This window comes from Pseudofrankia coriaricola, from assembly GCF_032027725.1.
Classification (GTDB): domain Bacteria; phylum Actinomycetota; class Actinomycetes; order Frankiales; family Frankiaceae; genus Pseudofrankia.
In genome coordinates, this window is sequence record NZ_JASNFO010000016.1 from 1 (window position 1) to 57,671 (window position 57,671).

At 70.3% G+C, this 57,671-nt stretch carries 47 protein-coding genes (1 of these 47 running past the window's edge); 27 read left to right on the forward strand and 20 right to left on the reverse strand.

All coding sequences use genetic code 11. From position 1 onward, the window contains the following. Positions 1–535: 535 nt before the first annotated feature. Positions 536–1,711: an acyl-CoA dehydrogenase family protein gene (locus tag QOZ89_RS09475; RefSeq protein WP_071051227.1), complete on the reverse strand. Its 1,176-nt coding sequence runs from the start codon at positions 1,709–1,711 to the stop codon at positions 536–538. A 49-nt stretch (positions 1,712–1,760) separates the two neighbouring features. Beyond that, the gene (locus QOZ89_RS09480; RefSeq protein WP_241842029.1) at positions 1,761–2,657 is read right to left on the reverse strand and encodes an SDR family NAD(P)-dependent oxidoreductase; all 897 of its coding nucleotides are present in this window, start codon (positions 2,655–2,657) and stop codon (positions 1,761–1,763) included. A gap of 128 nt (positions 2,658–2,785) precedes the next feature. Here QOZ89_RS09480 and QOZ89_RS09485 point away from each other — a divergent pair, with 128 nt between their 5' ends. Both QOZ89_RS09485 and QOZ89_RS09490 read left to right on the forward strand, forming a co-directional pair. Further along, the gene (locus QOZ89_RS09485; protein WP_071051229.1) at positions 2,786–3,898 is read left to right on the forward strand and encodes an acyl-CoA dehydrogenase family protein; all 1,113 of its coding nucleotides are present in this window, start codon (positions 2,786–2,788) and stop codon (positions 3,896–3,898) included. A 225-nt stretch (positions 3,899–4,123) separates the two neighbouring features. Then, positions 4,124–4,888, forward strand: coding sequence for a FadR/GntR family transcriptional regulator (locus QOZ89_RS09490; RefSeq protein WP_071051230.1), 765 nt, complete (start codon positions 4,124–4,126; stop codon positions 4,886–4,888). Between the two features lie 52 nt (positions 4,889–4,940). On the opposite strand, the gene QOZ89_RS09495 is transcribed toward QOZ89_RS09490, so the two are convergent. From QOZ89_RS09495 to QOZ89_RS09530, 8 genes are all read right to left on the reverse strand, one after another. Continuing rightward, a complete protein-coding gene (locus tag QOZ89_RS09495) occupies positions 4,941–7,265 on the reverse strand; it encodes a CaiB/BaiF CoA-transferase family protein (RefSeq protein ID WP_198543414.1) in 2,325 nt (774 codons plus the stop codon). Between the two features lie 107 nt (positions 7,266–7,372). After that, positions 7,373–8,017 (reverse strand): TetR family transcriptional regulator, encoded by a 645-nt coding sequence (locus QOZ89_RS09500; RefSeq protein WP_131804111.1) that lies wholly within the window; start codon positions 8,015–8,017, stop codon positions 7,373–7,375. Positions 8,018–8,203: 186 nt separating this feature from the next. Further along, positions 8,204–8,983 (reverse strand): SDR family NAD(P)-dependent oxidoreductase, encoded by a 780-nt coding sequence (locus QOZ89_RS09505; RefSeq protein ID WP_071051232.1) that lies wholly within the window; start codon positions 8,981–8,983, stop codon positions 8,204–8,206. A gap of 67 nt (positions 8,984–9,050) precedes the next feature. After that, positions 9,051–9,812 (reverse strand): ABC transporter ATP-binding protein, encoded by a 762-nt coding sequence (locus QOZ89_RS09510; protein WP_116271683.1) that lies wholly within the window; start codon positions 9,810–9,812, stop codon positions 9,051–9,053. After that, positions 9,809–12,583, reverse strand: coding sequence for a branched-chain amino acid ABC transporter permease/ATP-binding protein (locus QOZ89_RS09515; RefSeq protein WP_241842019.1), 2,775 nt, complete (start codon positions 12,581–12,583; stop codon positions 9,809–9,811). The genes QOZ89_RS09510 and QOZ89_RS09515 overlap by 4 nt, the downstream gene beginning before the upstream one ends. Before the next feature lie 73 nt (positions 12,584–12,656). Continuing rightward, entirely contained in the window at positions 12,657–13,889 is a 1,233-nt protein-coding gene (locus QOZ89_RS09520) for an ABC transporter substrate-binding protein (protein WP_312623563.1), read from the reverse strand. Positions 13,890–14,256: 367 nt separating this feature from the next. Continuing rightward, entirely contained in the window at positions 14,257–15,525 is a 1,269-nt protein-coding gene (locus QOZ89_RS09525; protein ID WP_071051234.1) for an amidohydrolase family protein, read from the reverse strand. 135 nt (positions 15,526–15,660) lie between these two features. Further along, positions 15,661–16,446, reverse strand: a complete 786-nt coding sequence (locus QOZ89_RS09530) for an IclR family transcriptional regulator (protein ID WP_312623564.1) — start codon at positions 16,444–16,446, stop codon at positions 15,661–15,663. Between the two features lie 91 nt (positions 16,447–16,537). Here QOZ89_RS09530 and hutH point away from each other — a divergent pair, with 91 nt between their 5' ends. From hutH to hutI, 5 genes are all read left to right on the forward strand, one after another. Further along, positions 16,538–18,076, forward strand: a complete 1,539-nt coding sequence (gene hutH / locus QOZ89_RS09535) for a histidine ammonia-lyase (RefSeq protein WP_312623565.1) — start codon at positions 16,538–16,540, stop codon at positions 18,074–18,076. A gap of 36 nt (positions 18,077–18,112) precedes the next feature. Further along, positions 18,113–19,771: a urocanate hydratase gene (gene hutU / locus QOZ89_RS09540; protein WP_071051237.1), complete on the forward strand. Its 1,659-nt coding sequence runs from the start codon at positions 18,113–18,115 to the stop codon at positions 19,769–19,771. After that, a complete protein-coding gene (locus tag QOZ89_RS09545) occupies positions 19,768–20,970 on the forward strand; it encodes an allantoate amidohydrolase (protein ID WP_198543416.1) in 1,203 nt (400 codons plus the stop codon). Before hutU ends, QOZ89_RS09545 begins: the two co-directional genes overlap by 4 nt. A 91-nt stretch (positions 20,971–21,061) precedes the next feature. Then, positions 21,062–22,375 carry a formimidoylglutamate deiminase gene (locus tag QOZ89_RS09550; RefSeq protein ID WP_071051238.1) on the forward strand — a complete coding sequence of 438 codons (1,314 nt, stop codon included), beginning with the start codon at positions 21,062–21,064 and terminating at the stop codon, positions 22,373–22,375. Further along, positions 22,372–23,547: an imidazolonepropionase gene (gene hutI, locus QOZ89_RS09555; RefSeq protein ID WP_071051239.1), complete on the forward strand. Its 1,176-nt coding sequence runs from the start codon at positions 22,372–22,374 to the stop codon at positions 23,545–23,547. The genes QOZ89_RS09550 and hutI overlap by 4 nt, the downstream gene beginning before the upstream one ends. Before the next feature lie 188 nt (positions 23,548–23,735). Here hutI and QOZ89_RS09560 read toward each other — a convergent pair whose 3' ends face one another. Next, on the reverse strand, positions 23,736–25,157 hold the full coding sequence (locus QOZ89_RS09560; RefSeq protein ID WP_071051240.1) for an aromatic amino acid lyase: 1,422 nt from the start codon (positions 25,155–25,157) through the stop codon (positions 23,736–23,738). Positions 25,158–25,327: 170 nt separating this feature from the next. Between QOZ89_RS09560 and QOZ89_RS09565 the strand changes: the two genes are divergently transcribed. The 5 genes from QOZ89_RS09565 to QOZ89_RS09585 are packed head-to-tail and all read left to right on the forward strand — an operon-like array spanning position 25,328 to position 29,613. Further along, positions 25,328–26,050 carry an IclR family transcriptional regulator gene (locus QOZ89_RS09565; RefSeq protein ID WP_071051241.1) on the forward strand — a complete coding sequence of 241 codons (723 nt, stop codon included), beginning with the start codon at positions 25,328–25,330 and terminating at the stop codon, positions 26,048–26,050. Then, positions 26,047–27,147, forward strand: coding sequence for an ABC transporter ATP-binding protein (locus tag QOZ89_RS09570; protein ID WP_071051242.1), 1,101 nt, complete (start codon positions 26,047–26,049; stop codon positions 27,145–27,147). The genes QOZ89_RS09565 and QOZ89_RS09570 overlap by 4 nt, the downstream gene beginning before the upstream one ends. Beyond that, complete coding sequence (locus tag QOZ89_RS09575) at positions 27,144–27,842, forward strand: ABC transporter permease (protein ID WP_241842021.1); 699 nt, start codon at positions 27,144–27,146, stop codon at positions 27,840–27,842. The genes QOZ89_RS09570 and QOZ89_RS09575 overlap by 4 nt, the downstream gene beginning before the upstream one ends. Further along, the gene (locus QOZ89_RS09580; protein ID WP_071051243.1) at positions 27,839–28,609 is read left to right on the forward strand and encodes an ABC transporter permease; all 771 of its coding nucleotides are present in this window, start codon (positions 27,839–27,841) and stop codon (positions 28,607–28,609) included. The genes QOZ89_RS09575 and QOZ89_RS09580 overlap by 4 nt, the downstream gene beginning before the upstream one ends. A gap of 56 nt (positions 28,610–28,665) precedes the next feature. Continuing rightward, positions 28,666–29,613 (forward strand): glycine betaine ABC transporter substrate-binding protein, encoded by a 948-nt coding sequence (locus QOZ89_RS09585; RefSeq protein ID WP_071051244.1) that lies wholly within the window; start codon positions 28,666–28,668, stop codon positions 29,611–29,613. A gap of 392 nt (positions 29,614–30,005) precedes the next feature. Here QOZ89_RS09585 and QOZ89_RS09590 read toward each other — a convergent pair whose 3' ends face one another. From QOZ89_RS09590 to QOZ89_RS09600, 3 genes are read right to left on the reverse strand one after another with little or no spacing between them, the layout of a single operon-like run. Further along, positions 30,006–30,419, reverse strand: a complete 414-nt coding sequence (locus QOZ89_RS09590; RefSeq protein ID WP_312623567.1) for a Zn-ribbon domain-containing OB-fold protein — start codon at positions 30,417–30,419, stop codon at positions 30,006–30,008. A gap of 2 nt (positions 30,420–30,421) precedes the next feature. Next, positions 30,422–31,642, reverse strand: a complete 1,221-nt coding sequence (locus QOZ89_RS09595; RefSeq protein WP_131804113.1) for a thiolase family protein — start codon at positions 31,640–31,642, stop codon at positions 30,422–30,424. A 21-nt stretch (positions 31,643–31,663) separates the two neighbouring features. Beyond that, positions 31,664–32,176: a hypothetical protein gene (locus QOZ89_RS09600; RefSeq protein ID WP_312623569.1), complete on the reverse strand. Its 513-nt coding sequence runs from the start codon at positions 32,174–32,176 to the stop codon at positions 31,664–31,666. A gap of 47 nt (positions 32,177–32,223) precedes the next feature. Here QOZ89_RS09600 and QOZ89_RS09605 point away from each other — a divergent pair, with 47 nt between their 5' ends. Beyond that, positions 32,224–32,607 (forward strand): helix-turn-helix domain-containing protein, encoded by a 384-nt coding sequence (locus tag QOZ89_RS09605; protein ID WP_241842023.1) that lies wholly within the window; start codon positions 32,224–32,226, stop codon positions 32,605–32,607. Here QOZ89_RS09605 and QOZ89_RS09610 read toward each other — a convergent pair. Next, positions 32,528–33,112, reverse strand: a complete 585-nt coding sequence (locus QOZ89_RS09610) for a TetR/AcrR family transcriptional regulator (protein ID WP_071051247.1) — start codon at positions 33,110–33,112, stop codon at positions 32,528–32,530. The two genes, QOZ89_RS09605 and QOZ89_RS09610, sit on opposite strands and share 80 nt — an antisense overlap. A gap of 349 nt (positions 33,113–33,461) precedes the next feature. Continuing rightward, the gene (locus QOZ89_RS09615) at positions 33,462–35,030 is read right to left on the reverse strand and encodes a class I adenylate-forming enzyme family protein (protein ID WP_312623570.1); all 1,569 of its coding nucleotides are present in this window, start codon (positions 35,028–35,030) and stop codon (positions 33,462–33,464) included. Between the two features lie 431 nt (positions 35,031–35,461). Here QOZ89_RS09615 and QOZ89_RS09620 point away from each other — a divergent pair, with 431 nt between their 5' ends. Continuing rightward, a complete protein-coding gene (locus tag QOZ89_RS09620) occupies positions 35,462–36,640 on the forward strand; it encodes a CaiB/BaiF CoA transferase family protein (RefSeq protein WP_071051249.1) in 1,179 nt (392 codons plus the stop codon). 179 nt (positions 36,641–36,819) lie between these two features. Here QOZ89_RS09620 and QOZ89_RS09625 read toward each other — a convergent pair whose 3' ends face one another. Together QOZ89_RS09625 and QOZ89_RS09630 are read right to left on the reverse strand one after the other, a co-directional pair. After that, positions 36,820–37,587 carry an enoyl-CoA hydratase-related protein gene (locus QOZ89_RS09625; RefSeq protein WP_071051250.1) on the reverse strand — a complete coding sequence of 256 codons (768 nt, stop codon included), beginning with the start codon at positions 37,585–37,587 and terminating at the stop codon, positions 36,820–36,822. Then, positions 37,587–38,987: an acetyl-CoA hydrolase/transferase family protein gene (locus tag QOZ89_RS09630; protein ID WP_491677176.1), complete on the reverse strand. Its 1,401-nt coding sequence runs from the start codon at positions 38,985–38,987 to the stop codon at positions 37,587–37,589. The genes QOZ89_RS09625 and QOZ89_RS09630 overlap by 1 nt, the downstream gene beginning before the upstream one ends. A 355-nt stretch (positions 38,988–39,342) precedes the next feature. Between QOZ89_RS09630 and QOZ89_RS09635 the strand changes: the two genes are divergently transcribed. The 13 genes from QOZ89_RS09635 (at position 39,343) to QOZ89_RS09695 (ending at position 56,167) form a co-directional block, all read left to right on the forward strand. Continuing rightward, positions 39,343–40,953 carry an SMP-30/gluconolactonase/LRE family protein gene (locus QOZ89_RS09635; RefSeq protein WP_071051252.1) on the forward strand — a complete coding sequence of 537 codons (1,611 nt, stop codon included), beginning with the start codon at positions 39,343–39,345 and terminating at the stop codon, positions 40,951–40,953. Between the two features lie 8 nt (positions 40,954–40,961). Next, positions 40,962–41,807 (forward strand): SDR family NAD(P)-dependent oxidoreductase, encoded by an 846-nt coding sequence (locus QOZ89_RS09640; RefSeq protein WP_071051371.1) that lies wholly within the window; start codon positions 40,962–40,964, stop codon positions 41,805–41,807. Positions 41,808–41,907: 100 nt separating this feature from the next. Then, positions 41,908–43,290: an aromatic ring-hydroxylating oxygenase subunit alpha gene (locus QOZ89_RS09645; RefSeq protein ID WP_071051253.1), complete on the forward strand. Its 1,383-nt coding sequence runs from the start codon at positions 41,908–41,910 to the stop codon at positions 43,288–43,290. A 63-nt stretch (positions 43,291–43,353) separates the two neighbouring features. Further along, positions 43,354–45,180 (forward strand): flavin-containing monooxygenase, encoded by a 1,827-nt coding sequence (locus QOZ89_RS09650; RefSeq protein WP_071051254.1) that lies wholly within the window; start codon positions 43,354–43,356, stop codon positions 45,178–45,180. Positions 45,181–45,222: 42 nt separating this feature from the next. After that, a complete protein-coding gene (locus QOZ89_RS09655; protein WP_071051255.1) occupies positions 45,223–46,146 on the forward strand; it encodes an SDR family NAD(P)-dependent oxidoreductase in 924 nt (307 codons plus the stop codon). Next, positions 46,143–47,849 carry a thiamine pyrophosphate-binding protein gene (locus QOZ89_RS09660; protein ID WP_312623573.1) on the forward strand — a complete coding sequence of 569 codons (1,707 nt, stop codon included), beginning with the start codon at positions 46,143–46,145 and terminating at the stop codon, positions 47,847–47,849. Before QOZ89_RS09655 ends, QOZ89_RS09660 begins: the two co-directional genes overlap by 4 nt. A gap of 133 nt (positions 47,850–47,982) precedes the next feature. Continuing rightward, the gene (locus tag QOZ89_RS09665; protein ID WP_071051257.1) at positions 47,983–49,416 is read left to right on the forward strand and encodes an aldehyde dehydrogenase family protein; all 1,434 of its coding nucleotides are present in this window, start codon (positions 47,983–47,985) and stop codon (positions 49,414–49,416) included. A 329-nt stretch (positions 49,417–49,745) separates the two neighbouring features. Then, on the forward strand, positions 49,746–50,729 hold the full coding sequence (acuI, locus tag QOZ89_RS09670; protein WP_312623574.1) for an acrylyl-CoA reductase (NADPH): 984 nt from the start codon (positions 49,746–49,748) through the stop codon (positions 50,727–50,729). A gap of 13 nt (positions 50,730–50,742) precedes the next feature. Next, the gene (locus tag QOZ89_RS09675) at positions 50,743–51,966 is read left to right on the forward strand and encodes an FAS1-like dehydratase domain-containing protein (protein WP_312623575.1); all 1,224 of its coding nucleotides are present in this window, start codon (positions 50,743–50,745) and stop codon (positions 51,964–51,966) included. Between the two features lie 3 nt (positions 51,967–51,969). Then, the gene (locus tag QOZ89_RS09680) at positions 51,970–53,688 is read left to right on the forward strand and encodes a class I adenylate-forming enzyme family protein (protein WP_312623576.1); all 1,719 of its coding nucleotides are present in this window, start codon (positions 51,970–51,972) and stop codon (positions 53,686–53,688) included. Between the two features lie 114 nt (positions 53,689–53,802). Further along, the gene (locus QOZ89_RS09685; protein ID WP_071051261.1) at positions 53,803–54,639 is read left to right on the forward strand and encodes a TauD/TfdA dioxygenase family protein; all 837 of its coding nucleotides are present in this window, start codon (positions 53,803–53,805) and stop codon (positions 54,637–54,639) included. Next, positions 54,636–55,379, forward strand: a complete 744-nt coding sequence (locus tag QOZ89_RS09690; RefSeq protein ID WP_312623577.1) for an SDR family NAD(P)-dependent oxidoreductase — start codon at positions 54,636–54,638, stop codon at positions 55,377–55,379. The genes QOZ89_RS09685 and QOZ89_RS09690 overlap by 4 nt, the downstream gene beginning before the upstream one ends. Before the next feature lie 191 nt (positions 55,380–55,570). Continuing rightward, positions 55,571–56,167 carry a carboxymuconolactone decarboxylase family protein gene (locus tag QOZ89_RS09695; protein WP_071051263.1) on the forward strand — a complete coding sequence of 199 codons (597 nt, stop codon included), beginning with the start codon at positions 55,571–55,573 and terminating at the stop codon, positions 56,165–56,167. Between the two features lie 167 nt (positions 56,168–56,334). On the opposite strand, the gene QOZ89_RS09700 is transcribed toward QOZ89_RS09695, so the two are convergent. Beyond that, positions 56,335–56,760: a hypothetical protein gene (locus QOZ89_RS09700; RefSeq protein WP_071051264.1), complete on the reverse strand. Its 426-nt coding sequence runs from the start codon at positions 56,758–56,760 to the stop codon at positions 56,335–56,337. A 388-nt stretch (positions 56,761–57,148) separates the two neighbouring features. Next, positions 57,149–57,671 carry the 3' portion of an NAD(P)-dependent oxidoreductase gene (locus QOZ89_RS09705; RefSeq protein ID WP_312623603.1) on the reverse strand. It continues 284 nt past the right edge of the window, so the window shows 523 of its 807 coding nt (coding positions 285–807); its start codon lies off the right edge, out of view; it ends in the stop codon at positions 57,149–57,151.

Genomic DNA, 57,671 nt, shown 5'->3' on the forward strand with positions numbered 1-57,671 from the left:
CGATTGTCGCGGTCCTGGAGAACAGCTTCATCACCGGCGTGGTCCTGCCCTGCGACGGCGGGCTGCGGCTTACCTGACCGGCTCGGACGCCCGCCCGGGACGATCAGCGGGCCGACGTCTGGAGTCCCGTGCCGGATCGGCCTAGCCGATCCGGCAGGTCCGGGAGGCATAGTCCAGAGACGGAAGAGCAGCGACGATGGCTAAATGATCACCAGGACTGGTTGAACCTGGCGTAGTGAGCTTGGCCCCTGAGCACGGACACCGCACCTGAAGCGACCCTTGGCCGCCAGGGAAGGTGTCGACCATGGCCGCACCACTCCCGCCAGCGCGCGGTCGAGCTCGCCCGCCGTCTGTACGATCAGTCATGAATATCGGGTTCAGGGAGCCCGATCAGGCCTGTGACCTGCAGCGACAGGGGCCACGGGTGTTGGGGATGTTTGTCGCGTACACCCAAGCGCGGGTCGAGCATCCCCAACACAAGCGGCGAGTTGCGTCGGCTTTCCCGACAGTCCCGCTGGCCCCGCCAGGTCAGAGCTCAGGCGGGTTCCTTGGGGAGGCCGAGGGCGCGTTCGGCGAGGATGGTGCGCTGGATCTCGTTGGCGCCGCCGTAGATGGTCTCGGCGCGGCTGTTGAGGAAACCGCGCTGGAAGGCGTCAAGGGCGTAGCCGTCGCCGACGATCTCCGCCGACGGGCCGAGCAGCTGCATCGAGAGCTCGCCGAGCCGCTGGTGCCAGGTGGCCCACTGCAGCTTGGAGACGGACGACTCCGAGCCGAGGTCGCCGGTCCGGGTGAGCGTGCTGATCATCCGCAGGTTGGTGTAACGGACCACCTCGAGACCGATCCAGGCATCCGCGAGCCGCTGCCGGACCAGCGGGTCGGCGGTGCGGCCCCGGTCGCGCAGCACGTCGACGAGCGAGCGCAGCTCGCGGGCGAACATGTACTGGTAAGGCAGGGTGGTGAGCAGCCGTTCCGCGCCTACGGTGCCCATCGCGACCTTCCAGCCGCCCTCGACCCCGCCGACCACCAGGTCAGCGGCGGTCCGCGCGCCGGTGAGGAACACCTCGCAGAACTCCCGGCTGCCGACGATGTTGCGGATCGGCCGGATGTCGACGCCGGGCTGGTCGGCGGGGACCAGCAGCATCGAGATGCCGCGGTGCTTCGGCACGTCCGGGTTGGTCCGGCACAGCACGTACAGCCAGTCGGCGGTGTCGCCGAACGTCGTCCAGATCTTCTGACCGTCGATCACCCACTCGCCGCCGTCGCGCACGGCGCGGGTGCGCAGCCCGGCGAGGTCGGAGCCGGCGCCGGGCTCGGAGAACCCCTGGCCCCAGAACTGTTCGACGCGGGTGATCGCGGGCAGGAAGCGGGCCTTCTGGGCGGGGGTGCCGTGGCGCAGCAGCGTCGGGCCGAACAGGTCGCGGCCCTGGACGCCGACCCAGTAGGGCGCGGCCGCGGCCGCGTGCTCCTGGAGGAAGACGATCTCCTGGTCGACGGTGCCGCCGCGGCCGCCGTACTCCTCGGGCCAGCTGATGTTGAGCAGCCGGGCGTCGGCCAGCTCGTGCTCCCAGGCCAGCCGCAGGTCCCAGTGCTCGTCGTCCGTCGGCCCCCCGACGCCGCGGTGGCGGGCGAACTCGCCGACCAGATGGTCGGCGAGCCAGTCGCGCACCTCGGCCCGAAACTCGGCGTCCGCGGGGCTGTCCTTCATGTCCATGGGGTCTCCTGTCCGTCGCCGCCGGCACCGCGCGGGTGGGCCGCGTGCGTCACGCGAACGCGACCCGCCCGGTCGGGGCGACGCCGAGCACGGGCGGCAGCCCGTCGACCAGTTCCTGCGCGCTCACCGCCGCGCCGGCGGTGCCGACGTACTCGCCGGCGACGGCCCAGCCGCGCAGGCGCTGCACCCGGTTGCCGTCGACGCGGAACACCTGGCCGGTGATCCAGGCCGACGCCTCGGAAGCGAGGTAGACGACGACGCCGGAGGCGTTCTCCGGGGCGCGCGGGTCGAAGCCGCTGGCCGTCGCCTCGGCGCCGAGCGGGATGCCGGCCGTCATTCGGGTCGCGGCCAGCGGGGAGATCGCATTGACCGTGACGCCGTAGCGGCGCATCTCCATGGCGGCGATGGTGGTGAGGCTGACGATGCCGGCCTTGGCAGCGCCGTAGTTGGCCTGGCCGACCGTGCCGAACAGGCCGGTACCGGAGGTGGTGTTGATGATGCGGCCGCTGACCGGCTCGCCGCGCTTGGCGGCGGCCCGCCAGTAGGCGCAGGCGTGCCGGGTGAGCGCGAAGGAGCCCTTGAGGTGGACGGCGACGACGGCGTCGAAGTCTGACTCGGTCATCGCGAACAGCATCCGATCGCGGATGATGCCGGCGTTGTTGACGACGACGTCGAGCCGGCCGAACTCCTTCACGGTGCGCTCGACCAGCGCCTCGGTCGCGGCCCAGTCGGTGACCGACCCGTGGTCGGCGATGGCCCGCCCGCCGCTGGCGGTGATCTCTGTGGCGACCTCCTGGGCCGGGGACTCGGCGGTCTGTTCGCCGTGCAGGCCGGCCCCGAGGTCGTTGACCACGACCGTCGCGCCGGCCGCCGCCAGTGCCAGGCAGTGTGACCGGCCGAGGCCGCGCCCGCCGCCGGTCACGATCGCCACCCTGCCGTCGAGCATGCCCACGGGCAACCCTCCCAGATCGCGGGTTAATCAGTTAACTTATCTATCTAGACTAAGCATAGGAGGCGGCATGGGCTGGGGCCAGCGGCCCGCCCGTTGCCCCGACTGACGGCGGAGGAGAACCCGTGAACTTCGCGTTCAGCGAGGAACATGACCAGCTGCGCCAGATGGTCCGTGACCTGCTGGGCGACGCCTCGCCGGAGACCGAGGTCCGCCGCCTGATGGAGACCGAGACCGGACTCGACCCGGCCGTCTGGGGGCAGCTCGGCGAGCTCGGCCTGCTCGGGCTCGCGGTGCCCGAGGAGTTCGGTGGCGCGGGCTACGGCTTCGTCGAGGTCGGCATCGTGCTGGAGGAGGCCGGGCGGGCGCTGCTGTGCGCGCCCTACCTGTCGAGCGTGGTGCTGGCGACGTCGGCGCTGCTGCTCGCGGACGACGACTCCGCGAAGAAGGACTACCTGCCAGGCCTGGCAGCGGGCACCCTGCGCGGCACCCTGGCTCTGACTGAGGACCCGGGGCGGTGGGACGAGGGCGGTGTGACGGTGTCCGCCCGTCCCCGCGACGGCGGCTGGTCGCTGTCCGGGTCCAAGACCTACGTCCTGGACGGCCACACCGCCGACCTGATCGTCGTCGCCGCCCGGACCGGTGCCGGCGTCAGCCTGTTCACCGTGGCCGGCGACGCGCCGGGTCTACGACGCGAGGCGTTGCCCACCATGGACATGACCCGCAAGCAGGCCCGGCTCACCTTCGACGAGACGCCGGCTCGGCTGCTCGGCGCGGAGGGCGCCGGCTGGCCGGTGCTGGCGCGGGTCCTCGACCTGGCGGCCGTGGGGCTGGCCGCGGAGCAGGTGGGCGGTGCCGCCCGGGTGCTGGAGATGGCCGTCGACTACGCGAAGGTCCGCGTCCAGTTCGGCCGTCCGATCGGCTCGTTCCAGGCCATCAAGCACAAGTGCGCCGACATGCTCGTCGACGTCGAGTCGGCGCGGTCGGCGGCCTACTACGGCCTGTGGGCCGCCGGGGAGCGCAGCGAGGAGCTCGCCGCCGTCGCCTGCGTCGCCAAGTCCTTCTGCTCCGACGCCTACTTCCGCTGCGCGGGCGAGAACATCCAGATCCACGGCGGCATCGGGTTCACGTGGGAGCACCCGGCCCACCTGTACTTCAAGCGGGCGAAAGGCTCCCAGCTGCTGTTCGGCGACCCGACCTACCACCGGGAGCTGCTGGCCCAGCGCGTCGGCATCTAGCGCCAGGACGGTCCGTCAGGCGGGAAGCCAGCCCGTGGCGCGCCTATCGGTGGCGGCCTGGTATGACCAACACCCGCGCCGGCCCGATGCGCCGGGACGCCGCTCCGGTGGTGGCCCGGCGTGCCGGATAGACTTCTACTTGTACACCTCATTTAGAGAACCATTCCGGGAACAGAGCGTCCCACCGGCCGTGCCCGCGGGTGGGCCAGGCGATCGGAGGACGGCGTGGCGAAGGCCAGCCAGGTCCGGGCTCCCAAGGCCGGCGAGCTCATCGCGGGCCAGCTGCGGCAGCAGATCATCCGCGGCACCCTGGAGCCCGGCGCGGTACTGCCGAGCGAGACCGTCCTGTCGACCCAGTTCGGGGTGTCGAAGCCGACGATGCGCGAGGCGTTCCGCATCCTGGAGGCCGAGCGGCTCATCGAGGTCCGCCGGGGCGCCAACGGAGGGGCCCGGGTGCAGGTGCCGGACACCGGGGCGGCCGCCCGTTACGCCGGCGCGATCCTGCAGCACCGGCGCGCCACGCTCAGCGATGTCTACGCGGTCCGCGCGCTGTTGGAGTCCAAGTCCGCGGGGATGCTCGCCGGCGCGCGTCGGGACGACGCCGTGGCGCGGCTAGAGAAGCTGCTCGGCGCGGAGGAGGCGGCGCTCGGCGCCGGCCAGGACGACGAGTTCCTCGCCGCCGACGAGGCGTTCCACCTCGGCGTCGTCGAGCTGACCGGCAGCGAGACACTCAGCCTGCTGGTCCAGATGCTCTACAACATCGTCAAGGCGGCGGTGGCCTCGTCGAGCGAGGTCCACCGGCGCAAGGCCGACTCCGAGGCTCAGCGGGCACGGACGCACCGCAGCCACGTCCGGCTCGTCGAGATCCTCAAGGACGGCGGTGAGCCGGCCGAGGTCGAGGCCTACTGGAACCGCCACCTGACCACGGTGGCCGCGTTCCTGCTGGCGGACCTGCCCGCCGAGACGGCGCTCGACCTGCTGCTGACCTGACCCTCCGACGGGCCGTCACGGCCCGGGCGCGGCCGCGCCGCGCGATCAGCCGTCAGGGGCCCATGACCCGCGGCGCGAGGTCCCAGCGCCGCTCGATCTCGTCCGTGTGCTCGCCCAGCAACGGCGGACGCGGGTAGACGGGGTCCGGGCAGGAGCGCAGCCGGAACGGTGAGCCGACCAGGGTGAGCTGGCCCAGCCGAGGGTGCTCGACTCCGCGCAGCGCACCCCGAGTCACGAGATCGTCGTCCGCGGCGAGGTCACTCGCGGCCGCCGACAGGCCCGCCGGCACCCCGGCGGCCGTCATACGGGCGACGAGGGACGCCGCGTCGTGGCGGCTGGTGTAGGCGGCGACCAGGGCATCGACCTCGGCCCTGCGAGCCACCCGGGCTCTCGACGCCCGCAGGGCCGGGTCCGCGGCGGCCGGGCCGAGCAGGTCCGCGAGGGCGGCCCATTCCTCGTCGGTGCGGGCGGCCACCGCCACCCACCTGCGGTCCAGGGTCGGGAAGCAGTCATACGGGGCGGCGAACTCGACGGTGTTGCCGGCGCGCAGCGGCCGGCCGCCCCGGGAGGCCGCCAGCACCAGGTGGCCCTGCAGCACGACGAGCGCGTCACGGGCGGCCGCGTCGACGGTGACCCCACCGCCACCGTCCCACGCGTGCAGCAGCCCGGCGAGGACACCGAGGGCGCCGTTGGTGCCCGCGCGCAGGTCGTTGGTGTCGCGGATGTCCGACGGGGGCGCGTCGGGGTAGCCGGTCATCGCGCCGAGACCGCCCTCGGCGTTGAACACCGACGCGTAGCCGGGCCGGTCAGCGTCGAGGGCGTCCGCGCCGAAGCCGGACAGTGACAGGATGACCAGGTCCGGCCGGTGGACGCGCAGCGTCTCGTCGCACAGGCCCAGCCTGTCGCGCACACCCGGGCGATAATTCTCGACCAGCACGTCGGCGGCCTCCACGAGCCGCAGGACACGCTCACGGCCGGCGGGCGACTTGAGGTCGGCGAGCACCGAGCTCTTCGCCTGGTTGAGGTCCATGAACCGAATCGACGAGTCGAGGTCGGCGCCCGCGTTGGCCATGTCCCGGCGGAAGAGGTCCGGCGCGGTCGGGGACTCGACCCGCACGACGTCGGCGCCGAGGAACGCGAGCAGCTCGGTGGCGTACGGCCCGGCGGCGACCCAGGTCAGGTCGACGACCCGCAGCCCGCTCAGCGGCAGCCGCCCGGCCGACAGCGCGGGCGGCGTCGCGCCCTCCCCCGCCCTGGCGGCGTGCTTCTCAGCGGGCCGGACGAGGAAGGAGCGCGTGGGCGCCACCCCGCCGCCGACGACCGGGCCGAACAGACCGCGGGAGGCGATCGCCGGGTCGGCGGCGAGCTCCCCGGGCTCGAGGAACGGGCCGCCGGGACAGCCGGCTTCCAGCAGGACACGCCGGACCGCCTCGCGGGTCACCGTCGACGTCCACGACTCCAGCTCGTGGGTCAGCACGGTGGCGTTGTCGTAGCGGCGGCCGCGGTCGGCGAACCGCGGGTCGTCGGCCAGCTCGGGCCGGCCGAGGACCTGGCAGAAGGAGCGCCAGTGCCGTTCCTCGACCGGGCGGATCGCGACCCAGCCGTCGAGGCAGCGCAGCGCGCCGGCGTAGTCGTAGCCACGGTAGGTGCGGTCGTAGTCGCGGCCTTCGAACCACGCCCGGGACAGCGTCGTGCGGTTCAGGCCACGCTCGACCTGGTCACCGGCGACCTCGACGACGTCACCTGTGCCCCGGCGGCGCCGGCCGGCGAGGGCCGCGAGGGCGCCGACCGCGGCGGTGAGGCCCGCGTCGTGGTCGGCGAGGAAACGGCCCGCCCGGACCGGCGGGCGGTCGGGGAACAGCCGGTAGACGTTCTCGCTCGGCAGCGTCGCACCCTCGCCGCCGGCGTGGTACGCGGTCAGCTCGCTGGCCGGACGGTCCGCGGCGGAACCGGTCAGGCCGTGGCCGGTGACCGAGACGATCACGAGTGCCGGGTGCCGCCGGGTCAGGTCGGCCAGGTCGACGCCGAGCGCGGCGAGCTCGGCCGGGGTGTGGTCGTCGACGAGGACGTCGACAGCGGCGGCGCCGGCCCGCAGCAGCCGCGCGTACTCCTCGGGTGTGCTCGCCGTGCGCGCGTGCTTGCCGCGGTTGGCGTCGTCGTACAGGCATCGGGCGGTGGACGCCGGGCCGTCGGCGAGGGCCAGCAACGGGTCACCGCCCGGCGGTTCGAGCCGCGACACGTCCGCGCCCAGCCAGGACAGCACCTGCGCGCACCACGGCGCCGCGACCCAGCGGCCGGTGTCGAGCGCCCGGACGCGGGCCAGCGGCCGAAACCACTCGTCACGCGCCGCCACGGCCGGCTTCGTCTCCACCACCACGACCCCCAACATCGCACAATTAGTTAGCTAAATAATAGCCTTCTCTGTGCGAGCGGGCGGCGCCAAACCGGCCGTGCCGGAGGACGAGCGCCGTCGGTGCGGTGTCGCTACGGGAGCTGTCGCGGCGCCGCGGCGGCGGAGCCGCGTACCGGCCCGAAACCGGCCTCGAGGACGTCGAACGCCTCGGTCAGCAGCGCGGTCAGGCTCCGCTCACCGCGGGCGGCGAGCCAGCTGGCGAAGACCGCCTGCGCGGTGGCCAGCATGCTGACCGCCACGACCTGGGAGGTCACCCCGTCGTCGGCGCCGCCGGGCAGACGGCTCGCGACGAACGCGGCCAGCTCGCCTGCGCAGCGGGTCTCGTACGCGACGTCGCGCGCGGCGGCGCCGGCGCTGCCGGTGAGGACCTGGCCGATCCGCACCACACGATCGACCTGGGCCGGGTCCATGTCGGCGGTCCGCAGGAAGGCCGCCCGCAGCGCGCGCACGCCGTCCTCGTCGGCCGGACGCGCCAGGGCGGCGCGGATCAGCCGGTCGAGCAGCCGGCGGTGGAAGCCGCGGACCACGTCCACCTTCGTCGGGAAGTAGCGGAAGAAGGTCCGTGACGAGGTCCCTGCCGCCGCCGCGATCTCCTGGACGGTCACCGCGTCGAAGCCGCGCTCGACGAAGAGCGCCATCGCTGCGTCCTCGATCTGGCTCTCGGCGAAGCGCCGCTGCCGGTCGACGAGCCTGGAGGCCGCCAGATCGTCGGCCACCAGCCACCCCCAGTCCGACTCGCGACCCTGGCCGCGTGCGGAGAATCCGGCCCACGCGTCCCCGGCGCGGATCGGCCGCCGCGGCCGCCGGGACGCGCGGGCACGCCAGGGTCGACGGACGTCCACCGTAGCGGACCAGACGCGGGTGGCCGGCCGGCCCCACGCCGGCGGCCTCGCAGCAGCCCATCAGTCCAGGTGCGGTTGGTGCAGGGCGGCGGTGGCGCCGCCGTCGACCGGGAGGGCGATGCCGGTGACGTAGGACGACTCGTCAGAGGCGAGCCAGAGCGCGGCGTCGGCGATGTCTCCCGGCTGGGCCGTCCGGCCGAGTGGTATCTGCCGTCCGTAGGCCGCGAGCCGCTCCTCGGTACCAATCCAGTGCCGGAACGCGGGGGTCGCCACCGACCCCGGCACGATCGCGTTGACCCGCACCCCGTACATGCCGTACTCGACGGCGGCGGAGCGGACGAGGGCGAGGATCCCGGCCTTCGCCGATCCGTACGGCGCGGTCCCCGGGACCGCGCCGACCCCCGCGGCCGACGACGTGCAGATGATCGAGCCACGGCCGGCCGGCACCATGACCCGCAGCGCCTCCCGGACACAGGCGAACATCGAGGTCAGGTTGAGTTCCAGGTCCGCACGCCAGCCCTCGTCGGCGATCGTCAGCAGCGGACCCTGGGCCAGGCCGTTGCCGGCGTTGCTGTGGAAGACGTCGAGCCGGCCGGTGTCGGCGACCGTGGCATCGACGAGCGCGGCGACGAACCCCGCGGCGGTGACGTCACCCGGGTGTACCCGCGCGCCGCCACCATCCTTGGTGACCAGCGCCGCGGTCTGTTCGGCCCGGTCGGCCGCGAGGTCGTTGACGACCACGTACGCGCCCTCAGCGGCAAACCGCAGCGCCGTCGCCCGGCCGATCCCGGAACCGGCGCCGGTGACGACCGCCGTGCGGCCCCCGAGACGTTCTCCCATTGCCTGCCTCCTCTGGCCTCGGTCCCCCGCGGGTGACCCGGCGTCGGCCGGGTCCCGTCTCGCGCGCTCAGGACCCCGCGTAGTGCTGGAACAGGTCCGCGTCACTGAGCGCCGCGGCCGGCCCGAAGTAGGCGATCTGGCCGCGGCGCATAACGTAGGCGGTGGTGGCGAGCTCCAGCGCCCGGGTGACGAACTGGTCGACCACCAGCAGCGCGGCGCCGGCCGCGGGCAGCGTGGCCAGGAACACGAACACCTCGTCGACGACCTTGGGCGCAAGGCCCAGCGAGGCCTCGTCGACGAGCACCAGCCGTGGGTCGCGCACGTAGGCGCTTACCAGGGCGAGCATCTGCTGCTCGCCGCCGCTGAGGGTGCCGGCGGTCTGCGCCAGGCGGCGGCCGAGCACGGGGAACGCCCCGACCGCGCGGTCCACGGCTGCGGCCTCCTGGCCGCGAGGTGCCTGCATCCGCAGGTTCTCGCGGACCGAGAGGGAACGGAAGACACCCCTGCCCTCCGGCACGTGGCACAGGCCGGCGGCGAACCGCCGGTGCGTGGCCAGCGTCGTCACGTCCCGACCCAGCAGGGTGACCGTGCCGCGGCTCGCCGGCAGGAAGCCGCACACCGCGCGCAGCAGCGTGCTCTTCCCCGCGCCGTTCGGGCCGACGAGCGCCGTCACCTCGCCGGCCGGCACGGTCAGCGACACGTCGCGCAGCACGGTGGTCCGGTCATAGCCGGTCGTCAGGCCGCTCACGACAAGGGCCGGCTCAGGCCGCGACGGCTCCGTGGGGACCTGGCCGCCCACGGAGGCGACCTCGGGGCTCGCGGTGCTCACGCGTTCTCCCGTTCGGGCACGGCCGGCACGACCACCGCGTCGGATCCGAGGTAGGCGGCCTGCACGAGCGGGCTGGCGGCCACCACCGCCGGCTCCCCCTCGAACAGCAGCCGGCCGAAGTCCAGCACGTAGACGTACTCGCAGATCGTGAGGACGAGGGACATGTCGTGCTCGACGAGGAGGATCCCGCAGCCGCGCTCGGCGACCACCCTGCGCAGGACCTCGTCCAACGCCGCCGTCTCGGCGCGGTCGAGGCCGGAGGAGGGCTCGTCGAGAAGCAGGACGTCGAAGGGGCCGGCGAGGCCGCGGGCGAGCTCGACCAGGCGGCGCTGACCGGTGGACAGCGCCCCGGCCTGCTGTCCGGCGAGATCGGCGATGCCGCACAGGTCGAGCGCGCCGAGCGCGGCGGCCCGGCTCTCGCGGCGCTGACGCGGAGTCGCCGCCAGCTGCGCCCAGACGTGGCCGCCGGCCAGGCTGGCCTCCCGCCCGAGGGCGACGTTGTCGGCGACCGTGAGCGAGTCACCGAGCTGCATCCGCTGGAAGGTGCGGCCGAGGCCGGCCCGGCCGCGGGCAGCCGGGCCGAGCCCGGTGATGTCCTGGCCGTGCAGGCCGATCCGGCCGGACACCCGGCGGTTCAGCCCACTGCAGGCGTCGAACGTCGTCGTCTTCCCCGCGCCGTTCGGGCCGATCAGGCCGGTGATCCGGCCCAGCGGCGCGGCGAACGACAGCCCGTCGACGGCGACCAGCCCACCGAACCGGACCCCGAGGCCGGCCACCTCGAGCCCGGCCCGCGGTGCGCCGTCCTGCTCGCGGGCCGGGGCGGCAGGCTCCCGAACGACCGGCCCGGCCGTCACGGCGGCCGCCGTGGCGGCCGCGGGCGCCAGCGCCGGGCCGGCCAGCGCCCGCGCGGGCCGGCTGAACCGGTCGAGGACGGCCCGCAGCCGTTCCGGCATCGCCGGGTGGCCGCCCTGGACCGCGATCTGGACGGCGAAGAAGCCGAAGATGACGTTGAGCCAGCTGGTGGTGTCGGCCCCGGTGAGGTAGGCCGGGATCGCCGACGTGATGCCGATGAAGATCGCGTACCAGGGCTCGCCGAACGGGGCGAGCGCGAGCACCGCCACCAGGACCAGGGAGTAGAAGGCGGTGTAGTTCGTGTCGTTGGAGACCGCGAAGTGCACGGAGCCGCCGTACAGGATGCCGCCGATGGCCGCGAAGAACGCGGAGACACAGAAGACGATGACCCGGGTGGTGTTCGTCGACAGGCCCATCGTCATCACCGCGACCGGGGCCTCGGCCAGGCCGCGCAGCATCCGCCCGAGCCGGGAGGCGTGCAGCGCGACCATGACGAGGGCCGTGACGACGACGAACGCCAGCACGACGTAGTAGTAGGCCCGGTCCCCCGTCGCCACCGAGGGCCGGGGCATCGCGCGGCCGTCCTGCAGGACGGTGAACATGAAACCCCGGGCGTAGGCCAGTCGTTCGACGAGGATCCCGAAGCCGAACGTCGCGAGGGCGAGGAACAGCCCGGACAGCCGGATGGCCGGGATCGCGACGATCGCGCCCACGGGCACGGCGACCAGGGCGCCGAGGAGCACGGCCACCAGCCAGGGCACCCCGTGGCCGACGGCGAACTGGGAGAACGCGACCGCGCCGATCGCGGCGAAGACCGACTGGCACAGCGAGACCTGGCCGGAGGTGCGCACCAGCAGGCCCAGCGCCAGGACGATGACCATCTGGGTCAGGCCGATGGTGTAGAACCCGAGCTTGTCGGCGCCGACGACCAGCGGGACGAGCGCCAGCACCGCGAGGACGACCACCGCGGTCGCCGCCCGGACGGGCGTCGGCGCGTGGTAACGCAGCCGCGGTCGTGCCTCGGCGGCCGGACCCGTCGCGAGCCTGTTCTTCGGGGTGACCAGCAGGACGACGAACAGGACGATGAACGGCAGGCTGGCGGGCAGCCCCGACAGCCAGCTCACGTCGAGGATGTACTTCTTCGACAGGTCGGAGCCGACGCCGAGGAGCAGGCCGCCGGCGAACGTCAGCGGGATGTTCGAGAAGCCGCCGATCGCGGCGGCGCCGAACGCCTGCACGACCAGGAACGTCAGGCTGATCGCGTTGAGCCCGATGAACGGCAGGACGAGGACCCCGGACAGCGCGGCGAACGTGGTGCCGACCGCCCAGGAGATCCGTCGGACCCGGACGGGGCTCGTGGCCTGCATCGACAGCAGGTCCGGGTCGTCGACGACGGCGCGCATCGCGAGGCCCGTCCGCGACCAGCGGAAGACCGCGAACAGGAGGGCCACGGCGAGGACCGCCACGAGGGTGACCCACAGCTGCGGGTACTGGACGTTGACCCCGCCGACCCGGAAGCTGCGGCTGGCCATCGGCAGGAAGTGCCGCACCCGGATCGTGTCGGCGCCGTACCAGATGGTTGCCAGGCCCTGGACGACGAGGATCATCCCCACCGTTCCGACGATCTTCATTGCGGTGCCGCGCGACGCGAGGCCGCGCGCGATCCGCTCCATGCCCAGCCCGAGGACGGGCCCGGCGACGAGAACGGACACCGCCAGGGCCGGCCAGACGCCGAGGCCGAGGTCCAGGTGCAGCCAGTAGAAGAGGTAGGCGGCGGCGGTCGCCATGGCGCCATAGCCGAAGTTGAAGATGCCCGACGTCTTGTAGGTCAGGACGAGGCCGGTGCCGGCGAGCCCGTAGATGGAGCCGGTGGCAATACCGCTGATGATGAACGGTAAGAACGCGTTCAGGGGAATCACCTCTCGCGAGCGAACACCCGGAGGGAGGGCCGGCGCGACGGTCCCCGGCCCTCCCCCGGACGGCTCGTCGGGATCAGCTGCTGGCGTTGGCGCAGACGGTTTCGGCGCCGGCGGGGGCGGCCGTCTTGCCGTCCGCGATGCCGATGACGAAGGCGCACGGGTGGGCGCCGAAGCTGACGGGCTTGCCGGCGGTGAAGGTCACCGGGTTGGCGAGAAGGCCACCCAGGGTCTCACCGTTGAAGGTGTTCAGACCGGCGGCGACATCCTTGGCGGTCACGGTGGCGCTGGCCGACGCGAGCGCCTTGTGGATGGCCTCCAGCCCGCTCCAGGTGTAGGAGCCGGTGCCCTCGGCCCAGTTGTCGCCCTTGGCGAACCGCTTCATCGCCGTGACGAAGTCGGTCGCCGCCGGGGCGTTCAACGTGGACGGGAAGGCGTAGGCCGGGCCGAAGGCGGTGAAGTCGGGGATGCCGAGCAGGTCCTTGCCGACGGCCTGGGCAGAGGTACCAAAGGTCGGGTTGTAGCCCTGCGACTGGCAGTCCTCGACGAACTTGGCCGCGGCCGCGGTGGTGAAGTTCAGCTGGGCGTAGTCCACCTTCTCCTGCTGGAGCTTGAGGCATTCCGCGGTGTAGCTCGTGGCGGTGGAGCTGATCGCCAGGGAGGTGAAGCCGATGCCTGCCTTGGCTGCGGCGGCCTCCAGCGGCGCGTTCGCCTGCTGGCAGGCGGCGACCTCGCTGCAGTACAGGTCCGCGAACTTGGTCGCCTTGCCGTACTTCTTGGCGACGAAGACCTGGTCGCTCAGACCGGACAGCACGTCGGTCACCGTGGGGTACATGCCGGCCTTGGTGTACCAGTCGGTCACGTTGGCGGTGCCGCTGACCAGCGGGATCCCGGCGGCGATGACCGCGTCCGCGAAGGCGCTGACCTCGTTGTCGGACGAGACGACGATGGCGACCACCTTGTCGTCGACCAGTCGTTTGGCCGCCGCCTGCGCCTGCGCGGGATCACCCTTGTCATCCTCAACGAAGATCTTCACCGGGTGGCCGCCGATGCCGCCCAGCTGCTCGTTGACGTAGCGCTCCCAGGCCGGGCCGACGGTCGCGCCCTGGCTGCTGGAGCTCGCCTGCGCCCCGGTGAGCGAGCCGATGACGCCGATGTTGATCGGCGACCCGGTGGGTGCCGGCGCCGTCGTCTCGCTGGCCGCGGGACCCTTCGAGTCGTCGGACCCGCCGCACGCCGCGAGCAGGGTGGTGGCGCCGACGGCGACGACCGCTAGCCGGGCCCCGATGCCTAACTTCCCGTACCTCACTGTTACCCAGCCTCCTCTGACCAGCGCGATCCCCCGCGCCGCTCCCCAGCTCAGCCCGCCGTCTCGACATCACGCCAGGTGGTGCGAAGGACGGTAGGGGCCATGCGATCACATAGCAAGACATCAGACAGATTATTTATCTTTTTAAACGATGTTGCGATATGGGTTGGCTTTGGGTGCCGGGGACAGCCAGCCACCAGACGGGTGGGTCAGAAGCACACGGGCGACAAGACAAGACGCGGCGGCCGCTCCGGCGTGGCGGCCGCCGCGCCGGCACATGGGCGAGGGCGGTGACACGCGCCTCGTGGGCCTCTCGCGGGCGTGTTGACGCGCTCGCATCGCGCCAACACGGCTCACTCGGTGGTTCTCAGCGCACGGCCACACCCTCATCGAGGTGGCCAGCGGCCGACTCAGGGCCGTCGATGTCGCGGCCGTCGGTGAGGCCGAAGCGCTCCAGGCCGTAACACCGGATCGCGTTTCCTCGCGCCAGCAGCCAGGTCTCCTCGTCGGACAGACCGGCCTGGGCCACCGTCTTCTCCAGGACCGCGAGCGAGTGGGGCCAGGTCGAGTCGCCGTGCGGGTAGTCGACCTCGAACATGATCTGCCGGATGCCGATCACGTCCCGTTGCAGCAGCCCGGCCACGTCGTCGTAGACGCAGCCGTAGAGCCGGTCGGCCAGGTAGCTGCTCGGCGGCCGGGTGATCAGGTTCTCGACATTGCCGTAGACGGGACGCTCGTTCCACACCTGGTCGAGGCGTTCGAGCAGGTAGGGCATCCAGCCGACCTGGCCCTCGGACAGCGCGACCTTCAGCGTCGCGAACCGCTCCAGCAGGCCGCTGGTCAGCCAGTCGCAGAACGCGTGCGCGGCGCCCTGGTAGGTGAGCGCCAGCGACACCGCCCGCGGCGCGTCGGGAGAGGTCACCGGGAAGGTCGAGGACGACCCGATGTGCAGGTTCACCACCGTTCCGGACTCCTCGCAGGCCGCGAACAGCGGGTCCCAGTGACCGGTGTGGATACTCGGCAGCCGCAGTCGGGTCGGGTTCTCGGAGAACGCGACGGCGTAGGAGCCCTTGGCCGCGCACCGGCGGACCTCGGCGGCGGCGAGCTCGGGGTCCCACAGCGGGATCAGGGTCAGCGGGATGAGCCGGCCGTGGCCCGCGCCGCCGCACCACTCGTCGATCATCCAGTCGTTGTAGACCCGGATGCAGGCCAGGCCCAGTTCGCGGTCGGCGCACTCGTGGAAGGTCTGGCCGCAGAACCGCGGGAACGTCGGGAAGGCCAGGGACGCCTCGGTGTGGTTGGCGTCCATGTCCGCCAGCCGCGCGGACTGCTCGAAGCAGCCCGGACGGATGTCGTCGTAGAGCATCGGGTCCCAGTGGGCGCCCAGCCAGTTCTGGTCCTTGCCCGCGGCGGCGAAGCCTGGCAGGATCGCCGCCTGCTTCCCGTCGAAGTGCCACACGTCGGCCCAGCCGCCGTCATCGGTCTGCTCCCACGCGCCGCGCGGCCCCGTGCCAAACCGGCCTCGGACGCGCTGGAGCACGGGCGCGGCCGCGGCGAAGCGGGCCGGAAGCCTGCTGGTCCACAGGTCACCCGGCTCCAGGACATGGTCGTCCACCGAAATGATCTTTGGCGTCATGCGAGCAGAACCTCCGTCCCCGCGGCCAACCCGCATCGTCAAGGTAGAACAATAAGCTAATTGATTAGACGATACAAGTCCGCGATCGTCCAGCGACCGCACGCCGGAGCACACCGCTGGTCGGGCGTCCCCGCCTCAACGGCTCATCCGCCGTGGAACAGCGCGTTCGCCGGTGAGCCGGGAGGCGACAAGGTCAGCCGTCTCGGCGACGAGGCCGACGATCCTGTCCCGAGCGGCGTCTGTGACCTCCGCCATGGGGTAGGTAACGGCGACGGCGGCAGCCGGCCGCCCGTCGCGGGTGAGCACGGGTACCGCCACGGAAGCAAAACCGGGCGTAACCTCACCGTCCTCCTCCGCGTGACCGCGCCGGCGAACGTCAACGAGCACCCGCCGTAGAGCGGACAGAGTCCATGGCCCCACGTCGTGGCGCAGCACGAAGGCGTCCCGGTCGGGGAACAGCGCCCGCACCTGGGCCGCCGGCAGGACCGCGAGCATGGCACGGCCGCTTGCGGTGAGGTGGGCGGGGAGCCGGACCCCGACATCGGTGATCAGCGGAGGGCGTCGCGGTGCCCGCTCTTCGATGACGTATACGACCTCCCGCCCGTGAAGCACCGCCAGATGGGCCGTGTGCCCCGCCCGGTCGACGAGGTTGGCCAGAGGGACCCGGGCAAAGCGCTGAAGCGGAACCTGCCGCGAGTAGCCGCTTCCGAGCTCGTAGGCGCTCAGCCCCAGGCTGTATCGACGTTCATCAGGAAGGCGCACGACGAAGCCCTCGGCCATCAGCGTGGAGAGCAGATGGTAGGTGGTGGAGCGCGGGAGCCTCAGGTCCCGGCTGATCGTGGCGGCGGCCACCGGTTGGGGCTGACGGCTCAGGTGGCGCAGGATCGCGAGCACCTGCGCCGCGGCCGGAACGTTGCTCACCTTGCGCCCGGGCGTCGACTGTCTGGGATCACAGACACATTGTGCTCTCCGGGTATGGCGCCCGGAGGGCAGGAGCGTGTGGACTCGTGGTGTGGAGGACGTGACTATCGGTGTGGGGGGGCTGACCGAGGACGACGTCGTGTCCGTGGCCCGCGGCAACGCCCGAGTCCGCCTCTCCCCCGAGGCGCTCGAGGCGATCGCTCAGGGCCGCGTGGTGATCGATGCCCTGGCCGCCGGCGCTGAACCCCACTACGGCGTTTCCACTGGCTTCGGCGCACTGGCCACCCGGCACATCCCGGTGGGGTTGCGCGCCCAGCTGCAACGCAGCCTGGTCCGCTCGCACGCCGCCACCTCGGGACCCGAGGTCGAGCGGGAGGCCGTCCGGGCGATGATGCTGCTGCGGCTCTCCACCCTGGCCACGGGCCGGACCGGCGTCCGCCCGGCGGTGGCGCAGACCTACGCGGACCTCATCAACGCCAGCATCACGCCCATCGTCCGCGAGTACGGCTCGCTCGGCTGCTCCGGGGATCTCGCGCCGCTCGCGCACTGCGCTCTGGCGGCTACCGGCGAGGGCGAGGTCCGCGACGCCGACGGTGCGGCGGTTCCCGCCGCCGCCGCTCTCGCGGCGGCCGGGATCGAGCCATTGGTGCTGCGGGAGAAGGAGGGCCTCGCCCTCATCAACGGCACCGACGGGATGCTCGGCATGCTGGCCCTGGCCTGCCACGACCTCGCCCTCCTGCTGCGCACCGCGGACATCTCCGCGGCGATGAGCATCGAGGCGCTTCTCGGGACCGATGCCGTGTTTGTCCCCGAGCTGCAGGCACTACGACCGCATCCCGGCCAGGCTGAGAGCGCCAAGAACCTCCGCGCCCTGTTGTCCGGGTCGCCGATCATGGCCAGCCATCGGAGCCCGGACTGCGCCCAGGTGCAGGACGCCTACTCGCTTCGGTGCACCCCGCAGGTGCACGGCGCGGCCAGGGACACCGTGACCCACGCACGGCTCGTCGCCTCCCGCGAACTCGCCAGCGCCGTCGACAACCCCGTACTCACGCTCGACGGCCGCCTGGAGAGCAACGGAAACTTCCACGGAGCGCCCGTGGCGTACGTCCTCGACTTCCTCGCCATCGTCACCGCCGACGTCGCGTCGATGTCCGAGCGCAGGACGGACCGCATGCTCGATGTGCATCGCAGCCAGGGCCTTCCGGCGTTCCTTGCCGACGATCCCGGCGTCGACTCCGGACTGATGCTCGCCCAGTACACCCAGGCCGGCATCGTCTCCGAGCTGAAGCGTCTGGCCGCGCCGGCATCGGTCGACTCGATCCCCTCGAGCGCCATGCAGGAGGACCACGTCTCGATGGGGTGGTCGGCCGCGCGCAAGCTGCGCCGTTCGCTCGACGGCCTGACCCGGGTGGTCGCCATCGAGATCCTGACGGCGAGCCGGGCACTCGACCTGCGCGCCCCGCTGGCTCCCGCCGCCGGTACCCACGCTGTCCGGGACCTCGTGCGGACCGTCACCGGGGGACCCGGTCCGGACCGCTACCTCTCCCCCGAGATCGAGGCTGTCGTGGGCCTGGTGGCGTCCGGCAGCGCCCTGGGCGCGGCTGATGCCGCCTGCGGCCCTCTCACCTGACCCACCACCGTCCAGCCCGTCCCAAAGGAGTCCCCGATGTCCGGCCCCCGCCCCGTACGGTCTCCTCGCGGGACTACATTGACCGCCCGGTCCTGGCAGACCGAGGCGCCGCTGCGGATGCTGCAGAACAACCTCGACCCCGAGGTCGCGGAGCGACCCGACGATCTCGTCGTCTACGGCGGCACCGGACGGGCCGCGCGAAGCTGGGACGCCTTCGACGCCATGATCCGGACGCTGACGACGCTGCGCGAGGATGAGACGATGCTCGTCCAGTCGGGCAAGCCGGTGGGCGTGCTGCGGACCCACGAGTGGGCCCCTCGAGTGCTGATCGCCAACTCCAACCTCGTGGGCGACTGGTCCACCTGGCCGGAGTTCCGGCGGTTGGAAGCGCTGGGCCTCACCATGTACGGGCAGATGACCGCGGGATCCTGGATGTATATCGGGACCCAGGGCATCCTGCAGGGCACCTACGAGACGTTTGCCGCGGTGGCTGACAAGCGGTTCAACGGGACCCTCACCGGGACGCTGACCCTCACCGGTGGCTGCGGCGGGATGGGTGGCGCGCAGCCGCTCGCCGTCACCCTCAACGGGGGCGTCTGCCTCATCGTCGACGTCGACCACTCCCGGCTCCAGCGCCGGGTGGAGCACCGTTACCTCGACGAGGTCGCGCCGGATCTCGACACCGCCATCGCCACTGTCCTGCGGGCGAAAGCGGACCGCCGGGCGCTGTCCGTCGGGGTCACCGGCAACTGCGCCGAGGTCTTCCCGGAACTGCTGCGCCGCGGGCTCGCCGTCGACATTGTCACCGACCAGACCAGCGCGCACGACCCACTCGCCTACCTCCCCGAGGGCGTCGCCGTCGAGGACTGGCACGACCTCGCCGAGCGCAAGCCCGAGGAGTTCACCAACCGGGCCCGGGCAGCGATGGCCAAGCACGTGCAGGCGATGGTCGAGTTCCAGGACGCCGGCGCGGAGGTGTTCGACTACGGCAACTCGATCCGGGAGGAGGCCCGCCTCGGCGGGTACTCCCGGGCCTTCGAGTTCCCCGGCTTCGTGCCCGCCTACATCCGGCCGCTGTTCTGCGAGGGCAAGGGGCCGTTCCGCTGGGTTGCCCTGTCCGGCGACCCGGCCGACATCCACGCCACCGACGAGGCCGTCATGAAGCTCTTCCCCGACGACGACCGGCTCCAGCGGTGGATGCGTGGAGCGCGGGAACACATTGCCTTCCAAGGACTCCCGGCGCGCATCTGCTGGCTCGGCTACGGCGACCGCGATCGCGCCGGGGCGAGGTTCAACGAGATGGTGGCCTCCGGGGAGCTCACGGCCCCCATCGTCATCGGCCGGGACCACCTCGACACCGGCTCGGTCGCCTCCCCCTACCGCGAGACCGAATCGATGCTCGACGGCTCGGACGCCATCGCCGACTGGCCGCTCCTCAACGCGCTGGTGAACACCTCCTCGGGAGCCACCTGGGTCTCGATCCACCACGGCGGCGGGGTCGGCATCGGCCGGTCCCTGCACGCCGGCCAGGTCACCGTGGCCGACGGCACGGAACTGGCCCGGCAGAAGCTCGAGCGGGTCCTGAGCAACGACCCGGCGACGGGCATCCTCCGCCACGCCGACGCCGGTTACGGCAGAGCCGACGACGTCGCCCGCGCCACCGGGGTGCGGATGCCCATGCGGGAGGGCTCGTGACCTTCGAGGCCATGTGGGGCGACCTCTCGCCGGTCGGCCGCGCGGCGGCCACCGGCGGATACCGGAGGTTCGCCTGGACGTCCGAGGACAGCACGCTGCGGCACTGGTTCACCGGAGAGGCGGCGGCCCGCGGTCTCGATGTCGTCACCGACCGCGCCGGCAACCTATGGGCCTGGTGGGGAAACCCCGACGCCGGAACCCCGGGGGTCGTGATCGGTTCTCATCTCGACTCGGTGCCCGACGGCGGCGCGTTCGACGGGCCGCTCGGCGTGGTATCCGCCTTCGCCGCCGTGGACCAACTGCGGGCCAGCGGCTTCCGACCAGCAGCCCCGGTGGGTATCGCCTGCTTCTCCGACGAGGAAGGTGCCCGGTTCGGCATCCCCTGCACCGGCTCGCGCCTCATCACCGGAGCCCTTCATGCCGACAGAGCCCGCGCGCTGCGCGACGGCGACGGCATCACGCTGGCAGAGGCGATGGCGCTTTCGGGCCACGACCCGCGGCAGGTCGGACCGGACCCGGAAGCGCTGCGGCGCATCGGGATGTTCGTCGAGCTGCACGTCGAGCAGGGACGCGGCCTCGCCGATCTCGGCCGCCCGGTGGCGGTGGGCTCGTCGATCTGGCCGCATGGCCGGTGGCGCCTGGATCTGGAGGGTGAGGCCAACCACGCCGGCACCACCCGGCTCGCCGACCGCCGGGACCCGATGCTCGACCTCGCGCACGTCGTCACGACCGCACGGACATCCGCCAGCATCGTCGGGTGCGTGGCCACCGTCGGGAAGGTGCAGGTGATCCCGAACGGGGTCAACGCGATCCCGTCCCGGATCACCGCGTGGCTCGACGCCCGCGGCCCGCAGGAGGATCACGTCCGTTCCGTCGTCGGTGCCGTCGCCACGGCCGCGGGCTCCGATCCGGTCGAGGAGTCCTTCACCGCGGCGACGGATTTCGATGCCGTGCTCGTCGGCCGGCTGGCGAAGCTGCTCGGCGACGCCCCCGTACTCGGGACAGGCGCCGGTCACGACGCCGGGATCCTGGCCCGGGCGGGAATCCCCACGGCGATGCTCTTCGTGCGCAACCCCACCGGGGTCTCGCACTCCCCGGCCGAGCACGCGGAGACCGCCGACTGCCTCGCGGGGGTCGACGCCCTGGCTCAGGTCCTCGAAGACATAGCCGCTAGAGGGCCAAAGGGTGTGCGAAAATGATCTTTCTTCGCACACCCGGCCGGGGTTCCTGCCGGATCGCGAAGCGATCTGGTAGGTCCGCATCATCCCCAGGATCACTGAGGCGCGCGGGATGAGGTGGTTCGCCGCCGACGCCGTGCTGGCCACCGGCCCGGCGCGGAACGTCACTTTCGAGGCCGCTGACGGCCGGTTCACCAGCATTCGACCCGGCACCGAGCCGGGCGACGCCGTCCGACTGCCCGGCGTCGTGCTGCCCGGCTTCGCCAACGGCCACAGCCACGCCTTTCACCGCGCTCTGCGGGGGCGGACCCACGACGGCCCCGGCGACTTCTGGAGCTGGCGGCACGCGATGTACACCGTCGCCGGGCGCCTGGACCCGGACAGCTACCTGACCCTCGCCCGCGCGACCTACGCCGAGATGGCGCTGGCGGGAATCACGTCGGTCGGCGAGTTCCACTACCTGCATCACGCCTGCGGCGGCACCCCCTACGCCGACCCGAACGCGATGGCGGAGGCCCTGCGCCAGGCCGCCACCGACGCCGGCATCCGGCTCACCCTCGTCGACACCTGCTACCTCGCGGGCGGTCTTGGAAGCGACGGCCACACGCCGCTTTCGGGACCGCAACTGCGGTTCGGTGACGGCACCGTCGACGCCTGGGCGGAGCGGGTCGACCTGCTCCGCCCGTCGGAGCGGATGCGGGTGGGGGTGGCGGCGCACTCGGTGCGGGCAGTACCTCGGGAGGCGCTCCCCACCGTGGTCTCGCAGGCGCGGGGGCGGCCGCTGCACGTCCACCTGTCCGAGCAGCCCGCCGAGAACGAGGCCTGCGCCGGGTTCTACGGATGCACCCCGACCGCTCTGCTCGCGGAGGCCGGCGCGCTCGGGCACACCACCACGGCGGTCCACGCCACCCACCTGACCTCCGGCGACGTCGGCCTCCTGGGCCGCTCCGGGACCACGGTCTGCCTGTGCCCTGGTACCGAGCGCGACCTCGCCGACGGCATTGGGCCGGGCGGGGCGCTGCGCGACGCGGGTGCGCCGCTGAGTGTCGGCAGCGACCAGAACGCCTCCATCGACCTCTTCGGAGAGATCCGCGGGGTGGAGGAGCACGAGCGACTGACCTCGTTGCGGCGCGGCCGCTTCGGACATGACCAGCTCCTGGGCTTCCTCACCGACCACGCGGCGATCGGCTGGGATGCCGGCCGGCTCGAGGTGGGTGGCCGGGCCGATCTCGTGGCCGTGCGGCTCGACACGCCGCGTACCGCGGGGGTGGCGGCCGAGCGGGTCCTGATGGCCGCGACCGCCGCGGACGTCGACACCGTCGTGGTGGACGGCCGGACCGTGGTGACGGGCGGACAGCATGTCCTCGGCGACGTCGGCCGGCTACTCGGAGAGGCGATTTCAGCTGTGTGGGAGCAGGAACGATGAGCAGCACCCTCGTCGGCGGAATCGGCGAGCTGGTCACCAACGACCCTTCGGTCGGTGACAGATCCACCCTTGGCATCCTGACGGACGCCGCCGTCGTGGTTTCGGACGGCCGGGTCCGCTGGGTGGGTCGCGAGGCGGAGGCGCCGGCGGCGGACCGTCGCGTGGATCTCGGTGGGCGCGCGGTGATCCCCGGCTTCGTGGACTCCCATGCGCATCTCGTGTTCGCCGGCGACCGGTCCGCCGAGTTCGCCGCCCGGATGGCCGGAGCCCGCTACAGCGGCGGCGGCATAGCCACCACGGTGGCGGCCACCCGTAGGGCGACCGACGAGCAGTTGCGGACCTTGCTCGCCACGCGGATGACGGAGATGCACACGCAGGGAACCACGACGGTGGAGGTCAAGAGCGGTTACGGCCTCACCATCGCGGACGAGGTCCGGGCGCTGCGGCTGGCGCGGGAGGTCACCCCCGAGACCACGTTCCTGGGGGCGCACGTCGTGCCCCCAGGGACCGATCGAGCGGACTACGTGAGGCTGGTGTGCGGGGAGATGCTCACCGCCTGCGCCCCCTACGCCCGGTGGATCGACGTCTTCTGCGAGCCGGCCAGCCCAACCGCGTTCGATGGCGACGAGGCACGCGCGATCCTGCTGGCGGGCCGGAGGACCGGACTCGGCCTCCGGGTCCACGGCAACCAGCTCTCAGCCGGGCCCGGGGTGCAACTGGCTGTCGAGCTGGGATGCGCGAGCGTCGACCATTGCACGCATCTGACCGACGCCGACGTCGACGCGCTGGCCGGCGGGTCCACAGTGGCGACGCTGCTGCCTGGCGTCGAGTTCTCCACCCGTTCCCCCTACCCCGACGCCCGGCGGCTGCTGGCAGCCGGCGTGACCGTGGCGCTGGCCACCGACTGCAACCCCGGCAGCTGCTACACGTCGTCGATGCCGCTGATGATCGCGCTGGCCGTCCGGGAGATGTCCATGACCCCGGCCGAGGCCCTGTCCGCGGCCACAGTAGGTGGGGCACAAGCCCTGAGGCGCAACGATATCGGAGTCCTTGCTCCCGGCTACACGGCCGATCTTACGGTGCTGGACGCCCCCAGCTATCTGCACCTGGCCTACCGCCCCGGCGTCCCTATCGCCCGCGCCCTCGCTCTTCCCGGTCGGTCCCACCAGTGATCCTGGGGACAACCGGACCTACCAGCAGACCTCCCAGATCACGACCTCCCAGATCGCTGACCTCCCAGATCGACTGCGTCGATCCGGCGGGGACCCTGTCGCCGATCTGGCAGGGACCCCGTTCGGCGATCCGGCAGGAACCCCGGCCGGGTATGCGAAGAAAGATCATTTTCGCATACCCTTTGGCCCTATAGGAAGCTGAGGAGCCGTTCGGCCATCTCGAGGTCGACGGTGAGATCGCGGTCCTCGGCGCCGCGGGGGAGGTCCGCCACCGCCGACCATGCGGCGTGCAGTCCCGTCGGCAGCGCGGCCTCGGCGGCAGCCGACCGGGCCTGGAGCCGGAGGCACCGGACCGCCGCGACCAGCTCTCCCGCAAGCACAGTGCGCAGCCGGATCGCTGTCTGGGCAGCCTGGGAGGCAGCCAGGGAGGCGAAGCTCGCGTCCTCCTCCACCCCGCGGGACAGTGTGACCGACTGCAGGCTGGCCGGGCTGGCGAGGGCCCGCATCTCCGCCAGCGCCGAGGCGACCACGTACTCCGCAATCATGATCCCCGACGCCGCCGGGGTGCCCTCGCCGAGGAACGGCGCGAGGCCGGTGTAGGCCGGCTCGGCCAGCATGGTGAGCCGGGTGAGCGAGAGGTGCGCCGACTGGGACGCCGCCAGGACGACAGCGTCCAGTGCTTGACCGAGGTAGGAGGCGTGGAAGCCGCCGTGGTGGGCGATGCCATGGGCGGCCGAGACGATCGGGTTCTCCGAGCCGGTGTTCACCATCCGTGTCACCACGTCCGAGAGCGTGGCAAGGCTGTCAAGGAAGACGCCGTGCACCTGGGGCAGGCTGCGCAAACCGAACGGGTCCTGGATCCGCGCCCCAGCCGGGGTGCCGGCAACGAGCTCACGCATGCGGACACAGACATGCCGCGCGCCAGGGAAAGGCGTGGCCACCTCTACGGCGGGAGCGAACGCCTCGATGTTCCCGGTCACGCCGACGAAGGTCAGTGCCGCGACGACGTGAGCCGCCTCGGCCAGCGCAAGCAGGTCGGCACACGCGAGCGCGGCATCGGCGAGAGTGGCCGCGCTACTGGACAGGAACGGGACGGCGTCCCCGCTGCCGACGACGACCGGGCGGCGGATCGGATTTGTCGTCATTACCTGCCCGCTGATGGCCAGGGCGGTGACGGCGAGCGCCGAGAGATCACCCGTACCAATGCTTCCCAGCTCTCGTACCGGTGGAAGCGCATCCAGCTGGAGCAGGTCGGCCAGGGCATCGAGGAGATCCGGTGACGCACCGTTGCCGTCCGCGGCCAACTGGTTCAACCGCACGACCAGCATCGCCCGGACCCGCTCGGCGGAGCGCAGCGAACCGCCCGACGTGGCGTGGCTGAGGATCAGACTCCGGGCCCCGGCCTCGGGGTCCGAGACCGTTTGGACGCGGTTGGCTCCGACCCCGGTCGTACGCCCGTAGATCGGCCTCTCGGACGAGGCGGCGTTCGCAAACGCCTGGGATCGCCGAACACGTTCGCGCGCCTCCTCTCCCACGCGCACCGGCGTGAGCCGCCGCGCGACCGCGACGATGTCGTCGATCCGGAGACTGCTGCCGTCAATCTCGATCATGGCGTTGCTCCTGAGCCGCCGCGGCGACAGATCGTTCTGTTTCATTCGCGAAAACTGTCTGGCGACCCTCTTGGACCCAGAGGCCCTACATGGCATCTTATCGTCCAATGGCAGGCTACTTCCACCAGATGGAAGCAGCCAGGGCTTCGGACGGGAGGGCGTGAGGCTGCATGCCACTCGACGCCGAGGAGGAGTTCGCCATCGCCACCGGCAGCACTTCGACTCGCACGGTGGATCGCGCCTTGCTCCTGCTCTCCGAGGTGTGCGAACAGGAGTCACTCTCCTTGTCCGAGTGCGCCCGACGGGCCCACCTACCGGCCAGCACGGCACTGCGGCTCCTGCGCACGCTCGAACGTGCCGGGTTCGTGTCGCGCAACGGCGAGGGAAGTTTCGGAGCCGGCCCGCGACTGATCCAACTGGGTGCGACCGCCATCGGGCGCAACACCTTGGTGAGGATCGCCACGCCTGCGCTGCACCGCATCGTGGCCGCCACGGGCGAGTCGGCCTACCTTTCGATGCGCGCGGCCCGCGACAGCGCCATCTACGTCGCGATGGTGGAGGGCACCCACTCTGTGCGGCACACGAGCTGGATCGGCCGAACGGTGCCGATGGCCGGGCTCGCGGTGGGGCGCGCTCTGATGGACGACGTCCCGCCGTCGGGCTACGTCGCCGAGCGCGACCGCCTCGAGCCCGACGTGACCGCCATCGCGGCACCCGTCCGGCATCCGGGAGGGGTCGCAGGGGCCTTCAGCGTCCTCGGCCCGAGCTACCGCATCGACGACAACACGATGCACGACTACGGGCGAATCGTTGCCCAGGAAGCGCGGCTACTGAGTGCCCAGCTCGGAACGCCCAATCCCCCACCGACGGCGGAACAGGACACAGGGACATGATCAGATTTGACACAGTGTCGAAGCACTACCCCGATGGAACCGTCGCCGTCGACGAGCTGAACCTGGTAGCGCCGTCTGGGCAGATCACAGTGCTCGTCGGACCGTCCGGCTGCGGGAAGACCACCAGCCTGCGAATGATCAACCGGATGATCGAGCCGACCTCCGGCTCGATCTGGATAGACGATGTCGACACGGCTGGTATGGCCACCCACGAGCTGCGCCGCCGGATCGGCTACGTCATCCAGCACGCCGGGCTCTTTCCGCATCGCACGATCGTCGACAACGTCGCCGCTGTCCCGTTGCTGCTCGGGCACAACAAGAAGCAGGCGCGAACCCGTGCTGTCGAGCTCCTCGAACGGGTAGGGCTACCGGCCCACTTCGCCAAGCGGTACCCCGCGCAGCTGTCGGGCGGCCAGCAGCAACGTGTCGGGGTGGCCCGAGCCCTCGCCGCCGATCCACCGGTGATGCTCATGGACGAGCCGTTCTCCGCGGTCGACCCCGTCGTGCGCGAGCAGTTGCAGGACGAGTTCCTCCGACTGCAGGGAGACCTCGGCAAGACCATCGTGTTCGTCACCCACGACATCGACGAAGCGATCAAACTGGGCGACCAGGTCGCGGTGCTGAGGGTCGGCGGGCGGCTCGCGCAGCTCGCTCCCCCGCAAGAGCTGTTGAGTCGACCCGTCGATGCCTTTGTGGCGGGATTCGTGGGGCGGGACCGCGGCTATCGCGCGCTCGCCTTTACCAGCGCCGGAACGCTCTCTACCCACGCCGAGCAGACCGTCGCGCTGGGCGGCCCCGTGCCCTCGGGCTCCGACGACGGCACCTGGATCCTCGTGGTCGACGCCGCGGGCACGCCGCACGGCTGGCTGAATCTCGAACACCTGCGCGCCGGCGAAGAGACGGTGACCGAGGAGATGCTCTACCGCGGAGGCACCCTCGCCACCCAGGGAGGAACCCTGCGGGCGGCGCTCGACGCCTGCCTCTCGTCGCCGTCCGGGCGCGGCGTCGTCGTCGACGCCAGTGGTTGCCTGATCGGCTCCGTCACGGCACGCGAAGTCCTCGATCTCATTGAGGCCCGGACGGCGATGGCATCGTGATCTCCGCGGCCGGCACAAGCTCCAGCTCTTCCCCGCTGCACTTCATCGGGTATTTTATGGACCATCGCCACGAGGACCTCGGGTGGCTGTGGTCGCACACGTGGCTCTCGGTGCTCCCGGTGGTGATCGGGCTCGCGATCGCGCTCCCTCTCGGCTGGCTCGCGCGACGCCACCGGTTCGTCTACCCACCGCTGATCTCGATCACCGGTCTTCTCTACACGATCCCTTCGATCGCGTTGTTTGTCATGATCCCGCCGATTCTCGGCTTGAGTTCACTCGACCCGATCCAGGTGCCGATCGCTCTCACCGTCTACTCGGTGGCCCTGCTGGTGCGGGTCGTGGCCGACGGGCTCGCCTCGGTGCCCGAGGAGACGCTGCAGGCCGCCAGCGCCATCGGATACAAGGATCTGGGTCGCTTCTTCAAGGTGGAGCTCCCCATCGCCGTACCCGTCATCACGGCGGGCGTGCGGGTGGCTCTGGTGGCCAACGTCAGCATCGTCGCCGTCGCCGGGACGATCGGAATGTCAAACCTCGGGCAGCTGTTCACGACCGGTTTCCAGCTCTCGACCCCCACGCCGTACTACCCGCCGATCGTTCTCGGGATCGTGCTGTGTGTTCTGCTCGCCCTCGTGCTCGACGGCCTGGTCCTGCTGCTGAACCGGATACTCGTCCCGTGGCGGAGGGTTGCCCGATGATCATCACAAGGGTCTTCAACTGGCTCACCGACGGCGACAACTGGAAAGACAGCCATCTGAACACCGGCATTCTCACCCAGCTCGAGGCGCATATCCGGTTCACGGGGATCGCTCTCGCCGTCGCCATCCTGATCGCGCTTCCCCTGGGCATGCTCATCGGCCACACCGGACGCGGCACCTGGTTGGTCTCGGCGGCCAACGCGGTCCGCGCCCTTCCCACGGTGGGCGTGCTGGTGCTGCTGACCGTGATCATCGCTCCACACTTCCACGGCCGTACGGACACCGGGTACCTGATCCCCACCGAGATCGTCCTGGTTCTGCTCGCCGTTCCACCCATCCTGGCGAACACCTACGCCGGGATCGACAACGTCTCCCCGGCGGTGCGCGACGCCGCGGCCGGCATGGGCATGACCGGTCCACAGGTTCTCTTCCAGGTCGAGCTGCCGTGCAGCCTCCCTCTCATCTTCTCCGGACTCCGGTCGGCAACCCTCCAGGTGATCGCGACCGCGACCATCGCCTCCTACGTTCCTCTCGGCGGTCTCGGGCGATTCATCTACGACGGCCTCGCGCAGCAGGACTATCCGCAGATGATCGGCGGAGGCGTGCTGGTGGCCGCTCTCGCGCTGACCACGGATCTCATTTTCGCGACAATCCAACGCTACGCGGTCTCGCGAGGAATCACCGGACGGTTCCCCCGCGGGAGGCCGGCCGTGGCCTCGGAAGTCCAGTCGGCCGTCCTGACAGGGCCGGAAGTATCCCACGCCTGATCTCTTCCGGAACCACATCCGAATGAGTCGTACCTCGACGCAACCAGGGAGAAAAGATGAAGCGGAAATTCCTTAGATCAGTCACGGCCGTCGCCGCCGTCGCCGCGGTCGCCGCCGTCGGCCTGGCGGCCTGCGGGTCGAGCGACTCGCCCACCGCGAGCGGCAAGAGCGTCGCGAGCGGGTTGATCCTCGGCGGTCCGCCGGAGTTCAAGACGCGGGCCGACGGCGTGCCCGGCCTGGAGAAGAACTACGGCGTCACCTTTGGTAAGTTCACCGTTACCGACACCGGTGGCCCGGTCACCGTGACGGCTCTGAAGAACGGGCAGATCGACGCGGCCGACCTGTTCACCACTGACCCCTCGATCGCGGCCAACGACTTCGTGATTCTCACCGACCCGAAGAGCAACTTCGCGGCCCAGAACATCGTGCCGGTAATCAACAAGGCCAAGGCGACGGACGGCGTCAAGACGACTCTCAACGCCATCCAGGCCAAGCTCACGACGTCCGGGCTCTCGGCGCTGCTCACCAAGGTGCAGACGGACAAGCAGGACCCGGATGCGGTGGCCAGGCAGTGGCTGTCCGACAACGGTCTTGCCGCCACCGGCACCGCGGCCTCGGGCGTCAGCCTGACCATCGGTTCCGCCAACTTCCCGGAGAACGTGATCCTCGCCGAGATCTACGCGGAGGCGCTCAAGGCGCAGGGCGCCTCAGTCAAGACCACGCTGAACATAGGCAGCCGGGAGAAGTACTACGCGGCGCTCAAGGACGGCTCGCTCGACCTGTTCGCCGAGTACACCGGCACGCTCCTGCAGTTCATCGACGCGTCCGCCACGGCCACCAGCTCCGCCGACGTGTACGCCGCGCTGGCAAAAGCCCTGCCCGCCAACCTGATCGAGCTCGACCAGGCGACCGCCCAGGACAGCGACGCCATCGTCGTCACCAAGGCGACGGCGGACAAGTACCACCTCGTCTCCATCGCCGACCTGGCCAAACTGGCCAGCTGAACCCCGCGGCCGCGCTCCAGCCCGTCCAGTACCGACCGCTCTGGTTCGGTCGGTACTGGACGGTGGTTGCACACAGCCACCCAGCCCGTCGAGCGAGACCGCACGACCTCCCAGCATGACGCGGCAAGGTCACCCACCGCGCCCCTGGGGCCGGTCGGACGGGCGCTCACAGCCGGGTTGGCGGCGGGGCCTCCTGCTCGGGCCCCGGGAATCGGATCGGCACCGTCGCACGCTCGACACCGTCCCGTGCGGCGGTCGCCTGGTCGGGTGCCCCGCCGACCAGCGACTGCGTCCGGTGCGAGCGCCAACCCTGCCCCCTTGGGCCCGCCGCCGGTAGACCCGCGGGGCCGTGGACGGCGCTGCGCCGCGGGTTGTCGACGTGCACAGCCACACTAGCGGGCGTGCTTGCGGAAGACCGGGAGGCGGAAGGCGCCGGCGTCGTCTTCGCACTCGATGAACTCGACCTCGACGGGCATGGCCGGCGTCATCTCGTCTCTGGTGAAGCCGACCGGATTGCTGACGAAGAGCGGGCCTTCGTCAAGCTCGACGAGGATGGTGTCCCAGGGCAGCGGGATCTCCCAATGGTACCGGTGCTCGAACGTGGCCCAGCTCACGAGCTCGCCGGTACCGGCGACACGTCGCCAGTCCAACTCGTCACCGCCGCAGTGCGCGCACCGCGTGACCGGGGGCCAAGCGAAGGAGCTACAGCCAGTACACCGCTGCAGCCGCAGCTCGCCCCTGCTGCAGAACTGCCAGAACTCGTCGTGGACACCCCCGAGAAACCGGTTCGGTCTGCGCTCGGGCACGGTCACCCTCCCCGCGTGAACAGGAGCGGGTGCGCGGACTCGGTCGTCGCCATCGAGAACAACGACGTCGTCACGTCGTCGACCTGACGGCCACCCGCCTCGTGGCGCAGCTGGCGGACCGCCTCCACGACATGGTTCCACCCGTGCATGTACGCCTCGGACAGCAAGCCGCCGCTCGTGTTCGTCGGCAGCGCGCCACCGAGGTCCATCTGGCCGTCCTTGCAGAACTCCAGGCCGGTACCGGCCTCGGCGAAGCCGTAGCCCTCAAGCTGCTCCACGAGGTGGATGCTGGATGCGTCGTAGCCCTGGAAATGACCCACGTCGGAACGGGCGAGGCCGGCCATCTCGAACGCCTGCCGCCCAGCCTCGGCGAAGTGGAGGCGAAGGCGCTCGCGCACCAGTTGGTGCATCTTCGCCGGGCCAGTCCTGGCGTGACCCCAGCCAGCCACCTCGACGGGGACATGCGGGAGGTCGGTCGTCATGCCCGTCCTGCGCATGATCAGGCAGACGGCCCCGTTGTTCACAAGACAGATGTCGAAAAGGCGCAACGGCCGGACGATGTAACGAGACGTGAGGTAGTCGTCGATCGTGAGCCGCGCCCGCATGATCGCGTTCTCGTTCCGCCCCGCGTGGCGCCGCAACGTCATGGCGACGCTGCCCAGGTCTGCCTCGGTCGCGCCGAAGGTGTTCATGTAGTGCTGGAAGATGAAGGCCCAGTGGGCAGCCTGGGAACTCCAGCCCCAGGGCGTGAAGTAGTAGTACGAGACCGGCGTCGCGCCCTCGTCACCGTAGGTCGCTCCGCCGTACACCCGTTGGGACGCCCTCGGCGCGGCGGCGTAGACGAGGGCGATCGTGTCGCATCTCCCCTCGGCGAGCGCCACCACGGCCGGCGGGATGACATGATCCATGATGTTGCCCTTGGCAACGGCGTACCGCGGCCGGATCCCCAACGCCTCCGCCACCTCCCGCGGCGCAGGGCCCCCGTACATGAAGCAGGCGTTCACGCCGTCGATGTCGTCACGCCCCAACCCCGAATCCGCCAGCGCCCGCTCGAAGGCCACCGCGGCAAGAGACAAACCGTCGGGTGCGACATACGTCGCTTCCTTCTGCCGGCCCGCCCGGTAGTCCTTGGCGTAGTCCGACTCGCCGACGCCGACGATGGCGGCCACCCGGGAAAGCTCCCGAGCGGGCTCCGTGAAACCCTCCGTAATCACCACTCCCACTTCTTCACCTTGATGCCGAGCTCACAGCTGAACGTCCGCCAGTCCTGAGCGATGGCCAGTCCTTCCTATTCCGGTGAACCCTCGGTGACGGCGCGGGCGGCGGCGATCAGGTGCGAGGGTCACGTCGCTTCGCGTCCGGCTGTTGCCTGCCACTGTGCCGCCGGCTGTTCGATCCGGTAGAGCCGTGCCGCGTTCTCCCCACAGGATCTTCCGGCGCGCTCCGGTCTCGACCTGCCTGAGCCCCGCGGTGATGGTCTCCTGGATGTTCTCGAACAGGCAGGTGGTGCGCGGGAAGTCGGTCTCGAACAGGATGCTGTCAACCGGCAGCAGCTCGAGGAAGTTCGTTGGCGCCGCCGACTTGCGCCGACGGACTCTGCTTGCAAACCGGACCCGGCCGCGTCCTGTCGGCTCATCATCGGTGAGTCGACCCGTGGCCGTCCTTGCAGGTTCGGCCAAGTGTCTGCCAATTTCGGCCAGACCTGTGTGCGCTGCCACCGCCGCCCCGGTGATCCGTGAGATGATCCAGTAAGCCAAGCGGTGGCCGATCAGCCGGACGTCGAACGACCCGATGCGCGGCCGGCATGTCCTGGCGCCGGTACCTCTTGGAAAGCCGGCTGCTGAAAGCCATAGCTCTGCTGGCCCAGGACGGCCAGAACGAGAACGTCAGCACCGTCGCACTCGCCGTCGGCCTCCAGAGCGTGAGCGCCTTCACCCGCGCGTTCGGCCAGTACACCGGGAGACGCCGACCGGCTACCGCGAGCGCGTCCACTCCAGCTGAACCCGTTCAGGCGGCGAACCGGATGGTGGAACCCCACCCCGGCGTGGCAGAAAGGGGCAAGCACTTGACCGTAGGCGCAAACCGGCGCTCCTGGACGGAGGACACCGTCAGGCCGGCGCCCTCATGCCCTGGAGAACGAACAAAGTCATTTCCCGGTGCAGCTCCGACACCGCGTCCTTTCCGTTGATCGGCAACGTCCGCTCCGCTGCGATGGTCATCGCCCCGAGGATGGCCGCCGCCACTGCGCGCGGCCTGGCGACCGGACGCAACGATCCGTCTGCCGCGCCCTCCTCCAGCAGCTTCACCACGGGCCGCAGGTAGGCACGCGACGCCCGCTCGATGAGTTCGGGACGTCGCGTGGCTCGACCAAGATCAAGCTGGAGCGCCCGAAGCGCGACCGGATAGGTCGCGTATATGTCGATCTGCGCGTAAATGACTCGGTCCAGCCGCTCCGCAGCGTTCCCCGGCCCGTTCAACGCGGTCGAAATAGCTTCCTCGAACGCATCGAAAACGACGCCGCACATGTGCGAGAAAACTGCTTCCTTGCCTTCGAAATGATAGTACAACGTCGCCCTCGGAATACCGGTGGCGGCCGAGATCTCGCTCATCTTCGCCCCGTCGAGGCCACGTTCGGCGAACAGTTCGGCGGCCGCCATCACCTTGGCCGAGATCGAATCCGGAACTGGTCGCATCGGACGTGTACCTCCCGGCTGGGGCAGCTCCTCGACAGAGCGTTTAAAATCCGATTCTATACGGCCGTCCTTGCGGCCGAGCAGGTTGGTCGCTGACGGTCACGTCACGCGCCGACGCGCCGCCCGCCGATCAGCCAGGTCAGGGCCCCGACAACGGGCGCCAGGACGACCCCGACCCGACCTGTCGTCAGCGCCCGGTCACCCGCCGTCGACAACGACGGTCCGCCCCGGTGACGTACTTCCGGGGTCGCCGGCGAGCCACCGGAGGGCGCCGACCACGTCGGCGGCGGTGCCTTCCTGTGGCAGCGGCCTCGCGGATCGCGACGTCGCAGGCCGCGGCGCCGACTGGTCAGGTAGCGCTGGGACTCCGGTGCCGGTCGACGAGCTCAGGCAGCCCGGCGCGTTGCACCTTGCCCATGGCGTTCACCGGCAGAGCGTCCACCTGCGACCAGATCTCCGGAACCTTGTACGGCGAGAGCTCGCGCCGGCACAGCTCGTCGAGCGCCACGAGGTCGAGCGGCGGGCCGGCACTCTCGACCACGGCGGCCACCCGCTGCCCGAGGCGCTCGTCGGGCACCGCATACACGGCGACCCTGGCGACGTCCGGATGCGTCGCGATGACCCGTTCCACCTCGAGCGGGTAGACGTTCGCGCCGCCCCGGATGATGACCAGCTTCTTGCGGTCCAGCACCGTCAGCCATCCGGCGGCGTCGACGGTCCCGATGTCGCCGGTGGGGACAGGGCCTGGCTCGATGGGTCGGACGCCGCCGCGCTCCCAGTAGCCGAGCAGCGGCGTCCATCTGCCCGCCCAGGCGCCGGCGGTGGTTCCGCTCAGCCGCAGCTCGCCGAGGTCACCCGCCGGCAGGCGGCGGCCCTCGTCGTCGTAGGCCGCGACGTCGTAGTGCCCCAGCACCTGCCCGCTCGCGCGCGGACGCCACTCGTCTCCGGGCGGGTCGATCGACACCACGGTCGGCGCCTCGGTCAGGCCGTAGGTGACCCGGGGAACCAGCCCGTGCGCCGCGGCGAACGTCTCGCGCAGCGCGTCCGGGGTGTCGCTGCCGCCGCTCCACACCTCCCGCAGCGAGCCGAGGTCGAGGTCAGGGCGCCCGGCGAGGTCATAGAGCTGCGCGGGCGCGCCGTTCCACACCGTGACGCGCCGCGTGGAGATCCATTCCGCTACCCCTTCGAGGTCGCGCCGGTTCATGATGACGGCGCACCCGCCGGCCTGCGCGGTGAGCAGTGTGGACAGCACCATCAGGTTGAGGATCGTCAACGGGAAGCTGTCGCCCTTGCGCAGCTCGGGTCCCCAGCCTCGGGTCGCGACGAGGACCGCACCCGGAAGGAGCAGGTTGCGCTGGCTGTGCACGACCGCCTTGGGGCGGCCCGATGTCCCACTGGTGAACGCGATCCCGGCCGGCGCATCGAGGTCCAGCTCGACCGCGGGGGCCGCCTCGTCGTGGGCGAGGAGCTCCGCCCACCGATCGGGGTCGACACAGTCCGGCGAGGTCAGCCGGCAACGCGGTCCGGCCAGCACGACCGTTGGCTCGCAGAGGTCGTACAGATCCTCCTGCTCGGTCGCGGCGAGCGCCTCGCCGACCCCCGCCCAGACGGCCCCGATCCGTTGCGCGCCGTGGAAGGCCGCGACGATGTCCAGATCGTTGGGCAGGCAGGCGGCGACACGGTGACCGGGGCGTACCCCCAGCGACCACAGAGCGCCGGCCGCCCGTCGCGCCTGGCCGCCGAGCTCGGCGTACGACCACATGCCGGAGAACGCCTCGATCGCGGTGGCATCCGGGCGCGACGCGAGCGCCGCGTCCAGCACCTCGGCGATCGTGCCAGGGGCAGCCGCCCCCCGGCCAGCCGTCGCGGCCCCGGGGGCGCGATCCGGGCGCTGCGCTGAGTCGCGTGTGCTGTTCACGACATCTTGATACAACTATTCTTACAGGGATTCATCCGACACCCTCGATGGGCCCCTCTGAGGGACCGTCCGCCACCCGGATGCGGCTCGCGCCGGGAGCGACGACGGCGGTGCGCCGGTGCGCGCACCGGTCGGAGTCGATGATGCCTCAAAGCGCGTCAGATCCCTCTGGACGAGCCACGGGGCTAGCCAGCAGCGGGCGTCAGGACGCGCGGCACCGATAAAGCAACGCGAGCTGCGAGGAGTTCGCCTCGTTCCGGCTCCGATGGTCCGGCGAGCGCAAAACAGACGACCACCACAGCGATGGCGGTCTCTTCATCTAGGAGTGGTCGACACGTGACGGAAAATCGCTCCTGTGCTTCATACACCGGCTCGCGGCTGGTCACCGACCGCCGTAAGCGCCACGGCACGATACGTCGAGGCGCCGCGGCATGACGCACTCAGGTCCGCTGTCCGGAGTACGTGTCGTCGATCTGACCTCGATGGTCATGGGCCCCTACTGCACCCAGATCATGGCTGACATGGGCGCCGACGTCATCAAGATCGAGATTCCCGCCGGCGATAACACCCGCTACATCTCGGTCGGGCCGGAGCCGGGAATGGCGGGTGTCTTCGTCAACGTGAACCGCGGCAAGCGCAGCGTCGTCCTGGACCTTCGGTCCGACGAGGCCAGGGAAACGCTACGTGCCCTCATCCGACGCGGCGACGTGTTCATCCACTCGATGCGCGCGAAGGCGATCAACAAACTCGGGTTCGGTTACGAGGACGTGGCCACGCTCAACCCGTCGATCATCTACACCAACTGCTACGGCTACGGCCGCCGCGGCCAGGACGCGAATCTGACCGCCTACGACGACACCATCCAGGCGGAATGCGGCCTGCCGTCAGTACAGGAGCAGCTCACCGGCGAGGCCAGCTACGTCGGCACCATCATGGCCGACAAGATAGGCGGACTAACTGCCCTGTACGCCACCATGATGGCGCTGTTCCACCGCGAGCGGACCGGCGAGGGCCAGGAGGTCGAGGTCAGCATGTTCGAGACCATGGCCGCGTTCATGCTGGTCGAACATGCCAACGGCGCGATGTTCAGCCCTCCCCTGGGCCCAGCGGTGTACCCCCGCGCGGTCACCCCCAACCGGAAGCCCTACCGCACCAAGGACGGCTACATCTCCGCGCTGGTCTACAACGACAAGCAGTGGGTCGCGTTCGTCAATGCCGTGCGGCCGAGCTGGGCGGGCGAGCACTTCGCGACCCTGGAGCAACGAGCACGCCAGATCGACACCGTCTATGCCCGGCTGGCGGAGACCTTCCTGGAGCACACGACGCAGGACTGGCTCGATCTGCTCCGGTCCCTTGACATTCCCGCCGCACCCGTCCGCACCCTCGACGAGCTGTTCGACAACCCGCATCTGAATCAGGCGGGATTCTTCGAGACGGTGGATTCCCCGAATGGACCGGTGCGTTTCCCTGGCACACCGACGTGGTTCTCCCGGACCCCCGGCTTCATCGCCGGCCCTGCTCCCCGGCTCGGCGCCCACACCCAGGAGGTGATCGACGAGCTTGGTGCCACCGCGGAAGGGGCGGTCATCACCGGGCGGGCCGAGAGCTGACGGCGGTGGGCGACGCGGTCCCCCACCGCCCTTCGGTCACCCGCGGCCGTGCGGTCATCTCCCGGGTGGAGAGCGACCGCGGCGAGGTCGCGCGATGCGCCGCGTATCCGTCGCTGTCCGCGGCCGAGTGGAGCCGGCGCGGTCAGGGCGACGTCGCGGCAGTTGCTCGTACTGCCTGTTCAGTGTCCGATCCACCGGGGGGCACGCTTCTCCGCGAACGCCCTGGGCCCTTCCTGGGCGTCCTCGCTGTTGTAGCAGTGCTCGGAGGCATACCTGGCGGCCTTCAGGGCCGCCGAACGCCCCATTTCGGTAGCGATCATCACCGTTTCCCGCGCGGCCCGCACCGAGAGCGGAGCGCCGGCGAGAATCTCACCGGCCAGCCCGAGCGCGGTGTCCATCAGCGCCACGGGTTCGGCGAGGCGGTTGACGAGCCCGATCTCGTGGGCCCGCCGCGCGGTGATCGGCCGGCCGGTGAGCAGGATCTCCATCATGATCCGCTGCGGAATCATGTGTATCAGCGGCGAGGCCCAGGGCGAGCTTCTGCCGACCTTGACCTCGGTGACCGCGAACCGCGCGCTGGTGCTGGCGACACAGAGGTCGCAGGCCTGCGCGATCATCCAGCCGCCGGCGAAGGCGACTCCGTTGACCGCCGCGATGGTGGGCTTCGACAGTTCGACCGTGTCGTACGGGAGGGCAAACATGTCGCGCGGCGGCACTCGCATTCCGGTCGCCACCATCTCCGTGAGGTCTCCGCCGGCGCAGAACGCCTGCTCGCCCGCGCCGGTGAGAATCGCGACGCGCAGCGCCGCCTCGCGCTCAAAGCGATACCAGGCGGCATCCAGGCCCTCGCGGACGTCGCGTGCCAGGCAGTTCCGGGTCTCGGGCCGGTTCAGGGTGATGACAGCGATGCCGTCGTCGCGGGCCTCGAACAGCACGGCCTCACTCATCAGAAACCTCTCCGCTGAATCGTGTCGGCTTCCCGGGCCAGCTCCTCCTGAAAGGAGGGATGAGCGACGGCGATCAGCCGGCGGGTCCGCTCGGCGAGGGTCTGGCCCCTGAGCTCGGCCGCACCGAACTCGGTGACGATCACGTCGACGTCGCTGCGCGCGGTGGTGACTGGCCCGGAGAGCCGGGCGGTGATCCTGCTGACCGTGCCGTTCTTGGCGGTGGCAGGCAGGGCGATGATGGCGTGGCCGCCCGGCGAGCGTGCGCCGGCGCGCACGAAGTCCACCTGGCCGCCGGTGCCGCCGAGGTACGCCGAGCCGTTCTGCTCGGCGTTCACCTGGCCGGTCAGGTCGACCTCCATCGCCGAGTTGATGGTCACCAGCCTGTCCAGCTGCGCGAGCACGCCGGCGTCGTGGGTGTAGGACGTCGCGCACATGCGGATCCGCGGGTTGTGGTCGGCGAACTCGTAGAGGCGTCTGGTGCCGATCAGCGCGCCGTTGATCGAGACCCCGGTGTCGATCCGCTTGCGCGCGTTGGTGACGACACCCGCTTCGACCAGTTCGATCAGACCATCGCCGAGCATGCCGGAGTGCACGCCCAGATCCGTGCGATCGTGCAGTTGGCGGAGGATGGCATCCGGCACGGCGCCGACCCCGGTCTGAATGACCGAGCCGTCCTCGATGTAGGTGGCGGCGTGCTTCGCGATGGCCTCATCGATCTCGCCGATCTTCGCCGCCGGCACCTCGACCGGGGGCCGCGAGACCGGCACGGCGTAGTCGATCTCGGATGCGGACACGTGCTCGCCGTGGGTGAACGGCACCTGGTCGTTCACCTCCGCCACGACGACGCGCGCATTCGCGACGGCCGCCCGCACGTAGTCGCTGATCAGGCCGAGACTGTGGTGCCCGTTCGCGTCGGCCGGGCTCACCTGGACGAAGGCGACCTCACACCCGATCAGCCCGGTCTCGATCATCGGCCCGACCTGGCTGACGTGACAGGGGATGACGCTGAGCCTGTGCGCCTTCGTCAGCGAGCGCAACACGCCGATCGCACCCATGCTGGACAGCGAGAAGCTGTTGGTCGCCGCCGGCGTGAACAGACCGGAGAAGCTGGTGGCGATGAAGGCCGAGAGCCCGTCGATGCCGCGGCCCTGCTCTATCAACGCCTCGACCAGCGAGGTCGGCTCACCGCAGGCCTGGCCCATCACGATGCGGTCGCCGGGGCGCAGGACCTGGCTGAGGTCGAGGTCGCCGGCGGCGGAGATCACCTTCATACGTCTCCAGTTCTCGGTTCGGTCCTTCTCCGACGCAGTAGGGCCTGGGTAGACCGGGTCCGCGCTGGCCTGACCGACCCGGCTGCCCGCGCTCGACGAGGCGCCACCGCGGCGGTCGGATATGGACACTTGGACCCCAAGTATGGAATGGTAGTCCAACTTCTGGTCGTCGAGCGTCGGGAGAGGTGAGGATGATGGGCTGGCCCGCCGCAGGTGACCGAGGCGGCGCCGCGCCGGTGCTCGGTTCCGACCGCGCCGCCCGGGTCAGCGCGGGATCTGGCCCTACCGTTGGACCGGGCGGGCAGCCCCACCCGGCGGTCATTTCCACCGTCACGCGACCGTTCGGCGCGCCTGCTCTTCACAGTCCGCCGCGAAAAAGCTCCTCGTATTCAGATCCACCAGACCCGGGCCTTGCTGAGCGAGTTTCTCGTACACCCACGCCAATAGTCTTCCTTAACGACGATGTTTCTGGGAGCCCGTCGCCATGTTGCTGCAAGGGGGGCGCTACACCAGCCCCACGTCCACCAGCCTCGCTGAGGGATGGAGCCTGGAAAGACTCACCCCACCGAGCCGATTATTCGGTGCGAACGGGCTGCGTACCGGTCCCGACGGCCGTATCTACGTAGCCCAGGTCGCCGGCAGCCAGATCAGCGCGCTCAACGTCGACACCGGCGAGTTAGCCACGGTAAGCGCGCAGGGCGGCGACATCGTCGCGCCCGACGATGTCGCCTTCGACGCCCAAGGCAACCTCTACGCCACGGAGTACTACGACGGGCGCGTGGCCGTGCGCGAGACCGACGGCAGCACTAGGGTGCTGCGCGACGACGTGCCGGGCGCGAACGGCATCACCATCCACCAGGGCCGGCTGTTCATCGACGAATGCCGCATCGGCGGCCGCCTGCTGGAGATGTACGCCGACGGCAGCGCTCCCCGGGTGCTGGTGGAGAACCTGCCGATGCCCAACGCCATGGAGTTCGGTCCGGACGGCAAGCTCTACTATCCGGTGCTGGGCACCAACGACATCTGGCGGATCGACGTCGACGGCGGCGAGCCCGAGCGGGTCGTGGGCGACCTGGGCGTCCCGGACGCGGTGAAGTTCGACGCCGAGGGCTACATCATCTCCACCCAGGTCGGCACTGGCGAGGTGCTGCGGATCAACCCCCGCAACGGTGAGCGCACCACCCTGGCCAGCATCGCTCCTGGGCTGGACAACCTGACCTTCGTCGGGGACCGGCTGTTCGTGTCGAGCTTCACCGGGCAGATCACCGAGATCCTCGGCGGCGGTGGCGGAACCCGACAGGTGCTGCCCGGCGGGCTGACCTGGCCGCTGGACCTCACCGTGGGGCCCGACGGCATCCTGTACGTCTCCGATGGCACCTACTTCTACTTCCTGCCGCCCGGCGGCGACCTGCGGATGATGGGCTTCCTGTTCAGCCCCGGCTGGCCGGGATACATCCGCGGGGTAACCGCCGTCGGTGAAGGCGAGTTCATCGTCTCCACCTCGAACGGCCAGCTCGCGCGGTGGCGGCCAGCGGCCATGGAACACGACATTCTGGCCGGCGAAACCGAGCCGTTCGACCAGCTCTACGGCGTGGCGATCGGGCCGGACGGCGGCGTGGCGGCCGCCGAGCTCGGCGCCGGCCGCGTGGTGTCCGTGCGGGGCGGGCAGGTCGCGACCCTGGCCTCCGGGCTGGACCGGCCGATGGGCGTGGCGTTCGCCGGGGACGGCACCTGCCTGGTCTCCGAGTCCGGCGCCGGTCGGGTCGTCTCGGTCGCCAGCTCCGGCGTCGACACGGTGGTGGACGGCCTGGAGACACCGCAGGGCATCCTCGTCCGCGACGGGAAGCTCCTGATCGTGGATGCGGGCGCCAAGTCGCTGGTCAAGGTCGACCTCGGCAGCAAGTCCCGGGCCACGATCGCCCGCGATCTGCCGGTCGGTCCCCCGCTCGGGGTCGAGCCCAAGCCACTGAAGGGGCTGCAGCCGTTCTCCGGTCCGCAGGGCCTCTTCGCCGGAATCGCCGCCGGGCCGGACGGCACGATCTACCTGTCCGCTGACGCCGAGGGCAGCGTCCTGGCCTTTCGCCAGGACGGGTGAGCGCCCTCATGGCCAACGACCTCATCGACCTCGGCGGACGTGTCGTCATCGTCTCCGGCGCGGCCGGCGGTGGCATCGGTACCTCGGTGGTGAGCCTGGTCGCCCGCGCCGGAGCGACCGTCATCGCGGTGAGCCGGTCCCCGGTGAACCTCGACACCCACATCAAGCCCCTGGTGGCCCAAGGGCTCGCCGTCGTCCCGGTCGCGGCCGACGCCGCCACCGACGAGGGCGTCGCGACCGCGATGGCGGCCGCGGCAGAGGCGGACGGCGAGCTGTACGGGCTGGTCAACGTGGCCGGCGGCGCCGCGACGTCGACCTGGATGCCCTCGACCCGGGTCACCCGGGACGACTGGCGCGACCTGTTCACGTGGAACCTCGAGACGATGTTCTTCATGAGCCAGGCCGTCGCCGCCGAGCTGAAGCAGCGGGGCCGGCCGGGATCGATCGTCTCGATCTCCTCGATCAGCGGCCTGAACACCGCGCCGTTCCACATCGGCTACGGAACCGCCAAGGCCGCGCTGGTGGCGGCGACCCGCACCATGGCCGTCGAGCTGGCCCTGGACGACATCCGGGTCAACGCGGTCGCCCCCGGTGTGACCGCGACCCCAGCCTCGCGCACCTACGTCGACGAGGACCCCGAACGCGACGCCCGCGCCATCGCCATGGGCCGGCGCGCCCGCCCGGAGGAACAGGCCGGAGCGATCCTCTTCCTGCTGTCCGACCTGTCCTCCTACATCACCGGGCAGACGATCCTGGTCGACGGCGGTCTCAATCTGAAATGGACCCACCTCGGCGCCGACAACACCTCGCTCTTCCTCAAGGACGAGGGATTTCGCGCCGCTGTCACGCGCTGACCCAGGACGATCTCACCAGCGTTTCCTCCGACACCAGTCGTAACCGAGGCGCCGACCCACCCATGTACCGATTATCTCCCGGCGCGGGTTGGAGAATGTCATGACCGAAACTGTCGACAACGTCCAGCGGGCGGTTTCCGCGCCGGCGGAGGCGCTGGCACGACCGATGACAATCGGCGTCGAGGCCTATCTCTCCGAGGAGTACGCCCGGGCCGAGCGAGACAAGCTGTGGACCAATGTCTGGCAGCAGGTCGGCCGGGTCGAGGAGATTCCCGGGGTCGGCGACTTCCTGACCTACGAGATCCTCGACGACTCGCTCATCATCGTACGCACGGCGGCGGACAGGATCCGCGCGTACCACAACGTCTGCTCGCACCGTGGCCGCCGGCTGGTGGACACCCCGGACGGCGCTCGTAACGCACACGGGCAGCGCCGGCAGTTCGTCTGCGGCTTCCACGGCTGGCGGTACAGCCTGGAGGGCGAGAACACCTTCGCGGCCGAACGCGAGGACTGGCCGTGCGGGCTGACCGACGAGGTCATCAGCCTCAAGCAGGTCCAGGTCGACACCTGGGGCGGCTGGGTCTGGATCAACCTCGACCCGGACTGTGAGCCGCTGCGGCAGTATCTCGAGCCCGCGGCCACCCTGCTCGACCCCTTCCAGCTGGAGAACATGCGCTATCGCTGGCGGAAGTGGCTGGTCTTCGACTGCAACTGGAAGGTCGCCCTCGAGGCCTTCATGGAGACCTACCACGTGCCGTACACCCACCCGGAGTTCATGAACTTCGGGAACTTCCTCGGGTGGGCCCGGGCGCAGGGCAAGCACAGCAACATCGGCTACGACGCGCCCAAGGGCATGGACGAGAACCAGGCGAAGCTGCGGGTCGGCAGCGGCCCCGACGCCCGGCGCTCGACGATCGAGCTGCAGAACTTCACCTGGGAGAACTCGAACACCAACACCACTCGGACCCTTGTCGACGCCGCGCGGCGGCTGACCGAGGAGCTGCCGGAGGGAACGCCGCCCGGTGAGGTCCTGGCGCACTGGTTGGCCTCGGCGCGCCGCGACGACGCCGCGCGCGGAGTGATCTGGCCGACCGTCGACCCGCGGGACGTCGCCCAGGCTGGCACGGCGTGGCAGATCTTCCCGAACTTCCAGATCGGCCACGCGCTGAACAACATGCTGTGCTACAGCGCCCGGCCGTTCGGCTACGACCCCGACAAGTGCATCTTCGAGGCCGCGGTGTACGAACTCTTCCCTGCCGGCGAGGAGCCGGCGACCGAGTGGGAGTTCACGCCCGCGGACGACCCGCGCTGGCGCACCGTCCTGCCGCAGGACTTCTCCAACATGGCCGCCGTCCAGCAGGGGATGAAGTCGCGCGGCTTCTCCGGCCCGAAGCCGAACCCGTACCGCGAGCGCAGCGTGGTGAACCTGCATCACAACCTGGCCACGTACATGGGAACGGGTGCGCCGAGCGATCTCGCCTGATCGCCGGAAACGCCGTCCCCACGACGAACGACCCGCACAAGAGCCCTGAGGCGAGGACTTCGCATGCAGAACTGCGCACCCACGCAGACGCCAGAGATCGACCATGACGCGCTGCGGACCAGGTACCTGGCGGAGCGGGACAAGCGGATCCGCCCCGAGGGGCAGAAGCAGTACCTCGTGGCCGAGGGCGACTTCGAGGAGTTCTTCGAGGCCGACCCGTACACGCCGACCGTGCCGCGCCCGCCGATCTCGGAGAGCATCGACGTCGCGATTCTCGGCGGCGGCTGGGCGGGGCTCACCGCCGGCGTCCGGCTCAAGGAGGCCGGTGTCACCGACTTCCGGATCCTCGAGCACGCCGGTGACTTCGGCGGCGCGTGGTACTGGAACCGCTACCCCGGCATCCAGTGCGACACCGAGAGCTACTGCTACCTGCCGCTACTCGAGGAGACCGGCTACATCCCGAAGGAGAAGTACGCGCGCGGGGACGAGTGCTTCGAGCACGCGCAGCGCATCGGGAAGCATTTCGGCCTGTACGACAAGGCCATCTTCAGCACGCGGATCACGTCGCTGGAGTGGGATGGGTCGATCAAGCGGTGGCGTATCGGGACCAACCGGAACGACGACATCCGCGCCCGCTTCGTCGTCATGTGCCAGGGCCCTTTCAACAAGCCGAAGCTCCCCGGCGTCCCCGGCATCGAGGAGTTCAAGGGCCACACGATCCACACCGCTCGCTGGGACTACCAGTACACCGGCGGCGACCTGTTCGGCGGCCTCGACAAGCTCGCCGGCAAGAAGGTCGCCGTGATCGGCACGGGCGCGAGCGGTATCCAGGCGATCCCGCACATCGCCGAGACCGCCGAGCACCTCTACGTCTTCCAGCGCACAGCGTCCTCCATCGCCGAGCGCGGCGACGTCCCCACCGACCCCGAATGGGTCAGGACCCTGCGGCCGGGGTGGCAGAAGGAGCGGCAGCGCAACTTCCACACCGCGGCGTACGAGGCCTTCGCCCCAGGCCAGCCCGACCTCATCTGCGACAACTGGACCGAGATCAGCCGCAATCTGCAGGCGCATCTGGACGCCACCAACGGCTGGGCCGCGCTGGCGGACCCGGTGACGTTCATGGAGCTTCGGGAGATCGTCGACTACCAGGTGATGGAGCGGCTTCGTCAGCGCATCGACGCCGCCGTCGACGACCCGGCGACCGCGGAGGCGCTGAAGCCCTACTACCGGTTCCTGTGCAAGCGGCCGTGCTTCAACGACGCCTACCTGCCGACCTTCAACCGCCCGAACGTCTCCCTCATCGACGTATCGAGGTCGAAGGGCGTCGAGAGGATCACCACGGGCGGCATCATCGCCGACGGCGTGGAGCACGAGGTCGACTGCATCGTCTTCGCCAGCGGTTTCGAGATCACCACGGATCTCGACCGCAGGCTCGCCATCCACCCCTTCACCGGCCGCGACGCCCTCTCGCTTTACGACAACTGGGCCAAGGGCTACCGCACCCTGCACGGCACGATGACGCACGGCTTCCCCAACCAGTTCTTCACGGGGTACATCCAGGGTGGTATCACGGCGGCCGTGCCGGCGATGTTCGAACAGCAGGCCGTCCACATCGCCTACATCATCAAGGAGACGCTGACTCGCGGCGCCTCCGTCGTGGAGCCCACCGCGGAAGCCCAGGACGAGTGGGTCGCGACGATCCGGGCGTCCGCGATCGACAACACCAACTACGCCCGGGAGTGCACCCCCGGCTACTACAACAACGAGGGCGAGCAGGAGATCCGCTCGGTTCTCGGCGACCCCTACTGGCCCGGCTTCTACGCCATGGAGGAGCTCCTTCAGAGCTGGCGCGACGCGGGCGACCTGGCAGGCCTCGAGCTGGACAAGTGACGAACACCGGGCCGGTGGCTCCTGTCGTGAGAGGAATCTCCCGTGGCTGAACTGAGATTCGACGACCGCGTGGCCGTGGTGACCGGTGCCGGTCGGGGCCTGGGCCGTGCCTATGCCCTGTTACTCGCCGCGAAGGGGGCGAAGGTCGTCGTCAACGACCCGGGCGTGAGCACGCGCGGCGACGGCGTCGACGCGGGTCCCGCGCAGGAGGTCGTCAAGGAGGTCGCGGCGGCCGGCGGAGAGGCCGTCGTCTCCACCGACTCGGTGGCGACCCCGGCGGGCGGCCAGGCGATCATCCAGGCGGCACTGGACCACTTCGGCCGGCTCGACGTCCTCATCCACAACGCCGGGACCCACCGCCCGGCGTCGCTGTCGGAGATGGCATACGAGGACTTCGAGGCCGTCGTGGACGTCCACCTGCGGGGTGGCTTCCACGTGGTCCGGGCCGCGTTCCCGCTGATGTCCCAGGCGGGCTACGGCCGGGTGGTGCTGACCTCGTCGATCGGCGGCCTGTACGGCAACCACGGGATCGCCAACTACGCCACGTCGAAGGCGGGCATGATCGGACTTTCCAACGTGGTCGCGCTGGAGGGGGCGGCCTCGGGCGTGAAGTGCAACGTCATCGTCCCCGCCGCGGTCACCAGGCTGGCCGAGGGGATCGACACCTCGGCCTACCCACCCATGGGACCGGAGCTGACGGCGCCGGCGGTGGGCTGGCTGGCGCACGAGTCCTGCTCGATCACCGGCGAGATCCTGGTGTCGATCGCCGGCCGGCTGGCCCGGGCCTTCGTCGGCGAGAGCCCGGGGGTCTACCGGCCCTCCTGGACGGTCGAGCAGGTCGCGGCGGACATCGAGCGCATCCGCGACGTCCGGGACCCCTGGGTGCTGCCGGTCGTCCCCTCGGCCCACGTCGACCACATCGTCAACAGCTTCGCGATGGCCACGAAGGGGTCTGACCACCAATGAAGGTGAAAGTCCACGAGCGCATCCTGCACCTGTTCGAGGCCGAGGGAATCAGCACGATCTTCGGCATTCCGGACCCGAACTTCGTGCACATGTTCCACCTGGCCGAGGAACGCGGCTGGAACGTGGTCGCCCCGCACCACGAGGAGGCCGCCGGCTTCATGGCGGAAGCGGTCTCCCGGATGACCGGCAAGGCCGCCGTGTGCGTCGGCACGCTGGGCCCGGGTGTCGCCAACCTGGCCGGCGCGATGATGTGCGCGAAGGTCGAGAACTCGCCGGTCATCTTCCTGGGCGGCCAGCGTGCCCGGATCACCGAGCAGCGGGTCCGGCGCGGCCGTATCCAGTTCGTGCGGCAGGCCGAGCTCTTCGAGCCCTCGGTCAAGTACTGCGCCAGCATCGAGTACCCGGACCAGACCGACGAGGTCATCCGTGAGGGCCTGCGCAGGGCGCTGTCGGGAACTCCCGGCCCGGTCTACATCGAGTACCCCTCCCACATCATCCAGGAGGAGCTCGACGTACCTCCGGCGGCGGAGCCCAGGAAGTACCGCCTGGTCAACCAGACGGCCGGCGCGGATGTGATCGCCGAGGCGGCGGAGCTCATCCACGCGGCCAGGCAGCCGATCATCCTTGTCGGCCACGGCGTGCACACCGCCCGGGCCGGGGAGTCGGTCAGGGCCCTCGCGGACCTGATGGCCTGCCCGGCAATCCAGACCTCCGGCGGCACCTCGTTCATCAAGGGGCTCGAGGACCGTACCTTCCCCTACGGCTTCTCGTCGGCGTCGATCGACGCCGTCGTGAAGTCCGACCTGTGCCTCGCCATCGGCACGGAGCTCGGCGAGCCGGTCCACTACGGCCGGGGACGGCACTGGGTCGCGAACGAGGCCAACCGCAAGTGGATCCTCGTCGAGCAGGACCCCGCGGCGATCGGCGTCAACCGGTCGATCGACGTGCCGCTCGTCGGTGACCTGCGCGCGATCGTCCCGCAGCTCGTCGAGGCGCTGAGGGACACGCCGCGGACCGCGACGCCGGAGCTCGCGGCCTGGATCAGGCAGGACGCGGACCAGCTGGCGGAACTGGCGGAGACGGCGCCCTCGGGGATGTCCCCCGTGCACCCGGCCCGACTGATCGTCGAGGCGACCAAGGACTTCCCGGCGGATGGCATCATGATCCGCGACGGCGGCGCCACCACGATCTTCGGCTGGACCTACTCGCAGGCGAAGCCGCATGACGTGATCTGGAACCAGAACTTCGGGCACCTCGGCACCGGGCTTCCCTACGCCATCGGCGCCTCGGTGGCGGACGACGGCAGGCGCCCCGTGATGCTGGTCACCGGCGACTCGTCGTTCCAGTTCCAGATCGCGGAGCTGGAGACGGCCGCCCGCCTGAACCTGCCGCTGGTCTGCGTCGTGGCCGTCGACTACGCCTGGGGTCTCGAGGTGGGCGTCTACAAGCGGACCTTCGGCCAGGGTTCGCTGGAGACGGGCACGCACTGGAGCACGGCGACGCGCTTCGACAAGGTCGCCGAGGGCTTCGGCTGCTACGGCGAGTACGTCGACCGCGACGAGGACATCGCCCCCGCCATCAAGCGGGCCTGGGCCAGTGGCAAGCCTGGCGTCATCCACGTGGTGGTCGACCCGAAGGCGAACTCGGAGGAGATGCCGAGTTACGACGAGTTCCGTACCTGGTACGCGGAGGGAACGCAGTGACCCGCCGCGCCATCCGGTCGTTCGACAGTTCAGCGGGACGAACGGGGAGCGATCAGGATTTTCCGTCGCGCCGCCGGCGGCCTCAGTCCCCGGAGACACGGTTGGGCCTCTCACGAGCGGAAGCGGCGGAGACATGCGCGAATATCTGAAGTTCTACATCGGCGGACAGTGGGTCGACCCGGCCGAGTCGCGGACGTTCGACGTCGTGAACCCCGCGACCGAACAGGTCGCCGGGAAGGTCGCCGCCGGCTCGGCCGCCGACGTGGACCGGGCGGTCGTGGCCGCCCGCGCGGCCTTTCCCGGTTACGCGGCGACGAGCGTCCAAGAACGGGTCGAGCTGCTCCAGAACATCCTCGACGTGTACCAGAAGCGCGCGGCCGACCTCGGCGTGGCACTGACGGAGGAAATGGGTGCGCCGGCCACGCTCGCGGGCGGGTTCCAGGTCGGTCTCGGCGCCGGGCACCTGACGACGGCGATCGAGAACCTCAGGAACTTCGCGTTCGAGGAGCAGCGTGGCGCCACGCTGGTCGTCAGGGAGCCGATCGGGGTCTGCGGCCTGATCACGCCGTGGAACTGGCCGATGAACCAGATCGCGGTGAAACTCTTCCCGGCGCTTGCCACCGGCTGCACCGTGGTGCTCAAACCGTCGGAGCGCTCGCCGTTCACCGGGCAGATCTTCGCCGAGATCCTGGCGGCGGCCGGCATCCCCGCCGGTGTCTTCAACCTGGTCCAGGGCGACGGGCCGGGCGTCGGTGTGCCGCTGTCGTCGCACCCCGATGTCGACATGGTGTCCTTCACCGGTTCGACTCGGGCTGGCGTCGAGATCGCCCGCAACGCCGCGCCCACCGTCAAGCGGGTGACTCAGGAGCTGGGCGGCAAGGGCCCGAACATCCTGCTCGACGACGAGACCTTCGTCGAGAACGTCGTCAAGGGCGTCGGCGGCGTGATGGGCAACTCCGGCCAGACCTGCAGCGCGCCGACCCGGATGCTGGTGCCGAGCGCGCGGATGGACGAGGCCATCGCCATCGCGCGGACGGCGGCCGAGAACACCACGGTCGGCGACCCCAACACCGAGGTCGCGATCGGGCCGGTGTCGTCGGGCTCCGCGTTCGACAGGATCCAGACGCTGATCCAGAAGGGCATCGACGAGGGCGCCACGCTGGTGGCCGGCGGCACCGGACGTCCGGACGGGCTGACGAAGGGTTTCTACGTCAGGCCCACCGTCTTCGCCAACGTCACGAACGACATGACCGTCGCTCGGGAGGAGATCTTCGGGCCGATACTGGTGATCATCGGCTACGACAGCCTCGACCAGGCCGTCGAGATCGCCAACGACACCGAGTACGGCCTGTCCTCCCAGGTCGCCGGCAAGGACCTCGCGCAGGCCCGGGCGGTGGCGCGGCGGATCCGCTCGGGCTGGGTGGTGGTCAACGACGCGTTCGACTTCCAGGCCCCGTTCGGGGGCTACAAGAAGAGCGGTAACGGGCGCGAGTGGGGCGACCTCTCCTTCCACGAGTACCTCGAGACGAAGGCCATTCTCGGATACTCGCCGGAGGAGGCCGGCTGATAGAATGAAAGATGGTCCGACTACTGTCCGACCGCGGCACCAGGTGTTAACCAGGCCCGCCCAAGGGAAGATCCTCCGCATTCTTCGCCTCGTTTTCCGACCTGAGACGCTGACTGCGCCGTAGTTTTTGTTTAAACCCGGAGAAGTGGCAGCCAGGGCGCCGTACGAACAGCCGTCCACGCTCACGGCGTGGGTACCCGCGGACCTGGTTTCACTGGGCCGAGCCGCGCCTCCAAGTCGGCTCCACAAACCTGGTTCGATCGCAGGTGGCACGGGATCGCCGAGTTTGGCGCGCGCTTTTGACAGACCGAGGAGGGACAGAATCTCCGATGTTTTCCGCGATTCTGATCGAGAAGGGCCACGCGGGGCAGACGGCCACGGTCACGAACCTCGACGAGGCAGCGCTCCCCGATGGGGACGTCACCATCGACGTGGAGTATTCCACGCTGAACTACAAGGACGGCCTCGCGATCACCGCGAAGTCGCCCGTGGTTCGAAAGTTCCCGATGGTGCCGGGCATCGACCTCGCCGGCGTCGTCACCGACAGCACCCACGCGGACTGGAAGAAGGGCGACCTCGTGGTGCTCAACGGCTGGGGCGTAGGTGAGACCCACTGGGGCGGCCTCTCCCAGCGCGCCCGCCTCAACGGGGACTGGCTCGTGCCGCTGCCGTCCGTCTTCACCTCCCGGCAGGCGATGGCGATCGGCACCGCCGGATACACGGCGAGCCTCTGCGTGGACGCCCTCCTGAACCACGGTGTGCGCCCGGAGCAGGGCGAGGTCCTCGTGACCGGGGCGACGGGTGGTGTCGGCAGCGTGGCTGTCGCGCTCCTGGCGAAGGCCGGGTTCAAGGTCGCCGCCGCGACCGGGAAGGCGACGGAGGCCGAGTACCTCCGGCGGCTCGGCGCGGCGACGGTCATCGACCGCTCCGAGCTGGGCAGCGCCGGGCGCCCCATGCAGAAGGAGCGGTGGGCGGGCGTCGTCGATTCCGTCGGCAGCCACACGCTGGCGAACGCCTGCGCGCAGACGCGGTACGGCGGCACGGTCGCCGCGTGCGGTCTGGCCCAGGGCATGGACTTCCCGGCGTCGGTCGCCCCGTTCATCCTGCGTGGCGTGTCGCTGCTCGGCGTCGACAGCGTGATGGCGCCCGCGGGGCCTCGGCTCGCCGCCTGGGACCGCCTGGCGCGAGACCTGGGTGTACAGGCGCTCGACGTGATTGCCGAGGAGATCGCGCTGGCGGACGCGATCGCCGCGGCGGACCGGTTCCTGGACGGCAAGGTGCGGGGCCGCATCGTCGTCGACGTCAATCGATAGTCGGGAGTGCAAGATGACCAAGAAGGCCACCAAGCCGGAGATCGTCGAGCTCGACCTCTCCGATGTCGATCACCGGTTGGGTAAGCCGGTCGGCGGCGGGCAGTTGTGGGATCCGTGCAGCTCCTCGGACATCCGCCGCTGGGCGATGGCGATGGACTACCCCAACCCGTTGCACTGGGATGAGGAGTTCGCCCGCAAGTCCAGGTTCGGTGGACTCGTCGCGCCACAGTCCATCGCGGTCGGCCTGGACTTCGGGCACGGCGTGGCGCCCGCCTGCGTGGGATACATCCCCGGCAGCCACCTGATCTTCGGGGGCGAGGAGTGGTGGTTCTACGGCTGTCCCGTCCGGGCCGGGGACAAGCTCTTCCAGGAGCGGCGCTTCCACGACTACAAGGTCGCTGAGACCAGGTTTGCCGGGCCCACGATGTTCTCCCGCGGAGACACCGTCCACACCAACCAGCACGGCGCGTTGGTGGCCCGCGAGCGTTCGACCGCGATCCGGTACCTTGCCTCCGAGGCCGGGAAGCGCGGGATGTACGAGAACCAGCTCGGCGAGAAGAAGAGCTGGACGTCCACCGGGTTGGCGCAGATCGAGAAGGCGCGTCACGGCTGGCTCCTGTCGAACCGCCTCGGCGTGTCGCCGCACTTCGACGAGGTGAAGGTCGGCGACACGCTGCCGCGGCGTGTGATCGGCCCGCACAGCATCGCAAGCTTCACCACCGAGTACCGCGCGTTTCTGTTCAACATCTGGGGCGCGTTCCACTGGACCACGCCGCCCGGCATCGAGGATCCGTGGGTAAACCAGGACCCGGGCTGGGTGGAGGGCTTCAGCTTCGACGAGGAAGGCGCCCGGATCGACCCGCGCCTGCGTGACGGCCTGTACGTCGGTCCCTCGCGCGGCCACATCGACGCCGACAAGGCCAGCGAGGTCGGCATGGTGCGCGCCTACGGCTACGGCGCCACGATGGGCGCCTGGTGCACCGACTACCTCAGCTACTGGGCCGGCCACAACGGCATGGTGCGCCACTCCAAGGCGAGTTTCCGGCTGCCCGCCTTCGAGGGTGACGTGACCTACTTCGATGCCGAGGTCATCGGCAAGGAGACGGACTCGGTCTGGGGCATGCCGCTCGTCCAGGTGAAGCTGCGCCTCACCAACCAGGACGGCGGCGTGCTGGTGGACTGCACGGCCGAGGTCGAGCTTCCGTTCGGCAGCGACCGGGAAGCGACAGAGGCCTAGACGATGGGTGCACAGACGGACGGCCCGCCTGCCGGCACGCCCTCGCTCGTGTGGGGCCTCCCACTGAGCGAGGAGCCGGGGCTCGGGCCGCTCACGCTTCCCGGCTTCCTGCGCGAGGTCACCACGAGGTACCCGGAGCGCGAGGCGCTCGTTCTGCGCGCGGCCCGGGGCGTCGAACGCTGGACGTACGCCGAGCTCTGGGAACGCGCCATCGAGGTGGCGAGCGCCCTGCGGGCGTGCGGCGTGGGCAGGGATACCCGGGTGGGCGTCCTGATGACCAACCGTCCCGAATGGATCTCCGCGGTGTTCGGCACGGCACTCGCGGGCGGTGTGGCGGTCGCGCTCAGCACGTTCTCGACGCCTGCCGAGCTCGATCACCTCCTGCGGGCTTCGGCAGTCTCCGTGCTCCTCGTCGAGCGCAAGGTGCTGACGAAGGACTTCGTCAGCGTCCTGTTCGAGCTGGAATCGGAGATCGCCAAGGCCGCTCCCGGCACGTTGCAGTCGGCGAGGTTCCCCTTCCTGCGCCGTCTCGTGGCGCTCGGCGAGTCCGCGCCGGGCGAGACGGTCGAAACCTGGGACGGGTTCCTGGCCCGTGGCCGCGACCAGCCGCGCGAACTGGTCGAGGCGACCGGCGCCGCGACGAACCCGTGCGACGCCGCCCTGATCTTCTTCTCGTCGGGCACCACCAGCAGGCCGAAAGGCATCCTGAACTCCCATCGCGGGGTCGCCGCGCAGTTGTGGCGATTCGGGCGCCTGTACGGGTTCACCCCGGCGGACCACGTCCGCTGCTGGACCGCGAACGGGTTCTTCTGGTCCGGCAACTTCGGCATGGCACTGGGCGGAGCCTTCTCCAGCGGCGGCAGCCTGGTGCTGCAGCCCACCTTCGTCCCCGGTGAGGCGCTCGAGCTCATGCAGGCGGAGCGGGTGAACTTCCCGTTCGCCTGGCCGCACCAGTGGGCGCAGCTCGAATCGGCGCCCAACTGGGATCAGGCGGACCTCAGCAGCATGCGGTTCGCGGACGTCAACACCGCGATCGCGCGGCACCCGACGGTGTCGACCACGTGGACCGAGCCGGGCCACGCCTACGGGAACACCGAGACGTTCACGATCTCGACCTGCTTTCCGGCCAACACCCCGCACGAGACGCACCAGAACAGCAGTGGCCCGCCACTGCCGGGAAACACGCTCAAGGTCGTCGATCCGCTCACCGGTGCCGTCGTTCCGCGCGGCGAACGGGGCGAGATCTGCGTGAAGGGGCCCACGCTCATGCTGGGCTACCTCGGCACGCCGCTCGACGAGACGCTCGATGCCGAGGGCTTCTTCCGCACCGGTGACGGCGGCTATCTGGACGACGCCGGGCTGCTCTTCTGGGAAGGCAGGCTGACGGACATCATCAAGACCGGCGGCGCGAACGTCTCACCGCGCGAGGTGGACGAGGTGCTCGCCGGCTGTCCCGGCGTCAAGGTGGGGCGCACCGTCGGCGTGCCGCACGAGACGCTCGGTGAGATCGTCGTCGCCTGCGTCGTCCGCCATGAGGGCGCGACCGTCGACACCGGGGAGATTCGCGGGTTCCTGCGGGACCGCCTGGCGAGTTACAAGGTCCCGCGGCACGTTCTCCTGTTCGACGAGGACGACATCGTCCTCACCGGCAGCGCGAAGATCAAGATCGGCGATCTCCGCCAGTTGGCCACCCAGCGGCTACAGAGCTCGGGCTCGGGCTGACGTACGCCGGATGAAGACCGTCCGTCTCAGGCCGTTATCCGGCACAGTCCAGAAACCGCGCCCCCTGATCATTCCATGACGAGTCGACCGTTCGAGGCAAGGAAGGAGCGACGAATGGCCACGATTGCGACGGAGAAGCTGGGCGCGTTTGTCGGCGCCGAGGTGGTGGGCATCGATGTCGACCGCCTGCTGAACGACGAGGACGTGCCGCGGGCGGTCATGGCGGCGCTAGAGGAGAACGGCGTCCTGCTGTTCCGCGAGCTGCACATCGACGACGCGGCGCAGGTCGCGTTCTGCCGGCGGCTGGGCGAGCCCGTGCGCTTCAAGGGCTACCGGATCCCGGAGATCATGGAGATCAGTTTCGATCCGGGAAACCCGAACGTCGAGTACTTCCGGAGCAATGACCTCTGGCACATGGACGGAGCCCTGGACGGAAGTGCGCCGCCGAAGGCCTCGGTGATGAGCGGGCACGTCGTGACGTCAGAGGGCGGCGAGACGGAGTTCGCCAGCGCGTACGCCGCCTATGACGACCTCTCCGCCAAGGAGAAGGAGCGGTTCGCGAAGCTGCGGGTGATCCACACGTTCGAGGCGGTCCAGCGGCTCAGCTATCCGAACCCGACCCCCGAGCAGCTGGCGGAGTGGAACTCTCCGTCGCGGCCACCGCGTGAGCACCCGCTGGTGTGGGAGCACCGCTCGGGGCGGCGTTCACTGGTGTTCGGGGCGACGACGGCGCACGTGGTCGGCATGGACCCCGAAGAGAGCCGGGCCCTGCTGGATGATCTGGAGCACCGGGCCACCACGCCAGACCGGGTGCTCCGGCACACCTGGTCGGTCGGGGACATGGTGATCTGGGACAACCTGGGCCTCGTCCACCGGGCCTGCCCGTTCGACCGCGGCACGCCGCGTGAGATGCACCGCAGCACGCTCCTCGGCGACGAGCCGATCCAGTGAGCGGGCGCACGGCCATCGTCACCGGTGGCGCCTCGGGCATCGGTGCGGCCATCGGCCGGCGGCTCGCGGCCGACGGAGCCCTGGTGGCGCTCCTCGACCGCGACGGTGCGGCCGCCAAGGCGTTGGCCGCCTCGATCCAGGCCGCGGGTGGCAAGGCCATGGGGGTGGCCGTCGACGTGGCGGACCGCGCGACGATCGACGCGGGGGCCGAGGAGGTACGGTCGCGGCTGGGCCGGCCGACCATCCTGATCAACAGCGCCGGGATCTCTCCGCACGGCCCGTTCCTCGAGACCACCGCCGAACTGTGGAACCTGACCCTCGCCGTCAACCTCACCGGCACCTTCCACTGCTGTCAGGCGGTCCTCCCCGACATGATCGAGGAGGGCTGGGGCCGCATCGTCAACATCTCCTCGTCGAGCGTCCACAGCGGCGCGCCCCAGATGGCCTCGTACGTCGCCGCCAAGTCAGGCGTCGTCGGCCTCACCAAGGTTCTCGCCCGCGAGTTCGGCCGCATGGGCATCACCGTCAACACCATTTCGCCCGGCTTCATCGACAGTCCCATGCTGCGCCAGACCGAGAAGGACGGCCTCATGAACGTCGAGCAGCAGACCAGCGCCACCCCGGTCGGCCGCATCGGACGACCCGAGGACATCGCCGCCGCGTGTGCGTTCCTGGTGAGCGAGGAAGCCAGCTACATCACCGGCCAGACCATCGGCGTCAACGGCGGTCGCAACACCTGACGACGCCGGGCTGAATTTCATGTCCTCAGCGAGCCGCCGCAGAAGGCTGCGCGGGCCCAGCTCGCCGGCTCGCTGAGGCCTGCCAGCAGGTCGGGCCACGAGTCCGCGTTCTCGGCTTCAGATCAGCGGAGCCGACTCCGTGTCCGCCCCGCGCGTGACGGATTGACACAACACTACAGAGGGTGGGGACGATGGCTCGGATTTCACCTCAGCCAAGTTCGGACTGGTCCCAGGAACTGAAGACCTTCGTCGAGGAGTTTCGCGCTTCCACCGCCGCCAAGCGCACCACTCCGACCGCCAGAGGGGGCATCCGCCCTGCCGGAGCCAACGTGATCGGCACGTTCGCGCGCCACCCGGATCTGGCGAAGGCGTTTCTCGTCCTCAACGGCCACGTCCTCTATGGGTCCACACTATCGAGCCGGCAGCGAGAGCTGCTCATCCTCCGCGTCGCCGCGCTGCGGAAATGTGACTACGAATGGGCCCAGCACGTGGTCCTTGCCGAGGACGCCGGCATGACCGCCGACGAGATCTCCCGGATCATCGAAGGTCCAGGAGCGCCCGGATGGGCGCCGGCCGACCAGATCCTGCTCGAAGCGGTCGACGAGCTGATCGACACGGCCGAGGTGAGCGCTGACACCTGGAAGGTGCTGGCCCAGGACCTCGACGAGCGCCAACTCATGGACCTCGTGTTCACCGTCGGCACGTACGAGCTCGTCGCCATGGCCTTTCGGTCGTTCGGCCTGGGCCCCGAGCCCGAACTCGTTCCGTACCTGCCCACCGGCTGGTAGCCGGCCACCCCATCCAACACGACGGGCGGGTGCGGGCGATCGGCGTGTCCAACTTCAGCGCCGAGCACCTCGACAACCTCATCGGACGCACCGATGTGGTCCCCTGACCTCACCCCACAGCGCGGGCAATGACCACAGACCCTGAGATCATGGCCGCGATCCCGGCGTCACCGATCGGCGCGAAACAACCCTGTGACGCAGGCTCTACGACGGCGGGGCCGGACCAGGCCATCGAGCGCGACGTGTATCTCGTTGCGGAGCTGGACGGCCAGCCCGCGGGCCGTGGCAGCGGCCACGTGGAGCCGATTCCGTAGCGTCTCCGCGGAGATCGGGCGCTGCTGGTATTGCGGCCAGTGCAGCACGTCCTCCGCGCGCGCCCGGTGAAGCAGGCCCTGCCTGCGGGCCTCGCCACCGGCTTCGCGCAATGACGGGCTAACCACCCGCATTTCGCCGCACGTCGTTCGGTCCTCGGTCGCGGATTCCAACGGCTGATCTTCCAAAGCCTGCGCGGCAGAAAAGTCGGCCGTCCGCGTATTGGAACAGTGCGCGGCGGCCTTCGTAATCTGCACGGCGTGCAGGAGGCCGGCGCCCATGGTCTTCGAGAACGTCGCGGCCGACGGTGAGCTGGTTCGGCTGCGAGCCCGGACGCGGGACGCGCCGGTGGCCTGGCCGGTCTGCGGGGCCGTGTCATCGCGGGTACACGACCATGCCGACTGGACATTGGGTGACATACCGGGCGTCGGGCGGTCGTGGTCGTGCGGGTCCGACGCCTCGTGTCGCACGCGGGGTTGCCGCTAGACGTTCCGGGAGGAGGTCTCGGGCGTGCTGGAGCGTTACCAGCGGCGTACCAGGCGTCTGGCCGGGCAGGTCGGGGCGGTGGTCCGGGAGTTGGCCGGCCGGCCGAGCGGCCAGGTCCTGTCCGCGGTGGCTGTCCGCCTGTCCTGGCATTCCGCGGCGAGGGCGACGGGTGGCGGAGGTGGCTCATGGATGGGCGGCGGTGGTGAATCGGTGCGCGACGTCGAGGAGTTCGTGGCCGGGGGCGTTGCCGAGTAGTTCGGTCATCAGGTGGACGTCTTTGACCAGCGGGGGGCCGGCGGGTGAGGCGGCGACATTGGCGGTGGAGCCGGCGCGTAGCCGCAGTCCGGAGGCGATGCAGGCTGAGCTGCTGGTCATGAGGACCGCGGCGAGGCCGGCGGGGTCGACGCCGAGGGACGTGCCGGCTTGCAGGGCGTCGTCCGTGAGTGTGATCTGGGCGGCGAACAGGGTGTTGTTGATGAGCTTGGCGTGGGAGCCCGCACCGATCGCGCCGAGGTGGATGACGTGGTTGGACAGGGCTGACAGGAGGTCGTTGACGTCGGTGAGGGCGGCGGCGTCTCCGCCAATCATGATGGTCAGCTCGCCGGTCTGGGCTCGTGGGGCGCCGCCGCTGACGGGCGCGTCGAGGACGCGTACGTGGTGTGTCGCGGCGCGTTCGGCGATGGCGCGGATCTGGGTGGGCGACACG

Excerpts from the sequence above, each read along its gene's own strand:
- acuI (WP_312623574.1), top strand. The coding sequence starts at position 49,746 with ATGTTTTCCGCGATTCTGATCGAGAAGGGCCACGCGGGGCAGACGGCC.
- QOZ89_RS09665 (WP_071051257.1), top strand. The coding sequence starts at position 47,983 with ATGCGCGAATATCTGAAGTTCTACATCGGCGGACAGTGGGTCGACCCG.
- QOZ89_RS09675 (WP_312623575.1), top strand. The coding sequence starts at position 50,743 with ATGACCAAGAAGGCCACCAAGCCGGAGATCGTCGAGCTCGACCTCTCC.
- QOZ89_RS09650 (WP_071051254.1), top strand. The coding sequence starts at position 43,354 with ATGCAGAACTGCGCACCCACGCAGACGCCAGAGATCGACCATGACGCG.
- QOZ89_RS09580 (WP_071051243.1), top strand. The coding sequence starts at position 27,839 with ATGATCATCACAAGGGTCTTCAACTGGCTCACCGACGGCGACAACTGG.
- QOZ89_RS09505 (WP_071051232.1), bottom strand. The coding sequence starts at position 8,983 with ATGGGAGAACGTCTCGGGGGCCGCACGGCGGTCGTCACCGGCGCCGGT.
- QOZ89_RS09645 (WP_071051253.1), top strand. The coding sequence starts at position 41,908 with ATGACCGAAACTGTCGACAACGTCCAGCGGGCGGTTTCCGCGCCGGCG.
- QOZ89_RS09565 (WP_071051241.1), top strand. The coding sequence starts at position 25,328 with ATGCCACTCGACGCCGAGGAGGAGTTCGCCATCGCCACCGGCAGCACT.
- QOZ89_RS09625 (WP_071051250.1), bottom strand. The coding sequence starts at position 37,587 with ATGAGTGAGGCCGTGCTGTTCGAGGCCCGCGACGACGGCATCGCTGTC.
- hutI (WP_071051239.1), top strand. The coding sequence starts at position 22,372 with ATGAGCAGCACCCTCGTCGGCGGAATCGGCGAGCTGGTCACCAACGAC.
- QOZ89_RS09480 (WP_241842029.1), bottom strand. The coding sequence starts at position 2,657 with ATGCTCGACGGCAGGGTGGCGATCGTGACCGGCGGCGGGCGCGGCCTC.
- QOZ89_RS09660 (WP_312623573.1), top strand. The coding sequence starts at position 46,143 with ATGAAGGTGAAAGTCCACGAGCGCATCCTGCACCTGTTCGAGGCCGAG.
- QOZ89_RS09550 (WP_071051238.1), top strand. The coding sequence starts at position 21,062 with ATGAGGTGGTTCGCCGCCGACGCCGTGCTGGCCACCGGCCCGGCGCGG.
- hutU (WP_071051237.1), top strand. The coding sequence starts at position 18,113 with ATGTCCGGCCCCCGCCCCGTACGGTCTCCTCGCGGGACTACATTGACC.
- QOZ89_RS09525 (WP_071051234.1), bottom strand. The coding sequence starts at position 15,525 with ATGACGCCAAAGATCATTTCGGTGGACGACCATGTCCTGGAGCCGGGT.
- QOZ89_RS09475 (WP_071051227.1), bottom strand. The coding sequence starts at position 1,711 with ATGGACATGAAGGACAGCCCCGCGGACGCCGAGTTTCGGGCCGAGGTG.
- QOZ89_RS09610 (WP_071051247.1), bottom strand. The coding sequence starts at position 33,112 with ATGCGACCAGTTCCGGATTCGATCTCGGCCAAGGTGATGGCGGCCGCC.
- QOZ89_RS09560 (WP_071051240.1), bottom strand. The coding sequence starts at position 25,157 with ATGATCGAGATTGACGGCAGCAGTCTCCGGATCGACGACATCGTCGCG.
- QOZ89_RS09685 (WP_071051261.1), top strand. The coding sequence starts at position 53,803 with ATGGCCACGATTGCGACGGAGAAGCTGGGCGCGTTTGTCGGCGCCGAG.
- QOZ89_RS09585 (WP_071051244.1), top strand. The coding sequence starts at position 28,666 with ATGAAGCGGAAATTCCTTAGATCAGTCACGGCCGTCGCCGCCGTCGCC.
- QOZ89_RS09695 (WP_071051263.1), top strand. The coding sequence starts at position 55,571 with ATGGCTCGGATTTCACCTCAGCCAAGTTCGGACTGGTCCCAGGAACTG.
- QOZ89_RS09700 (WP_071051264.1), bottom strand. The coding sequence starts at position 56,760 with ATGGGCGCCGGCCTCCTGCACGCCGTGCAGATTACGAAGGCCGCCGCG.
- QOZ89_RS09640 (WP_071051371.1), top strand. The coding sequence starts at position 40,962 with ATGGCCAACGACCTCATCGACCTCGGCGGACGTGTCGTCATCGTCTCC.
- QOZ89_RS09570 (WP_071051242.1), top strand. The coding sequence starts at position 26,047 with ATGATCAGATTTGACACAGTGTCGAAGCACTACCCCGATGGAACCGTC.
- QOZ89_RS09605 (WP_241842023.1), top strand. The coding sequence starts at position 32,224 with ATGTCCTGGCGCCGGTACCTCTTGGAAAGCCGGCTGCTGAAAGCCATA.
- QOZ89_RS09620 (WP_071051249.1), top strand. The coding sequence starts at position 35,462 with ATGACGCACTCAGGTCCGCTGTCCGGAGTACGTGTCGTCGATCTGACC.
- QOZ89_RS09680 (WP_312623576.1), top strand. The coding sequence starts at position 51,970 with ATGGGTGCACAGACGGACGGCCCGCCTGCCGGCACGCCCTCGCTCGTG.
- QOZ89_RS09635 (WP_071051252.1), top strand. The coding sequence starts at position 39,343 with ATGTTGCTGCAAGGGGGGCGCTACACCAGCCCCACGTCCACCAGCCTC.